The organism is Microbacterium azadirachtae (assembly GCF_000956545.1).
Taxonomy (GTDB): domain Bacteria; phylum Actinomycetota; class Actinomycetes; order Actinomycetales; family Microbacteriaceae; genus Microbacterium; species Microbacterium azadirachtae.
The window spans coordinates 1-52,524 of record NZ_JYIT01000058.1 but is presented as its reverse complement, the minus strand read 5'-3'; the positions used below and the strand labels follow the sequence as shown (position 1 = coordinate 52,524).

General features: G+C 71.2%; 47 protein-coding genes. 34 read left to right on the top strand and 13 right to left on the bottom strand.

The genetic code is table 11. The annotated features are described in order from the left end of the window. Window positions 1-154: 154 nt before the first annotated feature. Window positions 155-1,798, bottom strand: coding sequence for a phosphoglucomutase (alpha-D-glucose-1,6-bisphosphate-dependent) (gene pgm, locus RL72_RS03610; RefSeq protein ID WP_045249445.1), 1,644 nt, complete (start codon window positions 1,796-1,798; stop codon window positions 155-157). A 131-nt stretch (window positions 1,799-1,929) separates the two neighbouring features. Between pgm and pheA the strand changes: the two genes are divergently transcribed. Beyond that, complete coding sequence (gene pheA, locus RL72_RS03605; protein WP_045249444.1) at window positions 1,930-2,892, top strand: prephenate dehydratase; 963 nt, start codon at window positions 1,930-1,932, stop codon at window positions 2,890-2,892. A gap of 234 nt (window positions 2,893-3,126) precedes the next feature. Here the strand turns inward: pheA and RL72_RS03600 are convergent, their stop codons facing one another. Beyond that, on the bottom strand, window positions 3,127-4,170 hold the full coding sequence (locus RL72_RS03600; RefSeq protein ID WP_156156683.1) for an LLM class flavin-dependent oxidoreductase: 1,044 nt from the start codon (window positions 4,168-4,170) through the stop codon (window positions 3,127-3,129). Between the two features lie 102 nt (window positions 4,171-4,272). Between RL72_RS03600 and RL72_RS03595 the strand changes: the two genes are divergently transcribed. Next, window positions 4,273-4,968, top strand: a complete 696-nt coding sequence (locus RL72_RS03595; RefSeq protein ID WP_045249442.1) for a phosphoribosyltransferase — start codon at window positions 4,273-4,275, stop codon at window positions 4,966-4,968. A 73-nt stretch (window positions 4,969-5,041) separates the two neighbouring features. Further along, the gene (locus RL72_RS03590) at window positions 5,042-6,781 is read left to right on the top strand and encodes a cation:proton antiporter (RefSeq protein WP_045249441.1); all 1,740 of its coding nucleotides are present in this window, start codon (window positions 5,042-5,044) and stop codon (window positions 6,779-6,781) included. 111 nt (window positions 6,782-6,892) lie between these two features. Here the strand turns inward: RL72_RS03590 and RL72_RS03585 are convergent, their stop codons facing one another. Together RL72_RS03585 and RL72_RS03580 are read right to left on the bottom strand one after the other, a co-directional pair. Continuing rightward, window positions 6,893-7,111: a DUF2795 domain-containing protein gene (locus tag RL72_RS03585; RefSeq protein ID WP_045249440.1), complete on the bottom strand. Its 219-nt coding sequence runs from the start codon at window positions 7,109-7,111 to the stop codon at window positions 6,893-6,895. A 25-nt stretch (window positions 7,112-7,136) separates the two neighbouring features. Further along, the gene (locus tag RL72_RS03580; protein ID WP_045249439.1) at window positions 7,137-7,559 is read right to left on the bottom strand and encodes an Hsp20/alpha crystallin family protein; all 423 of its coding nucleotides are present in this window, start codon (window positions 7,557-7,559) and stop codon (window positions 7,137-7,139) included. A gap of 116 nt (window positions 7,560-7,675) precedes the next feature. Between RL72_RS03580 and RL72_RS03575 the strand changes: the two genes are divergently transcribed. Further along, window positions 7,676-7,999, top strand: a complete 324-nt coding sequence (locus RL72_RS03575; protein WP_045249438.1) for a MerR family transcriptional regulator — start codon at window positions 7,676-7,678, stop codon at window positions 7,997-7,999. Window positions 8,000-8,233: 234 nt separating this feature from the next. Here the strand turns inward: RL72_RS03575 and RL72_RS03570 are convergent, their stop codons facing one another. The 3 genes from RL72_RS03570 to RL72_RS03560 form a co-directional block, all read right to left on the bottom strand. Beyond that, window positions 8,234-9,667: a dicarboxylate/amino acid:cation symporter gene (locus RL72_RS03570; RefSeq protein WP_082072019.1), complete on the bottom strand. Its 1,434-nt coding sequence runs from the start codon at window positions 9,665-9,667 to the stop codon at window positions 8,234-8,236. A 317-nt stretch (window positions 9,668-9,984) separates the two neighbouring features. Then, on the bottom strand, window positions 9,985-10,605 hold the full coding sequence (locus RL72_RS03565; protein WP_045249437.1) for a VOC family protein: 621 nt from the start codon (window positions 10,603-10,605) through the stop codon (window positions 9,985-9,987). Window positions 10,606-10,713: 108 nt separating this feature from the next. Then, window positions 10,714-11,421 carry a hypothetical protein gene (locus tag RL72_RS03560; protein WP_156156682.1) on the bottom strand — a complete coding sequence of 236 codons (708 nt, stop codon included), beginning with the start codon at window positions 11,419-11,421 and terminating at the stop codon, window positions 10,714-10,716. A gap of 244 nt (window positions 11,422-11,665) precedes the next feature. Here RL72_RS03560 and RL72_RS03555 point away from each other — a divergent pair, with 244 nt between their 5' ends. Beyond that, a complete protein-coding gene (locus RL72_RS03555) occupies window positions 11,666-12,256 on the top strand; it encodes a hypothetical protein (RefSeq protein WP_045249435.1) in 591 nt (196 codons plus the stop codon). A gap of 21 nt (window positions 12,257-12,277) precedes the next feature. Here RL72_RS03555 and RL72_RS03550 read toward each other — a convergent pair whose 3' ends face one another. After that, window positions 12,278-13,528 carry an LCP family protein gene (locus tag RL72_RS03550; protein ID WP_248700364.1) on the bottom strand — a complete coding sequence of 417 codons (1,251 nt, stop codon included), beginning with the start codon at window positions 13,526-13,528 and terminating at the stop codon, window positions 12,278-12,280. Between the two features lie 128 nt (window positions 13,529-13,656). On the opposite strand from RL72_RS03550, the gene RL72_RS03545 reads away from it, so the two are divergent. Continuing rightward, the gene (locus tag RL72_RS03545) at window positions 13,657-14,031 is read left to right on the top strand and encodes a YbjQ family protein (RefSeq protein WP_045249434.1); all 375 of its coding nucleotides are present in this window, start codon (window positions 13,657-13,659) and stop codon (window positions 14,029-14,031) included. Between the two features lie 337 nt (window positions 14,032-14,368). After that, entirely contained in the window at window positions 14,369-16,891 is a 2,523-nt protein-coding gene (locus RL72_RS03540; RefSeq protein WP_045249433.1) for an ATP-dependent Clp protease ATP-binding subunit, read from the top strand. A 132-nt stretch (window positions 16,892-17,023) separates the two neighbouring features. On the opposite strand, the gene RL72_RS03535 is transcribed toward RL72_RS03540, so the two are convergent. Continuing rightward, complete coding sequence (locus RL72_RS03535; protein WP_045249432.1) at window positions 17,024-17,281, bottom strand: hypothetical protein; 258 nt, start codon at window positions 17,279-17,281, stop codon at window positions 17,024-17,026. A 359-nt stretch (window positions 17,282-17,640) separates the two neighbouring features. On the opposite strand from RL72_RS03535, the gene RL72_RS03530 reads away from it, so the two are divergent. The 8 genes from RL72_RS03530 (at window position 17,641) to RL72_RS03495 (ending at window position 27,019) form a co-directional block, all read left to right on the top strand. Then, window positions 17,641-19,089 (top strand): aldehyde dehydrogenase family protein, encoded by a 1,449-nt coding sequence (locus RL72_RS03530; protein ID WP_045249431.1) that lies wholly within the window; start codon window positions 17,641-17,643, stop codon window positions 19,087-19,089. A gap of 189 nt (window positions 19,090-19,278) precedes the next feature. Then, on the top strand, window positions 19,279-21,159 hold the full coding sequence (locus RL72_RS03525; RefSeq protein ID WP_052674161.1) for an FAD-dependent monooxygenase: 1,881 nt from the start codon (window positions 19,279-19,281) through the stop codon (window positions 21,157-21,159). A 181-nt stretch (window positions 21,160-21,340) separates the two neighbouring features. Further along, window positions 21,341-22,342: an amidohydrolase family protein gene (locus RL72_RS03520; protein ID WP_045249430.1), complete on the top strand. Its 1,002-nt coding sequence runs from the start codon at window positions 21,341-21,343 to the stop codon at window positions 22,340-22,342. A 34-nt stretch (window positions 22,343-22,376) separates the two neighbouring features. Further along, the gene (locus RL72_RS03515) at window positions 22,377-23,396 is read left to right on the top strand and encodes a DODA-type extradiol aromatic ring-opening family dioxygenase (RefSeq protein ID WP_045249429.1); all 1,020 of its coding nucleotides are present in this window, start codon (window positions 22,377-22,379) and stop codon (window positions 23,394-23,396) included. Beyond that, window positions 23,396-24,067 (top strand): RraA family protein, encoded by a 672-nt coding sequence (locus RL72_RS03510; protein ID WP_052674160.1) that lies wholly within the window; start codon window positions 23,396-23,398, stop codon window positions 24,065-24,067. Before RL72_RS03515 ends, RL72_RS03510 begins: the two co-directional genes overlap by 1 nt. After that, window positions 24,064-24,717: an RraA family protein gene (locus RL72_RS03505; protein WP_045249428.1), complete on the top strand. Its 654-nt coding sequence runs from the start codon at window positions 24,064-24,066 to the stop codon at window positions 24,715-24,717. Before RL72_RS03510 ends, RL72_RS03505 begins: the two co-directional genes overlap by 4 nt. After that, a complete protein-coding gene (locus RL72_RS03500; RefSeq protein WP_248700363.1) occupies window positions 24,714-25,376 on the top strand; it encodes a 4-carboxy-4-hydroxy-2-oxoadipate aldolase/oxaloacetate decarboxylase in 663 nt (220 codons plus the stop codon). Before RL72_RS03505 ends, RL72_RS03500 begins: the two co-directional genes overlap by 4 nt. After that, entirely contained in the window at window positions 25,373-27,019 is a 1,647-nt protein-coding gene (locus RL72_RS03495; protein ID WP_045249427.1) for an FAD-dependent monooxygenase, read from the top strand. The genes RL72_RS03500 and RL72_RS03495 overlap by 4 nt, the downstream gene beginning before the upstream one ends. Window positions 27,020-27,094: 75 nt before the next feature. Here RL72_RS03495 and RL72_RS03490 read toward each other — a convergent pair whose 3' ends face one another. Beyond that, entirely contained in the window at window positions 27,095-28,477 is a 1,383-nt protein-coding gene (locus tag RL72_RS03490; RefSeq protein ID WP_045249426.1) for an aldehyde dehydrogenase family protein, read from the bottom strand. A gap of 97 nt (window positions 28,478-28,574) precedes the next feature. Continuing rightward, window positions 28,575-29,735 carry a PucR family transcriptional regulator gene (locus RL72_RS03485; RefSeq protein ID WP_045249425.1) on the bottom strand — a complete coding sequence of 387 codons (1,161 nt, stop codon included), beginning with the start codon at window positions 29,733-29,735 and terminating at the stop codon, window positions 28,575-28,577. Between the two features lie 143 nt (window positions 29,736-29,878). Between RL72_RS03485 and RL72_RS03480 the strand changes: the two genes are divergently transcribed. Beyond that, complete coding sequence (locus RL72_RS03480) at window positions 29,879-31,489, top strand: thiamine pyrophosphate-binding protein (protein ID WP_045249424.1); 1,611 nt, start codon at window positions 29,879-29,881, stop codon at window positions 31,487-31,489. 83 nt (window positions 31,490-31,572) lie between these two features. Here RL72_RS03480 and RL72_RS03475 read toward each other — a convergent pair whose 3' ends face one another. Next, complete coding sequence (locus RL72_RS03475) at window positions 31,573-32,781, bottom strand: M20 metallopeptidase family protein (RefSeq protein WP_045249423.1); 1,209 nt, start codon at window positions 32,779-32,781, stop codon at window positions 31,573-31,575. Between the two features lie 157 nt (window positions 32,782-32,938). Between RL72_RS03475 and RL72_RS03470 the strand changes: the two genes are divergently transcribed. The 11 genes from RL72_RS03470 to RL72_RS03420 all read left to right on the top strand — a co-directional run bounded on the left by RL72_RS03470 (window position 32,939) and on the right by RL72_RS03420 (window position 43,170). After that, entirely contained in the window at window positions 32,939-33,619 is a 681-nt protein-coding gene (locus RL72_RS03470) for a FadR/GntR family transcriptional regulator (protein WP_045249422.1), read from the top strand. A 93-nt stretch (window positions 33,620-33,712) separates the two neighbouring features. Then, window positions 33,713-34,762, top strand: coding sequence for a pyridoxal phosphate-dependent aminotransferase (locus RL72_RS03465; protein ID WP_045249421.1), 1,050 nt, complete (start codon window positions 33,713-33,715; stop codon window positions 34,760-34,762). A gap of 239 nt (window positions 34,763-35,001) precedes the next feature. Further along, window positions 35,002-36,777, top strand: coding sequence for an ABC transporter permease (locus RL72_RS03460; protein WP_045249420.1), 1,776 nt, complete (start codon window positions 35,002-35,004; stop codon window positions 36,775-36,777). A 20-nt stretch (window positions 36,778-36,797) separates the two neighbouring features. Continuing rightward, on the top strand, window positions 36,798-37,916 hold the full coding sequence (locus tag RL72_RS03455; protein ID WP_045249419.1) for an ABC transporter substrate-binding protein: 1,119 nt from the start codon (window positions 36,798-36,800) through the stop codon (window positions 37,914-37,916). Between the two features lie 40 nt (window positions 37,917-37,956). Further along, window positions 37,957-39,129 (top strand): ABC transporter ATP-binding protein, encoded by a 1,173-nt coding sequence (locus RL72_RS03450; RefSeq protein ID WP_045249418.1) that lies wholly within the window; start codon window positions 37,957-37,959, stop codon window positions 39,127-39,129. 26 nt (window positions 39,130-39,155) lie between these two features. Continuing rightward, complete coding sequence (locus tag RL72_RS03445; protein ID WP_052674159.1) at window positions 39,156-40,421, top strand: amidohydrolase family protein; 1,266 nt, start codon at window positions 39,156-39,158, stop codon at window positions 40,419-40,421. Window position 40,422: 1 nt separating this feature from the next. Further along, the gene (locus RL72_RS03440; protein WP_045249417.1) at window positions 40,423-40,737 is read left to right on the top strand and encodes a hypothetical protein; all 315 of its coding nucleotides are present in this window, start codon (window positions 40,423-40,425) and stop codon (window positions 40,735-40,737) included. Continuing rightward, complete coding sequence (locus RL72_RS03435; RefSeq protein ID WP_045249416.1) at window positions 40,734-41,123, top strand: Rieske (2Fe-2S) protein; 390 nt, start codon at window positions 40,734-40,736, stop codon at window positions 41,121-41,123. The genes RL72_RS03440 and RL72_RS03435 overlap by 4 nt, the downstream gene beginning before the upstream one ends. Before the next feature lie 103 nt (window positions 41,124-41,226). Beyond that, a complete protein-coding gene (locus RL72_RS03430; RefSeq protein ID WP_045249415.1) occupies window positions 41,227-41,727 on the top strand; it encodes an amino-acid N-acetyltransferase in 501 nt (166 codons plus the stop codon). A gap of 61 nt (window positions 41,728-41,788) precedes the next feature. Continuing rightward, the gene (locus RL72_RS03425; protein ID WP_045249414.1) at window positions 41,789-42,463 is read left to right on the top strand and encodes a hypothetical protein; all 675 of its coding nucleotides are present in this window, start codon (window positions 41,789-41,791) and stop codon (window positions 42,461-42,463) included. Window positions 42,464-42,759: 296 nt separating this feature from the next. Then, window positions 42,760-43,170: a hypothetical protein gene (locus RL72_RS03420; protein WP_045249413.1), complete on the top strand. Its 411-nt coding sequence runs from the start codon at window positions 42,760-42,762 to the stop codon at window positions 43,168-43,170. Window positions 43,171-43,303: 133 nt separating this feature from the next. On the opposite strand, the gene radA is transcribed toward RL72_RS03420, so the two are convergent. Then, window positions 43,304-44,671, bottom strand: coding sequence for a DNA repair protein RadA (gene radA, locus RL72_RS03415; RefSeq protein ID WP_045249412.1), 1,368 nt, complete (start codon window positions 44,669-44,671; stop codon window positions 43,304-43,306). 280 nt (window positions 44,672-44,951) lie between these two features. Between radA and RL72_RS03410 the strand changes: the two genes are divergently transcribed. From RL72_RS03410 to cydD, 7 genes are all read left to right on the top strand, one after another. Further along, a complete protein-coding gene (locus tag RL72_RS03410) occupies window positions 44,952-46,184 on the top strand; it encodes a molybdopterin molybdotransferase MoeA (RefSeq protein WP_045249411.1) in 1,233 nt (410 codons plus the stop codon). Between the two features lie 5 nt (window positions 46,185-46,189). Further along, the gene (mobA, locus tag RL72_RS03405) at window positions 46,190-46,966 is read left to right on the top strand and encodes a molybdenum cofactor guanylyltransferase (protein WP_045249410.1); all 777 of its coding nucleotides are present in this window, start codon (window positions 46,190-46,192) and stop codon (window positions 46,964-46,966) included. Continuing rightward, window positions 46,963-47,244, top strand: coding sequence for a DUF6457 domain-containing protein (locus RL72_RS03400; protein WP_045249409.1), 282 nt, complete (start codon window positions 46,963-46,965; stop codon window positions 47,242-47,244). Before mobA ends, RL72_RS03400 begins: the two co-directional genes overlap by 4 nt. Before the next feature lie 157 nt (window positions 47,245-47,401). Next, a complete protein-coding gene (locus RL72_RS03395; RefSeq protein ID WP_082072015.1) occupies window positions 47,402-48,115 on the top strand; it encodes a helix-turn-helix transcriptional regulator in 714 nt (237 codons plus the stop codon). Beyond that, window positions 48,102-49,514 (top strand): cytochrome ubiquinol oxidase subunit I, encoded by a 1,413-nt coding sequence (locus tag RL72_RS03390; RefSeq protein WP_045249408.1) that lies wholly within the window; start codon window positions 48,102-48,104, stop codon window positions 49,512-49,514. The genes RL72_RS03395 and RL72_RS03390 overlap by 14 nt, the downstream gene beginning before the upstream one ends. 16 nt (window positions 49,515-49,530) lie before the next feature. Further along, entirely contained in the window at window positions 49,531-50,556 is a 1,026-nt protein-coding gene (cydB, locus tag RL72_RS03385; RefSeq protein WP_045249407.1) for a cytochrome d ubiquinol oxidase subunit II, read from the top strand. A 144-nt stretch (window positions 50,557-50,700) separates the two neighbouring features. Next, window positions 50,701-52,524 (top strand): thiol reductant ABC exporter subunit CydD (gene cydD / locus RL72_RS03380; RefSeq protein ID WP_156156681.1); only part of this gene is annotated, 1,824 nt, incomplete at its 3' end.

Sequence of the window (52,524 nt, the reverse complement as noted above, 5' to 3'; positions counted from 1 at the left end):
CCCCCGACCCGATCCGCCCCTCTCACCGTCGTTCGGTGGTCGCATATTGCGGGAATGGGGCTACCTAACCCGCAATGCGCGACCAGCGAGCAGGGGGCCAGGACCCGCCCCCGGGCCGGAACCCCGGGCACCGGGTGCCGACGGGCGCCGGCCCTCAGGCGCCGAGCGCGGCGCTGACGACCGCGCGGGCCTCCTCCTGCACGCGGGCGAGGTGCTCCGCGCCGAGCAGCGACTCCGCGTAGAGCTTGTAGACGTCCTCCGTGCCGGACGGGCGCGCGGCGAACCACGCGTGCTCGGTCTGCACCTTCAGGCCGCCGATCGCCGCGCCGTTGCCCGGAGCGTGCGAGAGCTTCGCGGTGATCGGCTCGCCGGCCAGCTCGGTCGCCGACACCGACTCCGGCGACAGCTTGCCGAGCGTCGCCTTCTGCTCCGGGGTGGCGGGCGCGTCGACGCGCTGATAGGCGGAGGCGCCGAACGCCTCCTCCAGCTCGCGATAGCGCTCGGAGGGCGTCTTGCCGGTCACGGCGATGATCTCCGCGGCCAGCAGGCAAAGCAGGATCCCGTCCTTGTCGGTCGACCACACGGATCCGTCTCGGCGCAGGAACGAGGCCCCGGCCGACTCCTCACCGCCGAACGCGACCGATCCGTCGAGCAGCCCGGGGACGAACCACTTGAACCCGACGGGCACCTCGAGCAGGCGCCGTCCGAGAGACTCTGCGACGCGATCGATGATCATCGACGACACGAGCGTCTTGCCGATCGCCGCATTACGGTCCCAGCCCTCGCGGTGCGAGAACAGGTAGTCGATCGCGACGGCGAGGTAGTGGTTGGGGTTCATGAGCCCGGCATCCGGGGTGACGATGCCGTGCCGGTCGGCGTCGGCGTCGTTGCCCGTGAGCACGTCGTAGTCGCCCTTCTTCGCCACCAGCGACGCCATCGCCGAGGGGGACGACGGATCCATGCGGATCTTCTCGTCCCAGTCCAGGGTCATGAAGCGCCAGGTGGGGTCGACCTCGGGGTTCACCACGGTGAGGTCGAGGCCGTGCATCTCGGCGATGAGCGCCCAGTACTCGACCGACGCACCGCCGAGCGGATCCGCCCCGATCCGTACGCCTGCGCGCTTGATCGCGTCGATGTCGATGATCGACGGCAGGTCGCGGACGTACGCCTCGCGGAAGTCGTAGGTGCCGAGGCCGTCGGCGTCGATGTCGGCGAAGCGCGTGCGCTTGACCCCCTCGAGACCCTGCTCGATGAGCTCGTTCGCGCGGTTCGCGATCCACGCGGTCGCGTCCGTGTCCGCAGGTCCGCCGTGCGGGGGGTTGTACTTGAAGCCGCCGTCGCGCGGCGGGTTGTGCGACGGGGTCACCACGATGCCGTCGGCGCGGCCGGGCTCGTCGTCGGCGCGGTCGCGGTTGTAGGTGAGGATCGCGTGGCTGAGAGCCGGGGTCGGCACCCAGGCGTCGCGCGCGTCGACCAGCACGTCGACGTCGTTCGCGACGAGCACCTCGATCGCGCTGCGCTCCGCCGGGCGGCTGAGCGCGTGCGTGTCGCGGCCCAGGAACAGCGGGCCGGTGATGCCCTGTGCCGTGCGGTAGTCGACGATCGCCTGGGTCGTGGCGAGGATGTGCTGCTCGTTGAAGCTGCCGGACAGCGAGGATCCGCGGTGCCCGCTGGTGCCGAACACGACTCTCTCGGTCGAGATCTTCGGATCCGGGATCCGGTCGTAGTAGGCGGCGATCAGCTCGTCGACGTCGATCAGGTCGCTTTCCTCCGCGGGGAGGCCGGCTCGGCTCGTCATGGGGATAGTCTGCCCCGCCCGGCCTGTGAACGCATCATCGTTTCCTCGGGGGACGCGAGGGGGCGGCCGACGCGGGCGGCCGGTGCCGGGGCGTCGTCACGTGCCGTCGGCGCCCCGCCCCGCGGACTAGGCTGATCGCCGTGACCGATGCCGCCCCCGCCCGCCGAACCTACAGCTATCTCGGTCCTGCGGGCACCTTCACCGAGGCGGCACTGGACCAGGTGCCGGAGGCGCGCGGGCAGCAGTGGCGCCCCGTGCACAACGTCGGCGAGGCGCTGTCGGACGTGCTCGAGGGGCGCAGCGACGCGGCGATGATCGCGATCGAGAACTCGGTCGAGGGCGGTGTCACCACCACCCTCGACGCCCTGGCCACGCTGCCGGGACTGCGGATCGTGGGCGAGTACCTCGTCAAGGTCGACTTCGTGCTGGTCGCCGCCCCCGGCACGCGCCTCGAGGACGTCACCGTCGTCGCCGCGCACCCCGTGGCCTATGCGCAGTGCTACGGCTGGCTGGGCGAGCACCTCCCGCGCCACCAGCACGTGCCCGCCGCCAGCAACGTCGCCTCGGCGCTCGGGATCCTGGACGGCTCTCTGCCCGCCGATGCGGCCATCGCGGCCCCCGGCATCGTGCAGCACCACGAGCTCGAGCTGCTGGCCGACGGCATCGGCGACAACGACAACGCCGTCACCCGGTTCGTGCTGGTCGCCCGCACGGTCGCCCCGGCGCCCCCGACGGGCGCCGACAAGACCTCCCTGATCGTGGAGCTCCCGGAAGACCACGCGGGTGCCCTGCTCGAGCTGCTGGAGCAGTTCTCCACGCGCGGCATCAACCTGTCGCTGCTGCAGTCGCGCCCCATCGGCGACGAGCTGGGCCGGTACCGGTTCGTCCTCGACGCCGACGGGCACATCCAGGACGAGCGCATGGCCGACGCGCTGCTCGGCATCCGGCGGTTCAGCCCCCGGGTGGTGTTCCTCGGGTCGTACCCCCGCGCCGACCGCCGCATCGTGCAGTACCCCGAGCGCTACGCCGACGACGTGTTCGTCGAGGCGAGGGACTGGCTGCGCGGCCTCATCGCGGGCGAGCCCGAGGCATAGCCGCGCCGGCGCGGGGATCGCGCGCCAAGGTTGCCTGACACTGCAGCCGTTCGGCAGGGAGGGTGCGACGTTCTGCAGGACCGCCTATCCGACCCGGCCGCGAATCCGGCACGATCCGCCCCGACCCGCCGGCCGGCTCGTGCAGAACGCGGGGGGGGGCACCCTGCGCAACGGCAGGGACGCCCTGCGCAACAGCGCGGGTCGAGCGGCGCCCGCTGAGCCGTCGCGACCGGTTCAGCCCGCGAGCAGCTCGAGGGTCTGGGTGCGTCCCGGGGTGAGAGTCGGATCCTCGGCGGCGAACGAGCCCGCGACGGGGGAGACCATGATCTCGTCGACGCCGTGCCGCGCGGCGAAGGCCTCGAGCTCGGCGCGTACGGAGGCGGCGTCACCCACGAACCAGTTCGCGACGGCGGCGGCGTGGATCTGCTCCTCCTGTGGATCCGGTGCCGCGGCGAGTGCCGCGTGGGCCTCCTCCACCGTCTCCAGAGCGGTGAGCGGACGGTTCAGACGCAGCCGCGCCATCATCCGCAGCTGCGGCAGGGCGCGGTCGGCGGCCTCCTCGGCCGTGGGCGCCGCGACGACGTTCGCGGTGAGGAAGGTGCGCGGCTCGGGGTGTGCCTCGCTGGGCCGGAAACCTTCGCGATACAGGGAGAGGGCGCGGTCGAGGCCCTGACCCGAGAAGTGGTTCGCGAACACGTACGGCAGACCGAGCGACGCGGCGAGCTGCGCCGAGTAGTCGCTGGATCCGAGCAGCCACACCTCCGGGGAGCCGCCGGCGGCGGGGGTCGAGCGCACCGAGTACTCGCCGCCCGAGGTGAACTGCACGGTCGCGCCGTCGGGCTGCAGCATGAGCGCGATGTCCTGCACGTGGTCGGGGAACCGCTCGACGTCGCCGGCGGTGCCCGAGGCGCGCAGCAGCTGGGTGATCACCGGATCGCTTCCGGGCGCGCGCCCGATGCCCAGATCGATGCGACCGGGGGCGATCGCCTCGAGTGCGGCGAATTGCTCCGCCACGATCAGCGGCGCATGGTTCGGCAGCATCACGCCGCCCGATCCGACGCGGATGCGCTGAGTGCGCGCGGCGGCCGCGGCGATGAGCACCGGCGGGGCGGTGGAGGCGACCGCGGGCATGTTGTGGTGCTCGGCGAACCAGTACCGCCGGTAGCCGAGCTCATCGGCACGCGCGGCGAGGGCGAGCGACGCCGCCACCGCCTGGGCGCTGGTCTGCCCGGTGCGCACCGGGACGAGGTCGAGGACGGAGAGCGCGAGAGAAGACATCGATGGTGGCAACGCGACCGGATCCCGCGGCATTCCGGATCCGGATCCCGGGGCCGGCGTCCTGGCTTGACCGCGGCGGCCGTGGGGGCGTAGTCCGGAGGCATGCACGGGTTCGCGGATCGCGCCGACGCCGGCCGGCGGCTCGGCGCGCGACTGGCGGAGGATCCGCCACCGGATCCGGTCGTGCTGGGCCTTCCCCGGGGCGGGGTGCCGGTCGCGGCCGAGGTGGCAGGGGTGCTCGGCGCTCCCCTCGACGTGCTCGTGGTGCGCAAGGTCGGTGTGCCGTGGCAGCCGGAGCTCGCGATGGGAGCCGTCGGCGAGGAGGGTGCCGCGGTCCGCAACGCCGACGTGATCCGCGCCGCGGCGGTCGACGAGGAGACGGTGCGTGCGGGGGAGCGCCGGGAGCGCGCCGAGGTCGAGCGCCGTGCCCGGCTGTTCCGCGGCGGGCGCGCGCCGGTGCCGCTGGCCGGACGGACGGCGCTCCTCGTCGACGACGGCATCGCGACGGGCGCGACCGTGCGGGCGGCCTGCGCGATCGCACGGGCCCGGGGTGCGGCCCGTGTCGTCGTGGCGGTCCCCGTTGCGGCACCCGACGCGCTCGCCGGGCTGCGCTCGGGAGCCAGTCCTGTGGCCGATGCGGTCGTCTGCCTCGATGCGCCGGAGGGGTTCATGGCGGTGGGGATGCACTACGTCGACTTCCGGCAGACGGCCGACGAGGAGGTCATCGGGATCCTCGACGCCGCCCGGTCGGCGACCGAGGACGGCCGGGAGGAACGAGGCCCGGACGGGTCGTGGTGATCGGGCGGATGCCGATACGCGCCGACAGCACCGTGACAGCGGCGCGACAGAGGCGCACCGGTAGCCTGACCGCATGGACGCCGAGATCTTCTACGTGCTGGTCGGATCCGTCATCGTCGCCGCGATCGCGCGGTGGCGCGGCTGGCCCGCCCCGCTGCTGGTCACGGTGGTGGCGCTCGCGGTGTCGTTCATCCCGGCGGTGCCGAACCTGCGCATCGACGGGCACGTGCTGCTGACGCTCGTCCTGCCGCCGCTGCTGTACTCCGCGTCGCTCGACGTGTCGTTCGTGAGCTTCCGCCGCAGCCTGCCGCAGATCCGTCGGCTCGGCGTGGGGCTGGTGATCGTCACGACGGCCGCGGTGGGGCTCGTCGCGTGGCTGATCATGCCGTCGCTGACCCTTCCCGGCGCACTGCTGCTCGGTGCGATCGTCGCCCCGCCCGACGCGGTGTCGGCCGCGGCCATCGGGCGCCGGCTCGGCCTGCCGCGCCGGGTGATGACCGTGCTTTCGGGGGAGAGCCTCATCAACGACGCCACCTCGCTGACCCTGTACCGGGTGTTCGCGCTGATCCTCGCCGGAACCACCGTCACGGTGGGCAGCGGCCTCAAGGACTTCGTCGTCGCGGTGGTCGCCGGCGTCGGGATCGGCATCGTCGCCGGCCTCGGCATGCACCAGCTGCGCATGCGGATCTCGGACCCGGTGGTGATCGGCACGTTCGGGCTGCTCGCCCCGTTCGGGGTGTACGCGATCACGGAGCACCTGGAGGGATCCGGCGTGCTCGCCGTCGTCGCGATGGGACTCGTGGTCGGCTACAACGCCCCGCGCACCAGTTACGCGACCCGGATGCAGGAGGCGCCGATCTGGCTGTCCGCGGACTTCCTGCTGGAGTCGTTCGTGTTCGCGTACATCGGGCTGCAGCTTCCGCCGGTGCTCGCCGAGCTGGGGGCGACGCAGGTGGGAGGGGTGCTGTGGCTCGCGGGGGCGGTCTTCCTCGTCGTGCTGCTGGTGCGGCCGCTGTTCGTCTACCCGGCGTCGGCCTGGGGCGCGTTCTGGTCGAGTCTGCGCCTCCGCCGCTTCGAGAAGGCGCTGGCGTCGGGCGAGTTCCAGAGGCGCGTCGACGCGGTCGCCGAGAAGCAGCGCCGCAAGGGGTGGACGGGGCGACGCCCGAGCGAGGAGGAGCTGCGCGAGCGGTTCCGGGAGTCGCAGCTCACCTGGCGCGACAACGCCGTGATCTCGTGGGCCGGCATGCGCGGCGTCGTCACGCTCGCGACCGCGCTCGCCGCGGCCGATCTCGCAGGGCTCGACACGGAGGCGTCGCACGCGATCGTCGTGGTGGCGTTCCTGGTGACGGTCGGCACCCTCCTGCTCCAGGGCCTCACCCTGCCGCTGCTCATCCGCGGGCTGGGCGTCGCCGACGTGACCGATGAAGAGGAGGAGGACCGCCGTCAGCTCGAGCAGGTGCGCGCCCGCACGCGCGAAGCGGGCAAGGTCTTCCTGGACGAGAAGCGCGCGGCGTGGGAGCAGAAGCACGGCGCGGCGTCGCTGGGCTGGTTCGACCGGTTCGCGCAGCGGTTCTCACGGGTCGAGCGCGACACCGCGCAGGGGCAGCGCGACGAGGACAGCATGCCGCGGCCGAGCCGGGACGAGCTCGTGGGCCTGTCGAAGGGGTGGCTGCAGGTGCGGCGCGACGTGCTCATCACCGAGCGCGACGCCGGCACGCTCAACGAGGAGGTCATGCGCGAGCTGATCCACGCGATGGACGCCGAGGAGCTCGCGCTCGACACCCGGATCGCGACAGGGCCGACCGAGCGCTGACCATGCCGTGGGGCGGATCCCGCCGATGCGGATCCGCCCCGCTTCCCGGTCGCCGTCCCGGCGGCGAACGCCGTCGGTCGCCGCGACGCCGGCGGCCGGGAGGGGCTGACTTCAGGCCAGGGCGGGGATGCGGTCGAACGCGCTGCCGGCGCGGGTCAGGGCGTGCCGCACGTGCCAGCGCGCGGTGTAGGTGCCGTCGGGCAGCGTGCCCAGCAGATCCCGGTCGGCGCGGGCGAGGCCGTCGTGCAGAGCCTCGCGCATCAGGTCGTCCCTCGAAGCCGGGTACTCCATGCCGGCGAGGAACCTCTCGAGCGTGGACGGAAGGACCATTCTCTCTTCTCCTCTCGTGGTGGGCTCAGGCGTCGATCCGCTGCCCCTGGTCGGACGACTCCACCCGGATGCGGCGCGGCTTGGCCCGGTCGCTCACCGGGATCATGACCGACAGCACGCCGTTGTCGTAGGAGGCGCTGATGCCGTCGAGGTCGACGCCGTCGCCGAGGGCGAACTGCCGCAGGAACGAGCCGGACTCGCGCTCGCGCGTGAACCAGCGCACGCTCTCCTGCCCGCCCATGGTCCGCTGGGCGCGGATCGAGAGCTGCCCGCCGTCGACGTCCACGTCGATGGATCCGGGGTCGACGCCCGGCATGTCCGCGTGCAGGACGTACCGGTCGCCGTCGCGGTAGAGGTCCACGGGCATGCGCTTGGGCGCGCGCGGGGAGTCGAACACGCTTGCTGCGAAGCGATCGAGCTGGCTGAGGGGATCGAAACCGAGGGTCATGTCTTACTCCTTTCCTGTGGCCCGTCAGGGCTGCGGGGTGTGCAGGATCTATATCTGCCGGTGTAGATTTGTTATAGATCAACGTTCCGAATGGTGCAAGTGCTGAGGAGAACCGCATGGCCGAACGCGATTCCGCGACCCCCGTCTACGGCATCGCCGTGGCCGCCGAGCTCGCGGACATGAACGCCGCGAGCCTGCGGCTGCTCGAGCAGAAGGGTCTGCTGACCCCCGCTCGCAGCGACGGCGGCACCCGCCGGTACAGCGACGACGACGTGGCGCGGCTGCAGCGCGTCGCGCGCTTGCGCGACGAGGGCATGAACATCGCCGGGATCGGGCGGGTGCTCGCGCTGGAGGACGAGAACGCGGGGCTCCGGGGCGAGCTCGAGGCCGAACGCGCGGAGAGCGAGGCGCTCCGGCAGCGCGAGGCCGAGCGCGGCTGAAGCGGAGTCACAGCGGTGCATCCCGAAACGGGATGCACCGAACTACCATTCCCGTGGATCGCCTGGGGCGCACGCTGGGCCATCTGGGCGAGGATCAGGAGCGTCTGCTCGCGCGCCGTCGTGCTCGCGTTCGACCTCGACGTGCCGCTCATGGAAGTGTGACGAGGTGAATGCCCGCACGACCGAGGCCCCCGGATCCGCAGGATCCGGGGGCCGCGTGACGGAGGGGGAGCGTCAGCGCGCCGAGACCGCAGCCTCGTCGGCGCTCGACTCCACGGACTCGGGCGCCTCGTCCTCGATGTCCTCGGCGAACGGCAGGCCGTTGCGCGGGGCGTTGTAGAGGTCCAGGTCGAGGATGCCCTCGCGCTTGGCGACGATCGTCGGCACCAGGGCCTGGCCGGCCACGTTGACCGCGGTGCGGCCCATGTCGAGGATCGGGTCGATCGCGAGCAGCAGACCGACGCCTTCGAGCGGCAGGCCCAGGGTCGACAGGGTCAGGGTCAGCATGACGATCGCGCCGGTGGTCCCGGCGGTCGCCGCGGATCCGACCACCGAGACGATGACGATCAGCACGTACTGCATGATGCTCAGGTCGATGTGGAAGAACTGGGCGACGAAGATCGCGGCCAGGGCCGGGTAGATCGCGGCGCAGCCGTCCATCTTGGTGGTGGCGCCCAGCGGCACCGCGAACGACGCGTAGCCGCGGGGCACGCCCAGGTTGCGCTCGGTCACGCGCTCGGTGAGGGGGAGCGTGCCGATCGAGCTGCGGCTCACGAACGCCAGCTGCACGGCGGGCCACACGCCGGAGAAGTACTGCTTGATCGAGAGCCCGTGGCTCTTGACGAGGATCGGGTAGACCACGAACAGCACGAGGGCGAGGCCCAGGTAGATGGCGCCGGTGAACCACGCGAGCGAGGTCAGCTTGTCCCAGCCGTAGTTGATGACGGCGGATCCGATGAGGCCGAAGGTGCCGAGCGGGGCGATGCGGATGATCCACCACAGCACGCGCTGGATGACCTTGAGCAGGGACTCCGTGAAGGCGAGGAACGGCTCGGCCTTTCGGCCGGCCTTGAGCGCGGCGATGCCGACCGCCACCGCGACGACGATGACCTGGAGGATGTTGAAGCTCACGCCGGAGACGAAGGTGCCCTCGGCCGGGCCCGGGCTCGTGGAGACCGCGAGGCCCAGGAAGTTCTGCGGGATGAGGCCGAGGAGGAAGTTCCACCAGGTGCCGACCGTGGGCGGGGCGCCCTTGGCGAGGTCCGTGCCGGCGTGTGCGCCGGGCTGGATGGTGATGCCGAGCACGATGCCGATCGACACCGCGATGAACGCGGTGATCGCGAACCACAGCAGGGTCTGCCCGGCCAGGCGCGCGGCGTTCTGCACCCGGCGCAGGTTGGAGATGCTCGCGACGATCGCGGTGAAGATGAGAGGGACCACGGCCGCGCGCAGCAGCGTGACGTAGGAGCCGCCGATCTTGTCGAGCGTGTCGGACAGCACCGTGTGGTTGTCGTGCGTGGCGCCGAGCTGGCGGCCGATGAGACCCACGGCGATGCCGAGCACGAGCGCGGCGATGATCTGGAAGCCGAACGAGGTCAGCAGCTTGCGGACGGGGCCGCGCGTGTCGGGCGCCTTCGGGCGCCGTGCCGCGGGGGTGGTTGTGCTCATCAGAGACTCCAAGTCGGTGCGCTGGGGTGCGCCGGGAGGATGGGCGCGAGACGCGCCGGGACGTCGGCGCCGTGGCGCCGGATGTCTTCAACGCTATGAGTCAGCCGATATTCCGCGCCCGGTGTGACGAACGATGACGCGCCCCCGGTCCCTGAGCCTGTCGAAGGGCCCGGCCCGCGCTCTCCTCGCCGGTCGTTGAGCGAGCACCGGCGAAGCCGGCGCGAGACGAAACGCGGTGCCCTCCCGGTCCGACCCCGACCCGGTCCGGCCCCGACCCGGTCCGACGCCCCCGGGTCCGACCGTCCCGGGTCCCGCGTTCACGCCGCGCTGACGGTGCTCTCCGCCGTCATCCACGCGTAGCCGTCGGGATCGGTGAAGGTCCGGTCCGCCACGACCGCGAGCCGGTGGGATCCGCTGCCGCTCGGATCGATGCCCACCTGCTTGGCGAGCGAGGCGCGCTTGTAGAGGGCGAGCGTGACAGCACCGGAGTCGAACTCGACGTAGGAGGGGAAGCTCTTCGCGACGGTCAGGCCCTGCTCCTGGTAGAAGCGCTTGCCGGCCTTGACGCTGTCGACGCCGAGCAGCAGGACGAGCCGCTCCACCTCGCCGGTGGCGGGTGCTGTGGCGGTCTTGTTCGCGCTGGCGATCTGCCACGCGGTGCCGTCGGGTGCCCGGAATGAGCCGCCGTAGCCCCAGAGGCTCTTGACGACCGGCTTGAGGATCTCGGCACCGGCGGCGACCGCCCGCGCGACGGCCTCGTCGACGTCGCCCGGCTGCACGAAGATGAGCGACGGCGCGAAGCCGCGGAAGCCGGTGCTCGGTGCGGAGGTCGCGCGGACGGTGACCTGCTCCGCCAGCCCCAGGGCGTCGCGGTAGAAGGCCTCGGCCGCCGGCACGGCGTCGGAGGTGGTCTCGAGGGTGATGCGCTGAATGTTCATGCTTCGAGTCTCGGATCCGGGCCCGCGGGGGCGCTTCTCGATTCCTGCTCGATGCGGGGGAGTGCACGCGCACGCGATCGGCTGCCCGATCAAGGGGCGACGCGTGTGCTACGGGAACAGCTGATCCAGCACCGGCCAGTCACCCGCATCCAGCGCCTTCGTCGCGGCGGCTTGGGCGGCGGGGGAGACGTGTCCGGAGACGAGCTTGCTCCAGATCGCGCGGGCGGTGTCCAGATCCTGTGTGCGCACGGCGGCGCCCATCTCGTACAGGGCGTCGGTGTAGTCGACGACGCTGACTCCCGGCACCTCATCGTAAGGGTGGTACGAATCGATCCAGGGCAGCGCGGGGTCGGGGCGGAGGATCAGATGAGCGTCGGGTTGGATCGCCGCGCCGAGCACGTGATTGAACCGTGCGAGAGACCACCCGTCGAAGCACAGGCGCGTCTCGATCGAATCGAGGTTGTCGTTCGGGGCGACGACATAGGAGAAGATCCCGGCCGCGTTCGAGAGGACCTCTCCGCGGGCACCCCATCGAGAGCCTCGATCCTGGATCGCGTCGGCCTTCAGCAGGTGCGCGACATCGCCTTGCAGACTGAAGGATGCCTCCGCTCTGCAGCCGGCGGAGGCTTCCTCCGTCGTGGGCGTCGGGGCGGGCGAGGCGATCGGCGCGGCGCTCGGCCTCACCGACAAGGCATGTGCGATGGGGTGGTGCCCGGAACCACCCAAGGCGCTGAAAACGGGAGAGGCGAGCGCGACCAGGCCCGCGATGACCGCCGCAGCCGCGACTCCGGTGGCGATCTGGGCGGCGCGGCTCACGGTGATCAAAGTACTGCGGGCGCCGGCCTCCGCGCCAGAGGGTCGGAGTCCCGATTCGCGGGATCAGCCGGGTCCCGATCGGGCGGCCCGGAGCGGGTGAGCAGCGAAGCCTGCGACGCATGTCGAGGCCGCCAGTGTTGGCATATATCGAGATACCGTTGCTCGAAGCGTGGGTGACGGCGCCACTAGGATGCTGCGTGCGCCCGAATCCGACGGCCGCCCCGCCGTCGCAGTGAGGACTCCGATGACCGACGCACCCGCACGCACCGATCGCAGCCCCCTCTCCCGACGCGGCGTGCTTCGCGCTGCGGCGTGGAGCACCCCCGTGGTGGTCGCCGCAGTCGCGGTACCGTTCAGCGCGGCGAGCGGCGGCACCATCGACGCGTCCGGCGTCGCACTCACCTTCACCGGCCCTCAGTGGAGCTCGGAGTTCCGCCTGAGCGGCGTGCTCCAGTTGTCGCAGGCCGCGCCGACGGCGACGACCGTGTCGGCGACCATCACCTGGCAGGGAACCGGATCCAACTCCGCCGCCCAGGGGCTCTACCTGTACAAAGGCAACGTGCCCGGCGGCGACGCCGGAATCGTCGGGTGGGCGACCACGACCGGAGCCCCTGACGACCAGCTCCACAGCGTCTTCGTCTTCCAGACGGTCATCGGTGCCGGGAACTCGCAGACGCCCGTCGTCTCCAGCTACGACGGATCCACCGCGAACGGCTTCATGTACGGTGCGGAGACCCCGAACAACGGCAGCGCATTCTGGGACGGCGTGATCACGATCCGCTTCACGGCCCCCGGGTTCGCGGATGCGGTGCTGACTGTGCCTTACGTCCAGTAGGCCCGGTGCGACCGGACCGCCTCAGTTCACGCAGGGCACGTTGCCGGACTGCAGCGGCGACGACGAGTCCGTGTAGACCGGGTTCGGCGTCGCCGGAGCCGACGGCGCCGTCGATCCGGAGCCGGCCTTCGTCCCCGAAGACGACGACGGCGACGCGGACGGCGCGGCGGTCGGGGGCGGCGGGTTCAGCAGGTCGTGCACCTGCGCGCGGATCGCATCCACGTCGACGATGTTCACGTCCTGACCGTCGACGGTGTCGAAGTGGTCGATCGGCAGCGTCACGAACGAGATGTTGCCGCCGGCCAGGCTCTGCGCCTGCTGCGCGAACGACAGCAGATCCAGATCCGAATCGAGTGCCACGTCCTTCTTCGCGACGTCGATGAGCTTCTGCAGCTTGCCGAAGTCGGTGAACGTCGACGCCTGCTTGAGCTTCACGGCCAGCGACACCATGAACGCCTGCTGGCGGCGGGTGCGGTCCAGGTCGGTCATGTCGAAGTCGCTCGAGGTGGTGTCGCGACGCTGCCGCACGAACGCCATCGACTGCGCGGCGTTAAGCTGCTGGACGCCGGCCGGGAAGTCGGCGCCCGAGAACGTGTCGGCGGTCGCATGGTTCAGGCACACCGTGATCGGCTGCACCGCCTGGGCCACCTCGTAGAACGCGGCCATGGTGACCTCGACGAAGTGGTCGATGCGCACCCCGCCGAGGAACTCGGACACGGTCTTGATGGTGCTCTGCCGTGCCGCCGTGCGCGACTGCTGGTAGGCGTCCGCCTCCGGCACGCCCTCGTCGGCGAGCTTCTGCAGGGACGCGTTCATGGCATCGCCGTACGCCTCCTTGATCTTGCCCTTCTCCACGCCGCCGGGGGCGCCGGGGAAGTCGACGTAGTCGTCGCGCGGGATCGAGATCCCGACGGCCTTGCCGCCGTTCGCCGGGATGTGGATCAGCATCAGCACGTTGGTGTTGTAGCCGCCGACCGACGCGTCCTCGGCGTGGATCTGGTCGTAGATCGCCTGCGGGAACGGCTTGCCGTTCACGTCCACGCGGCTGTCGAGCCCCATGATGAGGATGTTCGACTCGCCGGTGTTCTGCTTCGGTCCGGTCATGCCGGAGATCGACGAGCGGCGGATCCCGTTGTTCGCGTCCGCATAGGTGATCACGACGAACGCCGCGGCCGCGATGAGCGCGAGCACGATCACCGCGATGATCCCGACGAGCCAGCGGCGTCGTCGGTACATGCGGCGCCGGGAGGCGTGCTGGGGGCTCATCGTCATCGTCGGGATCCGTTCCTGTCGTCGGCGAGGACCCGTCGCAGGGGCCCTGACGATCCTCCGTCGGCCACCTGTGCGGATTCCGGGAGCGGGGGATGCGCGGCATCCACACGACGTGTCACGATGAGCGCATGTTCATGGTGACGACCAACGACGTTCCCGGCTACCGCGTGACCCAGGTGCTCGGCGAGGTGATGGGCCTCACCGTGCGTTCCACCAACTTCGGGCAGGGCTTCACCGCCGGGTTCCGTGCCCTCGGCGGCGGTGAGATCCCCGAGTTCACGAAGCTCATGTACGAGAGCCGCTACGAGGTGATGAACCGGATGTGGGCCGAGGCCGTGCAGCGCGGCGCCAACGCCGTGATCGCGATGCGCTTCGACTCCGGCTCGCTCGGGAGCTTCAGCGAGATGTGCGCCTACGGCACCGCCGTGCTCATCGAGCCGATCGCCGGCGCCGCTCCCGCTCCCGCGCAGCCCGCCGCGCCTCCGGCTCCGCCCGTCGCCTGACCCGTCGCCCGTCGCCTGACCCGTCGCCCGACGCCTGACCCCTCGCTCGACCACCCCGGGTTCGCGCGACGCGTGATCTCGCCCGAGGATCGCTCGTTTCCCTCCCTGCGCCCGCTTTCCCTCCCCGCATGTGCGCATGTGCGGGGAGGGAGAGGCGGCCAGGGGAGGGAGACGGATCCGGCATTCCGGGTCTGCCGTCGCGTGCGGTCGTCACGCCGCGTCACAGGGTCAGCCCACGGCGAACAACGGCATACGTCTTCCGTGCGGTCGTTACTCTCGATGTATCCGGCACGAACTGTGCCATCGCCCGCATCCCGGGCAACGAACAAGGAGTGACATGTTCGAGAGATTCACAGACCGAGCCCGTCGTGTCGTCGTCCTCGCCCAGGAAGAGGCGAAGATGCTCAACCACAACTACATCGGCACCGAGCACATCCTCCTCGGCCTCATCCACGAGGGCGAGGGTGCGGCTGCCAAGGCCCTGGAGTCGCTCGGCATCTCCCTCGAGTCCGTGCGTGAGCAGGTGCAGGACATCATCGGCCAGGGTCAGCAGCAGCCGACCGGCCACATCCCCTTCACCCCGCGCGCCAAGAAGGTGCTCGAGCTGAGCCTGCGCGAGGCGCTGCAGCTCGGTCACAACTACATCGGCACGGAGCACATCCTCCTCGGCCTCATCCGCGAGGGCGAGGGCGTCGCCGCCCAGGTGCTCGTCAAGCTCGGCGCCGACCTGAACAAGGTGCGCCAGCAGGTCATCCAGATGCTCTCGGGATCCCCGGGCCGCGAGCCGGCCGCCGTCTCCGGCGCCGCGCACGACAGCAGCCAGCAGTCGGCGCAGGGCTCGCAGGTCCTCGACCAGTTCGGCCGCAACCTCACGCAGGCCGCGCGCGAGAACAAGCTCGACCCGGTGATCGGGCGCGAGAAGGAGATCGAGCGGGTCATGCAGATCCTCTCCCGCCGCTCGAAGAACAACCCGGTGCTGATCGGCGAGCCCGGCGTCGGCAAGACCGCCGTCGTCGAGGGGCTGGCCCAGGCGATCGTCAAGGGCGACGTGCCCGAGACGCTGAAGGACAAGCAGCTCTACTCGCTGGACCTCGGATCCCTCATCGCGGGTTCCCGGTACCGCGGAGACTTCGAGGAGCGCCTGAAGAAGGTCACCAAGGAGATCCGCACCCGCGGCGACATCATCGTCTTCATCGACGAGATCCACACCCTCGTGGGTGCCGGTGCCGCCGAGGGCGCGATCGACGCCGCATCGATCCTGAAGCCGCTGCTCGCTCGCGGCGAGCTGCAGACGATCGGTGCGACCACGCTCGACGAGTACCGCAAGCACTTCGAGAAGGACGCGGCGCTGGAGCGCCGGTTCCAGCCGATCCAGGTGAACGAGCCGAGCCTGCCGCACGCGATCAACATCCTGAAGGGTCTGCGCGACCGCTACGAGGCGCACCACAAGGTGCAGATCACCGACGGCGCCCTCGTGGCCGCGGCGAACCTCGCCGACCGCTACGTGTCGGACCGCTTCCTTCCGGACAAGGCCATCGACCTGATCGACGAGGCCGGCGCCCGCCTGCGGCTGTCGATCCTGTCGTCGCCGCCGGAGCTGCGCGAGTTCGACGACAAGATCGCGAAGGTGCGCGAGGAGAAGGAGCAGGCCTCCGAGGAGCAGGACTTCGAGAAGGCCGCCGCCCTGCGCGACCAGGAGAAGGAGCTGCTCGCCGAGCGGCTGCGCCTGGAGAAGCAGTGGCGCTCGGGCGACGTCGCGACCAACGCGGTCGTCGACGAGGGCCTGATCGCCGAGGTCCTGGCCCAGGCCACGGGAATCCCGGTGTTCAAGCTCACCGAGGAGGAGTCCAGCCGTCTCGTCTTCATGGAGAAGGCGCTGCACCAGCGCGTCATCGGCCAGGAGGAGGCGATCGCCGCCCTGTCCAAGACGATCCGTCGTCAGCGTGCAGGCCTCAAGGACCCGAAGCGTCCCTCGGGCTCGTTCATCTTCGCCGGCCCCACGGGCGTCGGAAAGACCGAGCTCGCCAAGGCGCTCGCCGAGTTCCTGTTCGACGACGAGGGTGCGCTCATCTCGCTCGACATGAGCGAGTTCGGCGAGAAGCACACCGTCTCGCGGCTGTTCGGTGCCCCTCCCGGGTTCGTCGGCTTCGAAGAGGGCGGCCAGCTCACCGAGAAGGTGCGCCGCAAGCCGTTCTCCGTGGTGCTGTTCGACGAGATCGAGAAGGCCCACCCGGACATCTTCAACTCGCTCCTGCAGATCCTCGAGGAGGGCCGTCTCACCGACGGTCAGGGTCGCGTGATCGACTTCAAGAACACCGTGATCATCATGACGACGAACCTCGGCTCGTCGGCGATCGCCGGTGGTCCGGTCGGCTTCCAGATCGAGGGCAACTCGCAGAGCACCTACGAGCGGATGAAGGGCAAGGTGGACGAGGAGCTCAAGCGCAACTTCAAGCCCGAGTTCCTGAACCGTCTCGACGACGTCATCGTCTTCCCGCAGCTGAACAAGGACGAGCTGCGCCAGATCGTGGGCCTGTTCACGAAGCGCCTGTCCGATCGCCTGCTCGACCGTGACATGACGGTGGAGCTGACGGACGCCGCCAAGGACCGGCTCATCGATCTGGGCTTCGACCCGACGCTCGGTGCGCGTCCGCTGCGTCGTGCGATGCAGCGCGAGGTCGAGGACCAGCTGTCGGAGAAGATCCTGCACGGCGAGCTCAACCCCGGCGACCACGTGCACGTGGACGCGGTGGACGGCAAGTTCGTCTTCACGACCACGGCCCGCAGCGAGAAGGTCTCCGTCGGTGTGAACACCGCGGGCACCATCCCGACCACGCCCGACCTGGCGGCCGGCGCCTGAGCGGATCCGGTTCCCGCGAAAGGGGGCGAGTGCTTCGGCACTCGCCCCCTTTCGCGTGCTCGGCGAAGACGGACCCGTGATCCATCTCGTGAAGCCTCGGATCGGCCGTGGAACGCGCCGTCGCGCGGGCGGTCAGCGGCTCCGTGCGGTGGAGGGGCGGCGACGGCTCCGCGCGGAGCGGCGGGGGCGGTGCTGCGCCGCGGACGCGGGCGCACCGAGGGCCTCCAGCGCGCTGCGCGCGGCGGAGAGGGACGGGTAGCTGCCGAGACGGCGGCTGTGCCGATCGTGCAGGACGTGGGTCGTGCCGTCGACGGCCACGAAGCCGGCGTACTCGCCGTCCGTGGTCGCGACGTAGACGTCGTGATCGGCCTGTTTCCAGGTGATGTTCATGGTGATGCTTCTTCGTGTGCTCCGGCCGCGCGGCAGCCGGGAAAGTGTCGGATCCGATCCGGGCGCGCGACCGCGCATCGGTGCGGGTCGCGGATGTCAGTCCGGAGCGGGCGGCCTCCGAAGATCAGAGACCGGGCGGCGCGGCACCGAAGAGACGTCGGCAGGCCAGGCGCGCAACTCCTCAGCCTAGCAGATCCGTTCGATCGGCGCAGACGACCGGTTCGAGCACGGAAGCCACCGCCGCACGACACGGTGTCGGAGGCGAGCGTCCCGCCTTGCGCCGCCACGACGGGGAGGGCGGGGCCGGGCGTCGAATACCATCGCCGTGGCGGCACTCGACGAGGAGGACGGAGACGGCGATGGCACGGTGGGACATCGAGGACATCGACGGGCTGATCTTCTCCGACGGCTGGCGTCCCGGTGGCGGCGGCGCGCACCCGATCGTGTCCCCCGGGGACGGCGGCGTCGTGGCGCACGCGGGCCTCGCCGACGAGTCCGACGTCGAGCGGGCGGGAGCGAGCGCCGCGGCGGCCCAGGCCGCGTGGGGGCGCGCGTCGTACCGCACCCGCGCCGACGTGCTCCTGGGCGCGGCGGCCGCGCTGCGGCAGATCCGCGCGGAGGTCGAGCATGTCCTCATCCGGGAGAGCGGATCCCTGCCGGGCAAGGCCTCCCACGAGGTGGACAAGGCCATCGACGAGCTCGTCGCGGCGGCCGGGCTCGTGACGATGTCGCAGGGCGACCTGCTGCCGGTCGAGGATCCCTCGACGATCGGGATGGCCCGGCGGATCCCCGTCGGGGTCGTCGGCGTCATCGCGCCCTGGAACGCCCCGCTCATGCTCGCGATCCGCTCGGTGGCCCCCGCGATCGCGCTCGGCAACGCCGTGCTGCTCAAGCCCGATGTGAAGACCGCGTTCTCCGGCGGCGCCGCGATCGCCGAGGTCTTCCGTCGTGCGGGACTCCCCGACGGCGTGCTGCACGTGCTCCCCGGCGGCCCCGAGACCGGCGAGGCCGTGGTGCGCTCGCCGCACACGACCGTGATCTCCTTCACCGGCTCGTCCGCCGCCGGCCGCCGGGTCGGCGAGGTCGCGGGCGGGCTGCTCAAGCGCGTGGTGCTCGAGCTCGGCGGCAACAACGCCTTCGTCGTCATGGCGGACGCGGACCTGGACCGGGCCGTCGCCGCCGGAGTCGCCGGATCCTTCCGGCATCAGGGGCAGATCTGCATGGCCACGGGACGTCATCTCGTGCACGAGAGCATCGCCGACGCGTACGTCGAGCGACTGCGCGCCGCCGCGGCGGCCCTGGTGCCCGGCGATCCGCTCGCTCCGGGCACGACGCTCGGACCGCTCATCACCGCCGCGCAGACCGAGCGCGTGCACGGCATCGTCCAGGCGGCGATCGCCGACGGCGCACTCGTCGTGCACGGCGGCGCCCACGACGGGCTGTTCTACGCACCGACCGTGCTGGACCGGGTGGACCCGGACAACGCGGCCTTCCGTGCGGAGATCTTCGGCCCCGTCGCCCCGGTCACCCGGTTCCGCACCGAGGAGGAGGCCCTGGTGCTGGCCAACGCGAGCGACTACGGCCTCACTGCGGCGATCCACACGCGCGACGTCGCCCGTGCGCTCGGCTTCGCCGCGCGGCTGCGGGCCGGGATGGTGGCCGTCAACGGGCAGACGATCTACGACGCCGCGCACATCCCGATGGGAGGGATCGGCGCCTCCGGCAACGGCGGCCGTCACGGCGGCCATTGGAACCTGGACGAGTTCACCTACTGGCAGTGGGTGACCGTCCCCACGATCTCGGGCTGAGAGCCGGCCCGCGGGCGGAAGAGGGCGTGCTGCTCCGAGGGGGACGGCACGTCCTCCTTCGTCGTGCCCGGATGCCGCGACGGGATGCGACATCGTGTCGGAATCGGCGGCCGACTTTCGCGCTCTCGGCACGTATCGTCGCGTTCCGGCCCGTCCCTAGCCTGGGATTCCGCATTCGAGGAGGAATCCGTGACCGCATCCGTGAAGAGCCCCCGCGCCCCCCTGCCGCCGCTCGGCGAGGACGAGTGGCCCGAGGCCGTCGAGGTCCTCGTCATGGGCGGCGGGCCGGTCGGCATGAGCTGCGCGATCCTGCTCGCCCAGCGCGGGATCGACGTGCTGCTCGTCGAGCGACGCGACTTCGTGTTCCGCTTCCCCCGCGCGCACCTGCTCAACCCGCGGACGATGGAGGCGTTCCACGACATGGGCGTCGCGGACGACATCTATGCGGCGACTCCCACACACGACCGCTGGCGCAAGGCGGTCTGGTACACGACCGCGACCGGGCCCGGGCGCTTCGACGGGCTCAAGATCGGAGAGGTGCCGGCGTGGGGCGGCGGGCCCGACGCGGAGCGCTATCGCGCCTCGAGTCCGCGGGCGTTCGCGAACATGCCCCAGCTGCGGCTCGATCCCCTCATCCACAGCCACGCGGTCGCCGCGGCACCCGGCAGGATCCGCGCGAAGCAGGAGGTCATCGGCATCCGTCAGGACGCGGAGTCCGCGACCGTCGAGATCCGCGACGTGGTCTCGGGCGAGGTCCGCGAGGTGCGCGCCCGCTATGTGATCGCGGCCGACGGCGGACGCGACAGCGCCGCGCTGCTCGGGGTAGAGCTGGAGGGACCGCGGGACATGCGCGAGGTGGTCAACTACCACGTCAGCCTCAACCTGTCGGCATGGCCGGAGCCGGACGCGCTGCTCGGCCACTTCCTGCACCCGGCGGGTGGCGCGCGCCGGCGCGGCACGATCCAGGCGCTCGGCCCCACGCACTACGACCGCGACTCCGAGGAATGGCTGGTGTCGGTCGCCGGCTGGATGGTCGAGGGCGACCCGGACGACGAGCAGGCGCTCTTCGACTCGATCCGCCGCATGCTCGGTCTCGCCGAGGACCACGGGATCACGATGCACTCGATGACGCGCTGGACGTACAACGGCCTCGTCGCGAAGCGGTTCCGCACCGGTCGCGTATTCCTCGCGGGCGATGCGGCCCACAAACACCCGCCCACGGGCGGCCTGGGTCTGAACAGCGGCATCCAGGACGCGCAGAACCTGTGCTGGAAGCTCGCTGCGGTGCTGGACGGTCAGGCGCCCGATGCGCTGCTGGACAGTTATCAGGCCGAGCGCCGGCCGATCGTGGCCTGGTACACCGCGCATTCCCTCGAGAACGCGAACCGGCACCCCCCGATCGCTGCGGCGCTCGGCTTCAGCGAGGACGAGGCAGAGGGGTTCCGCAACCTCGAGGTGTTCGTGAGCGAGACGCCCGAGGGGGAGGCGATGCGCGCCCGCGTCGAGGCCGAGGTCGCGCACAATGCGCACGACTACAGCCAGCTCGGCGTCGAGGCCGGGTTCCACTACGAGGCGGGCGCTCTGGTGCCGGACGGCACTCCGGTTCCGGGCGATCCCGCCGACCCCACCGACTTCCAGGCGACGTCGAGGCCGGGGCATCATCTGCCCCACGTCTGGCTGGCGAGCCGCACGGCGGACGACGGCGGCGCGGTGTCCTCGCATGACCTCGTCGAGCGAGTCGGGCTGACCCTGCTCACCTCGGCGTCCGCCGCGGGTCGGTGGCAGGAGGCGATCGACCTCGTCGGCGGCGCCCTGCCGGTCACGGTCGTCGCGATCGACGATTCCGACGGCGCGTGGCAGGGCGCGCGCGAGATCGGCGGCGACGGCGCGCTGCTCGTGCGCCCCGACCGCAAGGTCGCGTGGCGGTCGGCGGGCATGCCCGAGGACCCGTCGATGGTGCTCGACGACGTGCTCGCGATCATCCTGCGCGGCGGCGACCTCCCCGCCGAGGACCCCGCGGAGCCGTTCCTGAAGCGCATCCGTGCCGCCGCCAGCGTGCTCGTGCAGTGACCTCAGGGCCGCGGCGCCCGAAGGGCCGCACCGTGGGCGGATCCGATTCGGACACCGTGTCGGATCCGCCCGGCGGAGTTTCCCGCAGCCCGCCGATCCGCCCGGATCGGGCCTCTCATAACGTCGAGACAGCGACGAAGCCCCGGCCCTCCGGACCGCAGAAGACTCAGAAGGAGCCCCCGTGATCATCGATGTCCACGGCCACATGTCCGCGCCGGACGCGTACTACGCGTGGAAGGCCTCGCTCCTCGCTGCGCGCGGCTCGCACGGCGGCAAGCCCCCGGTCATCAGCGACGATGCCCTCATCGCCTCGTACAACGCGCCGCATCCGAGCTTCGGGAACATCTCGCACCTCGATCACATCGACGGCGCGGGGATCGATCTGCAGCTGCTCTCCCCGCGCCCGTTCCACGCGATGCACTCCGAGCGCCCGACGAAGATCGTCGAGTGGTTCACGGCCGAGACCAACAACCTCATCCACCGCGCGACCGAGCTCTTCCCCGGTCGTTTCCGGGGCGTCGCCGGGATCCCGCAGAGCCCGTACCTGAGCGTCGAGCAGTGGCTGCCCGAGCTGCGCCGTGCCGTCACGGAGCTCGGGTTCGTCGGGGCGATGGTCAACTCCGACCCCTACGAGGGCACCGAGGTGCCGCCCGCGATGGGCGAGCGCTACTGGTACCCGCTCTACGAGGCGCTCTGCGAGCTCGACGTGCCGATGCTGCTGCACTCCGCGGGATGCAAGTTCCCCTCCCGCGAGCCGTACAGCCTCCACTTCATCCAGGAGGAGACGGTCTCGGTCTGGAGCATGATCCAGGCGAACGTCTTCGCCGACTTCCCGGACCTCAAGGTCGTCGTCGCGCACGGCGGCGGGTCGATCCCGTACCAGATGGGCCGGTTCCTGCCCTCGGTCGTGCGCACCGGCGTCTCCTACCTCGACAAGCTGCGCAACTTCCACTTCGACTCCTGCCTCTACACGCAGGAGAGTCTCGAGCTGCTGCTCAAGGCGGTCGGCACCGACCGCGTGCTCTTCGGATCCGAGAAGCCCGGCACCGGATCGCAGATCGACCCGGCGACCGGGCGCTGGTTCGACGACATCCACCTGCTCATCGACGACATCGAGTGGCTCGACGACGATCGTCGCGCCGACGTGCTCGAGAACAACGCGCGCGCCCTCTTCCGTCTCTGACAGCCGCGTCCCGCATTCCGAGAAAGGATCCATCATGACCGAGATCGTCGCCGGATTCGGCACCTCGCACGGCCCGCAGCTCAAGGCAGCGCCGCCCGAGGCCTGGGAGACGCGCGGCGTCGCCGACCGTCGCAGCAAAGGCCTGAAGTTCCGCGGGGGCACCTACTCGTTCGAGGAGCTCAAGGCCCTCCGCGAGGACTTCTCCGCCGAGATCACGCACGACGTCATGCAGCGCCGCTGGGACAGCTGCCAGGCGTCGATGGACTCGCTCTCGCGCTTCATCGCCGACCAGGACGTGGACGTGCTCGTCATCATCTCGAGCGACCACAAGGAGACCTACGGCGACGAGTGGCTCGCGCCGTTCTCGGTGTTCTGGGGGGACGAGGTCGCGCACGTGCCGTACACGCGGGCGCAGCTGGACGAGATGGCGCCCGGCCTCGCCGAGGCCGCGATGGGGGATGTGCCCGATCGAACGGTCATGCGCCCCACGCACCGCGCGCTCGGAAAGCACATCATCCAGTCGACCCAGGCGGACGACTTCGACACCGGCGCGACGGAGATCATCCCGGCGGGACGCTACGAGAACCACACGATCCCGCATGGCTTCGGCTTCATCTACCAGCGGTTCCTCGGCCAGGAGTCGACGATCCCGATGGTGCCGATCTTCATCAACACGTTCTGGGAGCCGAACCCGCCGAGCGCCAAGCGCTGCTACGACTTCGGACGTGCGGTGGGTCGTGCGATCCAGTCGTTCCCCGGCGACCTGCGCGTCGGCGTCGTCGCCTCCGGCGGCCTCAGCCACTTCGTCATCGACGAGAAGCTCGACTCCGAGTTCATCCAGGCGATGAAGGATCACGACGCCGAGTACCTCTCGTCGGTCCCCGCGGGCGAGATGATGTCGGGCGCCTCCGAGCTGCGCAACTGGATCGCGGTCGCCGGCATCGCCGACGAGGTCGGACTCAGCGTCACGAACGTCGACTACGAGCCGTGCTACCGCACCGAGGCCGGCACCGGCAACGCGATGGGCTTCCTCACCTGGGAGCGGACCCCCTGATGACCGATCCGATCGTCGCGGCGCTGCGCGAGCTGGACAGCTGCGCGGTGTCGGATGCGCTGGACACGCTCGGCCTCCCGGGCGCCGTCACGGCCCTGTCGCCGCGCTGGCCGTCGACCGGCGTGACCGCGGGCCGGGTGCGCACGGTCACGGCGGCGCCCAAGGCGGCGGCCGGTCCGGCGACGCACATCGCGACGCCGCTCGTCGCCGTCGCCGAGCCCGACGACGTCGTCGTGATCGACAACCACGGCCGCACCGACGTGTCGTGCTGGGGCGGCCTGCTCGCCGAGGCGGCCGCGCGCCGCGGCGTGGTCGGCGTGATCGTCGACGGCGCGTGCCGCGACGTGCAGGAGAGCGCCGCGCTCGGCCTGCCCCTGTACGCCCGCGCGGCCGTGCCCGTGAGCGCGCGCGGCCGGATCGTGCAGCAGGCGGCGGACGAGCGGATCCAGGTCGCGGGAGTACCGGTCGCCTCCTACGACTACGTGATCGCGGACGTCAACGGCGTCGTCTTCGTCGCCGCCGACCAGGCCGAGCGCGTGGTGGGCCTCGCCCGCCGCATCGCGGACCGGGAGGAGCGCATGGCGGAGGCCGTGCGTGCGGGCCGGGACGTGAGCGAGGTCATGCACGACTCCCAGTTCCCCACCGTCACCGCAGAGGAGCAGAAGCCATGACGGATCCCCTCATCGAGCGCTTCCGGGAGCTCGGCACCGCCACCGTCTCGGACGCGCTCGACAAGCTGCGTCGCCCCGGAAGCCTGCTCGGCCTCGCGCCGCTGGCCGACGGCCAGCGCATGGTCGGCCGCGCCTTCACCGTCCGCTACGTCAGCGCCCAGGTGCCGGCCGGCACGGTCGGGGACTTCATCGACCAGGTCGAGCCGGGGCAGGTGGTCGTGCTCGACAACGACGCCCGCGTGGACTGCACGGTGTGGGGGGACATCCTCACCGCCGTCGCGCACCACCGGGGGATCGCCGGCACCGTGATCGAAGGCGTGTGCCGCGACACGCACCGCGCCCTGTCGATCGGGTACCCGATCTACAGTCGCGGGCGCTTCATGCGCACCGGCAAGGACAGGGTCGAGGTCGCCGAGGAGCAGGGGCCGGTCACGATCGGCGGCGTCACCGTGCGGCCGGGCGACATCCTGCTCGGCGACTCCGACGGGGTCGTCGTGATCCCGCAGGACTGCGAGGCCGAGGTGCTCGAGGTCGCGGAGACGATCCACGCCCGCGAGGAGTCGATCCTCGCCGCGGCGCTCGCCGGCGCGTCGATCGCGGAGGCCCGCGCGCGCTACGGCTACCACGACCTGCAGCGGGCCGAGGCGTGAGCGGCGCGGATCCGATCGACGCCGCGGAGCTGCTGCGGCTCGGCAGCGCGACGCTGTACGAGGCCTCCGGGCAGGACTGCTTCCTCGACGCGGCGTTCCGCCCGGCCTGGGACGGTGCGGAGATCGTCGGCCGCGCTGTGCCGGTGGCGGCGCAGGCGGGGGACAACCTCGCCCTGCACCACGGCCTCGAGGCGGCCGGCCCCGGCGACGTGCTCGTCGTCGACGGCGGCGGAGCGCCCTTCGGCTACTGGGGCGAGGTCATGGCGGCGGCCGCGCAGGCGCGCGGCATCGCGGGCCTCGTGATCGACGGCGGCGTGCGCGACACCGCGCAGCTGCGCGAGCTCGGCTTCGGCGCGTTCAGCACCTCGATCTCCATCCGCGGCACGATCAAGCAGTGGCCCGGCACGATCGGGATCCCGATCACCCTGCGCGGCCGGGTCGTGAACGCCGGCGACCTGGTCGTCGCGGACCGGGACGGCGTCGCGATCCTCCCCTCCGGCGACGTCGACCGCATCCTGGAGGCCGCCCGTGCCCGCGCGGCGAAGGAGGACGCGTACATGGCGCGCCTGCGCGCGGGGGAACTCACCCTCGACCTCTACGACTTCCGCCGCCTCGGTGATCCGATCCGTCCGGCGGCCGACCCGAACGGAGCACGATGACCGGCACGCCGGACGCCGACGTCCTCATCATCGGAGCGGGCCCGGTCGGCCTGCTCGCCGCGCTCGACCTGTCCTCCCGCGGGATCTCGACGATCGTGGTCGAGACGCGCGAGTTCCTCGAGCCGCCGAACGTGAAGTGCAACCACGTCGCCTCCCGCACCATGGAGAGCCTGCGCCGGCTCGGGATCGCGGCCGAGGTGCGCGCCGCGGGGCTGCCCGCCGACTACCCGCAGGACGTGGCGTTCCGTACCTCCCTCACCGGGCGCGAGCTGTCCCGGATCCCGATCCCGGCGAGCGGCGAGCGGTACACCGCGACGGACGGACCGGACACGACCTGGGCGACGCCCGAGCCGCCGCACCGCATCAACCAGACGTTCCTGGAGCCGATCCTCGCCCGGCGCGCGGCGGCGGCGCCCGGCGTGACGCTCCTCAACCGCACCCGGTTCCACTCCTTCGCACAGGACGCGGACGGCGTGACCGCGACGATCAGCGACCTCGACGGCGAGAACGAGCGCACCCTGCGCGCCCGCTACCTGATCGGCGCGGACGGCGGACGCTCGGCCGTGCGCAAGCAGCTCGGCGCCAAGCTCAGCGGCGACCCGGTGCTGCAGCACGTGCAGTCGACGTGCATCCGCGCCCCGCACCTCTACGGGCTCATGTCGGCTGACGAGCCCCGCGCCTGGGGCTACTACACGTTCAACCCGCGTCGGGTGGGGCACGTCTACGCGATCGACGGGGCCGGCACGTTCCTCGTGCACACCTACCTCTCGCCCCAGGAGGCGCAGGATCCCGGATCCGTCGATCGCGATTCCGCGATCCGCGCGATCCTCGGCGTCGACGAGAGCTTCTCCTACGAGGTCGTCTCGAAGGAGGACTGGGTCGCGCGCCGCCTGCTGGCCGACCGCTTCCGCGACGGCCGAGTGTTCATCGCGGGCGACGCGTGCCACCTCTGGGTGCCGTTCGCCGGGTTCGGCATGAACGCGGGCATCGCAGACGTGCTGAACCTCACCTGGCTGATCGGCGCGAGGATCGCCGGCTGGGCGGACGAGCGGATCCTGGACGCGTACCAGGCCGAGCGGCGACCGATCACGGAGCAGGTCTCGCACTTCGCGATGAGCCACCAGCAGAAGCTCGCCAAGCCCGGGCTGCCCGCGGCGCTCGAGGACGACGGGCCCGCGGGGGAGGAGGCGCGTCGCGTGTTCGGCGCGGCCGTGCACGATCTCAACGAGCCGCAGTTCGCCGCGGCGGGCCTCAACTACGGCTACAGCTACGACGCCTCGCCGATCATCCACTACGACGGCGGCACGGCGCCCGGCTACACGATGGGCTCGTACACGCCCTCGACCGTCCCGGGCTGCCGTGCGCCGCACTTCCGCCTCGCTGACGGGACCTCGCTCTACGATCGGCTCTCCGCGGGATACACGGCGGTCTGCGCGCCGGGCGTGCCCGTCGCGGTGCTCGCCGCGGCCGCCGAGCTGCGCGGGATCCCGTTCGCCGCGGTCGAGGTCGCGGAAGGGCTCCCGGCGGAGTACGACCAGCCGATCACCCTCGTCCGGCAGGACCAGACCGTGGTCTGGCGCGGCGCCGCCCCGACCGCTCCGGAGGCCGCCGCGCTCTGGGAGCTGCTCCGCGGGGCCGCCTGATCGGGCGCGTCCCCGGTGCGAAGAAGGTCGCCTCCCGATGCCGGAAGGCGACCTTCTTCGTGGCAGGGCCGTCGCTCAGCGGCGGATGACCTTCGTCGCCGCCATCGCCTTGAGACCCTCGACCCCGAACTCCAATCCGTAGCCGGAGGCCTTCGTCCCGCCGAAGGGGATCGACGGATCCACACCGCCGTGCTGGTTGATCCAGACGGTGCCGGCGTCGAGACGCTGGGCGACCTCGGCGGCGGCGTCGGCGTCCGGACCCCACACGGAGGCGCCGAGGCCCTGCTCCGTGCCGTTCGCACGGCGCACCGCATCGTCGACGTCGGTGTAGCGCACGACGGGCAGCACGGGTCCGAACTGCTCCTCGTCGACGATCGCCGTGCCGTCCTCGACGTCGGCGACGATCGTGGCGCGGTAGAAGAGCGGGCCGAGGTCGGCAGCCGGCGCACCTCCCGTGACGATCCTGCCCCCGCGCTCGCGGGCGTCGTCGACGAGGCGCGAGACGATGTCGAACTGGGCGGGGTTCTGCACGGGGCCGAGCCGGTTGCTCTTGTCGTGACCGGACCCCATCGGCGCGGCCTCGGCGCGCTCGGCGAGCGCGGCGACCACCTCGTCGTAGACCGAGTCGTGCACGTAGAGGCGCTTGAGGGCGGCGCACACCTGCCCCGTGTTCATGAAGGCGCCCCAGAACAGGCGGTCGGCGACCGCCGCGACGTCCGTGCCCGGCAGCACGATCCCGGCGTCGTTGCCGCCGAGCTCGAGCGTGAGCCGTGCGAGGTTGTGCGCCGAGCTCTCGACGATCCGCCGCCCGGTGGGGGTGGATCCGGTGAACACGATCTTCGCGACATCGGGGTGGGCGGCCAGCGCCGCCCCGACCTCGCGGTCGCCGGAGACGGCGGTCACGACGTCGGACGGCAGGTGCCGCCGGAAGACCTCTGCGAGGGCCAGCACGCTCAACGGGGTGTTCTCCGACGGCTTCATGACGACCGTGTTGCCCATGCGCAGCGCCGGCGCGATGTGCCAGACCGAGATCATGACCGGGAAGTTCCAGGGGCCGATCGAGGCGACCACGCCGAGGGGGACGTAGTGCAGTTCGGCGCGGGAGTCGCCCTCCCGTCGCAGCACCTGCGGCTCCAGAACCGTGTCGGCGGCGGCACGCAGCCAGTGCGCGGCACCGTGCACCTCTCCGGCGCCGTCGATCTTGCCCTGTTCGGCGGTGACGATCTCGCCGAGCTCGTCGGCATGCGCGTCGAGGTCGTCGGCGACGAGGTGGAGCAGGCGGGAGCGCTCGGCGTGGCCGAGAGCGGCCCAGTCCGGCTGGGCCGCCCGCGCGGCGTCGATCGCCCGGTCCAGATCCGCGACGGAGCGGATCGGGGCACGCCCGACCTCCGTGCGGGTCGCGGCATCGAGGATGGGGCGGCCGTCGGGGTCGGAGACCGAGGTCAGCAGTAGGTTCATGACAGCTCCCTTGCACGCGGCGGATTCGCGGCGATCGCAGGACGGCCGCAATAAACTCTAATCAATATAGTCAATTGTCCCGGGCGGTGTCTGCGCCTCAGCGCAGGCCGGCGAGCGTCGCGACGCGCAGCGCGGTGTGCAGCTCGCGGCGCACACCCCCGTCGGCGAGGTCGACATCGGCGATCGCCCGGATCCGATCGAGCCGGTAGTAGAGCGTGCTCCGGTGCACGTGGAGCTCCTGCGCCGTGCGCTGCGCATCGCAGCCGCAGTCCAGATACGCCTCGAGCGTGTGCGCGAGGTCGGGGCCGGACTGCGCATCGAGCAGGCGCTGCACGGCGCCGGGGAGGTCGGTCAGTGCGAGCTCGGCGAGCGGCAGCTGCAGCAGCAGCCGATCGAGGCCCAGTTCGGCCCAGTGCGCGACGCTGCCGCGCTCGGGGTCGACGATCGCGGCCCGCTGGGCGATCCGCGCTTCCCGGAGAGAGCGGGTGCTCGAGGCGAGCGGGGTGTGCGCGCCGCCGATCCCGGCGCGCAGGGCGGAGAACGCCGGCTGCTCGAGGAGGGCGGTGAGTCGGTCGGCGTCGATCTCGTAGGGGACGGCGATCACGGCTTCCCCGTCGATGACGGCGCCGACGGCCTTGAGCGTGGGGAACACCGGGATGCTCGCGACGGCCCTGTCCAGCAGCAGGCGCAACGTCGCTGCGCTCGCCGTCGCGTCGGGGGCCACGGCGAGGGAGATCGCCGTGTAATGCGGGGCGGGGGAGAGCAGTCCGCTCGTGAGCAGCTCGTCCGCGGCTCGTGCGCGCTGCTCCGCACCGCCGCCGAACAGGGCGGAGAGCAGTCGAAGCGCCCGGTCCTCGTCCTGCCGGTTGCCGAGTGCCATCGCGGCGAGCACTACGCCGAGCTGCTCGCGCCCGGTGCGCAGCACCTCGTCGTCGGCCGCGGGCTCATGCCCCTCGGGGATCGTCGACGAGACGTAGCCCACGAGATGGCCGTCGTGCCGGATCGGTGCGACGAGCCGGGTCTGTCCGCCCTCGATCGCCGGGATCTGCACAGGGCCGTCGGCCTGGCCGACGCGGAACTCCTTGATCGACTCCCTCGCGCGGGAGGATCCCCGGTGGGCGAGGATGATCGCCAGCCGCGCATGGTCGACATCGCCGTCGTGCACGCTGAACGCGATGACCGCGAACTCGGTGTCGAACACGACGATCGGTCGTCCGAGCCGGTCCGCATAGGCCTGGACCTGCGCTTCGAGCGTCATCGGCCGCCTCCCTTCCTGCTGCTCCCCGGTGTCTGCCGCGAGCGGTCGCGAGCCTCCGCCGAAGCGGACGACGGGCGGCCGCGTTGCAGAGATCCGGGAAATAGATCTATATTCATTATATTCATTTCTTGAGAGGCGATGCGATGGCAAAGATGACAGGCGGCGACGCGCTCACCCTGGCCCTGCTCAGCGAGGGCGTCGAGACGGTCTTCGGAATCCCCGGCGTGCAGCTGGATGGGCTCACCGACGGGATGTACCGCAAGCAGGACGAGATCGACCTGCTGGTCCCGCGGCACGAGCAGAGCACGACGTACATGGCGGACGGCTATCACCGCGCGTCCGGCAAGCCGGGCGTCGCGATGGTGGTGCCCGGCCCCGGCGTGCTCAACGCGGGAGCGGGCATGGCGACCGCGTACGCCTGCTCTTCGCAGGTCATGCTGCTGGCCGGCACGATCCCCTCGCGCCTCGTCGGCGGCGGCCTCGGCGCGCTGCATGAGATCCCGCGACAGAGCGAGACGGTCCAGGGTCTGACCAAGTGGTCGGTGCGCCCCACCCGAGCGGAGGAGATCCCCGAGCTGGTGCACGAGGGCTTCCGTCAGATGCGCACGGGCCGTCCGCGCCCCGTCGCCCTGGAGCTGGGGCCGGATCTGCTGCACGCCGAGATCGACGTCGAGGTCGGCGACCCGTTCGCGGCGGAGGCGCGGATCGCGCCGGCCGAGGACGTGGCGGCGCTGCTGCGCCTGCTCGCGGAGAGCGAGCGCCCGGTGCTGCACGTCGGCGGCGGCGTGCGCGGGACGCGCGCGTTCGCGCTCATCGCCGCCCTCGCCGAGAAGCTGGATGCCCCGGTCGTCATGAGCGAGAACGGACGCGGTGCGATCGACGCCCGCGATCCGCATGCTCTCCCGGCCTTCGCCCTCTGGGAGCTGCGCGCGACGGCCGATCTCGTGGTCTCGTTCGGCAGCCGCTTCCTCACGCCGTTCGGGCAGCAGCTGAACGTCGGCGATGCGCGGATCGCTCTCGTGAACGTCGAGGCTGCGGATCTCGGATCCCCGCGACGGCCCGACCTCGCGATCCGGGCCGACGCGACCGCGGTGCTCGAGGCGCTGGTCGCCGAGGCTCCGGCGCGCGAGGGCTGGGGTGAGGAGCTGCGGCGACTTCGTGCCGAGTGCGAGGGGCGGATCCGCGAGCGCGTCGCACCCCAGATGGCCTTCGTCGACGCGATCCGGGCCGCCCTGCCCGAGGACGGCGTGTACGTCAACGAGCTGACCCAGATCGGCTATGTCTCCACCTACGGCTTCCCCGTGCAGGCGCCGCACTCGTACGTGTGGCCCGGCTACCAGGGCACGCTCGGCTACGCGATGCCCACGGCGCTCGGCGCCGCGGTGGGCTCGGGCGGGCGCCCGGTCGTCGCGGTCACCGGCGACGGCGGGATCGGCTGGTCGCTGCAGGAGTTCGCGACCGCCAAGCGCTACGGGATCCCGCTCGTCACCGTGCTGTTCGAGGACGGGCGATTCGGCAACGTGTGGCGGATCCAGCGCGACACCTACGGCGGGCGCTTCATCGGCTCCGACCTCGTCAACCCCGACTTCGCGCTGCTCGCGCAGGCGTTCGGGATCGACTTCGTGGACGTCGAGGACGCCGACGGGGTCCGCACCGCGATCGAGGCCGCGATCGCGGCCCGGCGTCCGGCGATCGTCCGGGTGCGGGTGGACGTGTTCCCTTCGCCGTGGTCCCTCATCCACGAGAAGCACTGATCCGCGGCCGTCGAGGCGGCACGGTCTCGAGCGCGGCTCTGCGCCGCCGTCCGACGCGCGCGGGCACGTCCTGCGGACCGGGGTCATCCGCGGTCGGCGCCCACGTGCCCGAGCGCGAGCGCGGCGAGCGCGGCCGCCTGGTCTGCGAGGATCCCGTCGTCGAACACCGCGCGGGGGGAGTGGTTCATCTCCGCCTCGTCGGGGTCGATCCCCTCCGGCGTCGCGCCGACGAAGAGGAACGCGCCCGGCACCTGGGCGAGCACGGCGGAGAAGTCCTCGGAGGCCATGGAGGGCTCCGTCGCGTGCAGCGCCCGGCCCTCGCCGAGGAGCGCGCCGATCGTCGCGAGCGCTCGCTCCGCGCACGTCTCGTCGTTGACGGTGACGGGATACACGGTGCGGAACGAGACCTCGGCCCGGCAGCCGTGCGCCGCGGCGATCCCCTCCGCCAGCGCAGGAAGCTCCGCTTCCAGCACGCGCCGGCTGCGCTCGGAGAGGATGCGGATGGTGGCCCCGAGCGAGGAGGTGTCGGGGATCGCGTTGATGATCTCGCTCCCGGAGAGCTTGGTCACGGACAGGACGATCGGATCCGAGACGGGGAATCGCCGGGTCGCGAACGCGTGCAGGGCGAGGACGATCTGCGCGACGGCCGGCACCGGATCGACCGCCTGCTGCGGACGGGACCCGTGACCGCCGCGGCCCTCGACCACGATCTCGAGTGCGCAGGCGCCCGCCATGATCGTCCCGCCGCGGGTCGAGAAGACCCCGGCGGCGCCGGGGAGCACGTGCACGCCGTACGCCGCCTCGACGCGGGGTCCCGCGGCATCGAGCACGCCCTCGCGGATCATCCGGAGGGCTCCGCCCCCGGCCTCCTCGCCGGGCTCGAACATGAGCACGACCGAGCCGGCCATCCGATCCCGCCGCGCGGCCAGCAGCCGGGCGGCGCCGACGAGCCCCGCGGTGTGCAGGTCGTGTCCGCACGCGTGCATGATCCCGTCCGTGCGGGAGGAGTAGGGGAGCCCGGTGCGCTCCGGCACGCGGAGGGCGTCCATGTCGGCACGCAGCAGCACGGCGGGGCCAGGGCGGGAACCGTGCACCACGGCCGTGATCGAGGAGAAGTCCTCGGTGCCCGTGGTGACCGCGAGACCGAGGCCGTCGAGCGCCTCCCGTACGGCGCGCTGCGTCCGGGGGAGGGCGAAACCCGCCTCGGGATGCGCGTGCAGCGTGCGACGCAGGGCGATGAGGTCGGGCAGGAGTGCTCCCGCGTCCGCGCGGAGTGCGAGGGGATCCGCCATGGGGGCTCCTTCGTCCCAGGTCGACGATCCGTGGCCGCCGATGCCGATTGGATATGATGAATATATCCAATAGATGGTGCGCCGAGGCGGGTCACCTCATACTCTGTACTCACGCGTGACCGGCTCGGGGTCACCGCAGGGATCACCGGGGGAAGTCATGACGCAGATCACCAACGCCGCCGTCGCCGTGCAGGTGGCGAAGTCGCTCGAGGACGAGATCGTCTCGGGGGGCTGGAAGGCGGGGCACTTCATCGGGAGGCGGCAGGAGCTCGCCACCCGGTTCGGGGTGGCCCCCGCGACCCTCGGTGAGGCGATCCAGCTGCTGCGCTCGCGCGGTGTCGTGGACGCGAAGCCCGGCCCCGGCGGCGGCATCTTCGTCGCATCGCGTTCGCCGTTCATGCAGCTCAGCGACCAGCTGCTGCAGCTGCGCGAGGGCAAGGCGACCGCGAGCGACTGCCTCCGCGTGCTGGACGCCCTGGACGGCCTCGTGCTGCACGATGCGATCGAGCACGCGAGCGACGACGACATCGCCGAGATCGCGACGCTCGCCGAGCGGCTCCAGGCTGTGTGGGGCACCGAGGCGGGCCCGTCGGCGATCTGGGCGCTGCATGCACGGATCGCCGAGATCACGCCGAACGAACTGCTGCGCAGCCTCTACACGAACCTCGTCGACTACATCATCGCCGAGCAGCTCGAGGGTGCTACGGCGCCCAGCACGCCCGAGCGTCTGCGGACCCACCTGGACTTCGCGGAAGCCGTGGAGCGGCGCGACCACGCCCTTGCGCGCTCCGCGGCCGAGCGGCACCGGCATTCCTCGGTCGCCACCCTCCTCTCCTGACGATCCGAGGAGCTCGGCGGGTTGACAGGGCGGCGCGTCTTCAATAATGTTCATATTCATTATTAAGAATTAACTTCCGCCCGAGGAGGACGCATGCCGCTCGAGTTCCGAGGCGTCGTCGACGAGATGCTGCAGACCCCGAATCGTCCCGCCGGGGCGACCCCGCCGCCGATCCGGCTCTCGCAGAACGAGATGCCCTGGACGCCCTCGGCGCCGATCGTGGCGGCCATGTCCGCGGCGGTCGAGACGTCGCACCGCTACCCCGACTACCACCGTGCCGCCGCGCGAGCCGCGATCGCGGACGCACTCGGCGTCGACCCCGACCGGGTGGCCGTCGACAACGGCTCCGGCTCACTGCTCCACGGGCTCGCCCGGCTCGTCTGCGAGCCCGGGGTTCACGGCGTGTACCCCGCGCCGTCCTTCGAGGCGTACAAGGCGGCCCTCTCGCTCGCCGGCGCCGACGCGTCCGCCGTGGGGCTGGCCGACGACGGGGCGATGGACCTGCCGGCGATGGCCGCCGCGATCCGCCCCGAGACGCGCATCGTCTACCTCTGCAACCCGAACAACCCCACCGGCGGACTCATCCCGGTCGAAGGCCTGCGGGCCTTCCTGCGGGGCGTGCCGGAGAGCGTGATCGTCGTGCTCGACGAGGCGTACCGGGAATTCGTGACCGACGAGCCCGTCGAGGCCACGCTGCCGCTGCTGGACGAGTTCGAGAACCTCGTGATCCTGCGCACGCTCTCGAAGTCGCACGGTCTCGCCGGCATCAGGGCCGGGTACGCAGCGGCCTCGGAGCGGATCGCGGAGGCGCTGCGGCGCACCTCCGTCGGCTTCGCGCTGAACGGGATCGCCGAGGCCGCGCTCATCGCGGCCTTCAGCCCGGAGGGCATCGAGATCGCCGCCGAACGGGTCGCCACCATCGTCATGGAGCGCGCGCGCATCGTGCGGGCGCTCGACGAGGCCGGCGTGGAGGTCCTCCCGAGCCAGTCCAACTTCCTCTTCCTCCCGGGCGACGCGAGCGCCCTCATGACCCGGTTCGCCGAGCAGGGCGTGCTCGCCCGCCCGTTCCCGAACGCGGGCGGCGTCCGTGTGACGGTGGGCCTGCCCGCCGAGAACGACGCCGTCCTGGCCGCCCTGCTCTGAACCGCCGATCGATCCCCGGCGCGTCGCGATCGCGCGCCGGGGATCGCCGACCGACACGATCGCACCCCCGGCGGACCGGGTTCCGACACCGTGTCGGATCGCCCGGGAAGGACTTCGGAGCCGGGCCCGATGAGGCCCGCGCAACGGCTTCCTACGCTGACAACACGACAGACGGAGCGGTCTGATCCCGGGTGACCGGGGGGTCTCGGATCCGCTCTCGCGAACGGAAGAAGAGGGCAGTGACGGCAAGCGACTTCGAACGCGACCGGCGAGCATCGATCCGGCGCTCGCTGACCGGCGGGTTCGGCTGGACGGTGTTCCTCGCCGCCCTGACGCTCGTGTTCGTCTATCCGGTCTCGATGATCGCGATCGGCGCCTTCCGCGACGGCCTCCCGTCGGACGACCTGCCCTTCACGATCGGCGGACTGGTTGCGGCGTTCCAGGATCCCGAGACCTGGAAGACCATGGGCAACTCGCTGCTGCTCGTGGTCGTCTGCGGCACGATCTCGGTCGCCGGCGGCGGGCTCTTCGCCTGGATCGCGGCGAACACCAACGTGCCGGGGCGGCGACTGCTGACCCCGCTGATGGCGGTGAACCTGTTCGTGCCCCCGCTGTTCCACACGCTCGGCTGGATCATGCTCGGCAACCCGCAGAACGGGCTGCTGAACCAGTTCGGGCGCATGCTCGGCATGCACGGCCCGATCATGAACATCCAGAGCTGGGGCGGCCTGTTCCTTCTCATGTCGCTGGGGTACATGCCGTTCGCATACCTGCTCATGCTCGGCGCCTTCAAGAACCGCGACCAGTCGCTCGACGAAGCGGCCGCGATCAGCGGGGCCGGAGCGGTGCGCACCTTCTTCACGATCACGATCCCGTCGGTGGGACCCGCGATCACCGGAGCCGCGATCCTCATCGCCGTCCTCGTGTTCCAGTCCTTCGACAGCCCGCAGCTGATCGGGCGCCAGGCCAACATCTTCGTGTTCTCGACGCAGATCTTCCACTACGTGCGCGATCAGGCGCCGGCCGAGTACACGAAGGCCTTCGCGCTGTCTCTCGTGCTCATCGTGCTCGTGCTGCTGCTGTTCCTCGCCCAGCGCTGGATCCTGCGGGGCCGCAGCTTCACCACCCTCACCGGAAAGACCTCGCGGCGCGAGCCGCAGGAACTCGGCCCGGTGCGCTGGGTCCTGTCCGCCCTCATCGTCGTGTTCCTGCTGCTGAACCTGATCCTGCCGCTGTTCGCCATGATCCTGGGCAGCCTGCAGCCGATCTTCGGCGTCGTGAGCACCGGACTCACGTTCGACAACTACGTGCAGATGCTCACAGATCCCGAGTTCAGCTCGAGTCTGGGCCTCACCGCCTGGCTCGCCGTGATCGGCGGGTTCGGCTCGATCGCGGTCGCGCTGCTCACCACGTACGTCACGGCGCGCCGGACCGGCTTCATCCGCTCCTACACGTCGTTCTCGGTGTGGATCCCGTGGGCGCTGCCGGGCATCGTCCTGGCCTTGGCGTACATGTTCGCGGTGCTCTACGTGCCGGCGTTCCGGGGGCTCTACGGCACGGCATTCCTCATGACCCTCGTGCTCATCGTCGCCACGATCCCGGTCTCCAGCAGGATCGCGGAGGGCGCCCTCGCCCAGCTCTCGCCCGAGCTCGAGGAGGCCGGACGCACGTCCGGGGCAGGATCCTGGCGGGTGCTGCTCACGATCGTGCTGCGGCTCGTCGTGCCCAGCTTCCTGTCGGGCTGGTTCCTGTCCGCGCTCTTCATCGCGGGCAACCTGTCGGTGCCGATGCTGCTCGCGCCTCCGGGGCTCCAGCCGGTCTCACTGACCGCCTTCCAGCAGTTCCTCCAGGGCAACATGTCGCAGGGCGCCGCCCTGTTCATGATCATCCTCGTCGCGGCCATGGCCGTGCTCGCGCTCGCCGCGGGATCCATGAAACTCGCCGCGGTCCTCCGCGCCCGCGCCGGCCGCTCGGGCCGCGCCCCCTCAGTCCCCCTCACCCGGATCACCCCTTGACACACCCGAGAGGAAGAATGATGACGTTCTCCCGCACCACCCTCCGCCTCGCCACGGCCACCCTGGCCATCGGCGCACTCGCCGCCCTGACCGCGTGCTCCTCCGGCACGGCCGCGGCCAAGCCCGACACTCCGATCGAGGTGCCCGGGACCAGTGCCGCGGGCAACAAGCACATGAACGACCTGTACAGCAAGGCCGTCGCCGACGGGAAGACGGACATCGTGGTCTACGGGCCCAGCGTCTCCTCCCAGAAGGCGCTGTTCAAGGCGTTCACGGACCGCTTCCCCGGCATCAAGGTCGTTCAGCAGGACCAGCCGGACGCGCAGAGCATCACCAAGATCGAGACCGAGGCGCAGAGCGGCAACCGTATCGCCGACATCTACGACGGCGGCGAGTCGCCGCAGGTCGCCGCGAAGGCAGATCTGTGCACCAAGGCCGACGTGCAGACGGCGCCGGACGGCTTCGAGATCCCGACGAACTTCGACGGACGCCTCACCTACTACGCGATGCGCTACTTCGTGTTCGTCTACAACACCGACACGGTCAAGGAGAACGAGGCCCCGAAGAACTGGAAGGACCTGCTCGACCCGAAGTGGAAGGGCAAGATCACGGTCGGCGACCCGACGGTGCCGGGCGGGATCCGCTACATCCTCACGTCGCTCATGGTGCCCGAGAGCGCCGACAAGTGGGGCAAGCCCTACGTCGAGGCGCTCGCGAAGCAGGACGTGCAGTTCGCCCAGTCCGAGCCGAACGTCCCCGCCGACGTCGCCAGCGGCCGCTTCCCGATCGGGATCGCGGTCTACCAGGGCTTCTACGAGGACGTGAAGGCGAAGGGCGGCCCGATCGCCGCGGTGTTCCCCCTCGATGACGGCGGCAACTTCATGTCCCGCACCGGCATGTGCATCGTGAACAAGGCCCCGCATGCGGACGCCGCGCAGCTCTACATCAACTGGCTGTACTCGCCGGAGGGGCAGAAGGCGCTCGCCGAGAAGAACAAGTCCTACGGCTGGACGCCGGACGCACCCGGCCCGCAGGGCGCGCCGGCGCTGAGCAAGCTCGGGCGTCTGCCGTTCTCCAACCCCGACCCGAACTTCAACCAGCCCTACTTCGACTTCATCAACACGCAGTTCAAGAAGTAGCGCTCGGCCCCGACCCCCACACGAGAGAGCACTGATCGGCATGACTGAGGTCCAGGTATCCGGACTGACCAAGCGCTACGGCGGCAAGACCGCTCTGCACGGATTGGATCTGACGATCGGATCCGGCGAGTTCGTCACCCTGCTCGGTCCTTCGGGCTGCGGCAAGACGACGACGCTGCGGTGCCTGGCCGGTCTCGAGCGCCCCACCGGTGGTCGCATCAGCATGGGCGATCGCATCGTCGTCGACACCGACCGGCGCACCTTCGTGCCGGCCGACAAGCGGCAGGTGGGCATGGTGTTCCAGAGCTACGCGCTCTGGCCGCACATGAGCGTGGCAGAGAACGTCGCGTACCCGCTCAAGGTCGCGAGGGTGGGGGCGGCCGAGCGCCGCACCCGCGTCGCGGACATGCTCTCCGCCGTGGGCCTCGCGGACTTCGAGAAACGTCCGGTCACCGCCCTGTCGGGCGGCCAGCAGCAGCGGGTGGCTCTCGCCCGCGCGCTGGCCGCCCGGCCGGGCATCATCTTCTACGACGAGCCGCTCTCCAACCTCGACTCCAAGCTGCGCTACCAGATGGGCCAGCAGGTCCGCGCGCTGCACAACCAGTTCGAGACGACCTCGGTCTACGTCACGCACGATCAGGAGGAGGCCATCACGCTCTCCGACCGGATCATCGTGATGAGCGAGGGGTCCATCGTGCAGGACGGGACACCCAGCGAACTGTACGACCGGCCGAACTCGGCGTACGTCGCCGACTTCATGGGCTTCCAGAACATCCTGCCCGGCACGATCCGCGCCGTGCGCGACGGCATCGCCGACGTCGAGGTCGACGGGACCTCGCTCGTCATCGCCGGGGTCGTGACCGGCGAGGCCGCGCCGGGGGAGCGGGCCGACATCGCGTTCCGGGCGGCGCACGCCCGGCTCATGCCCGCCGCCGAGCTCGCACCCGCCGCCGGGCGGTTCGCCGCGGTCGTCGAGCGCACCACGTACCTCGGCAGCGCCGTCAACCTCCTCGTCCGCGCCGATGGGCTGCCCCTGCGGGTCCGCGTCGAGACGGGCGAGATGGCCGCCGACGCGGTGCCGCACCCGGGCGACGGATACGGCTTCGCCGTCAACCCCGCTCGTGCCGTCGTCATCCCGCACCGGGTCGCCGCGGCGCCCTCGGAGGACGACTACCTGACCACCATGACCGATGCGATCGTCGCCGCCCACTGAGCGGACGAAGCCCGAGAGGAATACCCATGAGTGACCTGCCCACGCCCCGTTCCGACGCGCCGCGGATCCGCGAGCTCGCCGAGATCGGCGGCCGCTCGGACACGAGAGACGTGCTCGCCCACGCGACCAAGCAGGCGCGGGACGACTACGACGACTACTTCATCGTCGACATCGACGCCCACGTCTCGGAGGATCACTTCTGGGGGGAGGTGCTCGACCTCATCGACAACGACGTCTGGCGGGATCTGGGCATGAGCCAGTACGCCGGCTTCGCCGGCAACAACGCGCTCCTGAACATCCAGCCGGGCATGTCGCACCAGAGCGTCGGCGGACGCATCGGCCACCAGGGCCGGAAGGAGCCGGTCGAGGGCACGGAGGGGCATCCCTTCGTCACCGCCGCCCGGCGCGGCATGGACGCGATGGGCCTCGACTACCAGGTCGTGTTCCCCAGCGCGATGCTGCTGCTCGGCATGCACCCGCAGGACGAGGTCGAGGTCGTTCTGGGTCGGGCGTTCAACCGCTGGCTCACCGAGGTGATCCTGCCGCCGAACCCGCGCCTCAAGGGCATGCTCTACCTGCCCTACAACACCCCGGAGGTGTGTGAGGAGCTGGTCGAGAAGTACGCGGACAACGAGGGCATCATCGGCTACACGGTGTGCTCGACGCGCAACAACCCCGTGCACTCCGACGTCTACACGCGCCTCTACAAGCTCATCGAGGACAGCGGCAAGCCGCTCGCCTTCCACTCGGGCTACCACTGGGGGGACCCGTCGTTCGCGCAGCTGAACCGCTTCCTCTCCATGCACGCCCTCTCGTTCACGCACTACAACCAGATCCACGTCACGAACTGGATCATCAACGCCATGCCGGAGCGCTTCCCGAAGCTCAAGATGGTCTGGGTCGAGAGCGGCCTGGCCTGGATCCCCTTCCTCATGCAGCGGCTCGACCATGAGGTCCTCATGAGGCCGAGCGAGGCACCCGGTCTCAAGCGCCTCCCGAGCGAGTACATGAAGGAGATGTGGTACACCACCCAGCCCATGGAGCGCACGAACATGGAGCTCCTCGAGGCGACCATGAAGTCGTTCAACGCCGAGACCCAGCTGCTCTACTCATCCGACTGGCCGCACTGGGACTGGGACGCGCCGTCCACGATCACGCGCCTGCCGTTCCTCTCAGAACAGGCCAAGCGCAACATCCTCGGGCTGAACGCCGCGCGCGTGTTCAACCTCCCCACCGACCGCAAGAAGCCCTCCGCGGAGCGCGTGCTCCTCGAACGACCCGGGATCTCCTGACATGACTGAGAACACCATCACCACTGTCCCCGACATCGCCGAGCTCTCGGCCGTCATCACCCGCCTCGGCGAGCTCGTGCAGCACGTCGGCGACCAGGAGCTCGGCGCCGAGGTCTCCGACGAGCAGATCGCCGACGTGCTCTACGCGGCCGCGCGGCTGTTCTCTGCCAAGACCGACCGCGTCGGCAAGATCGCGTGGCCGATCCGCGAGGATGCGCTGAACGCGACCGAGACCGTCGTGCTCGTCACGGCGCTCCTGGATGCCGCCGATGTGAACCTCTTCGACATGGCGATCTGGTACCGGAGGGCCGAATGAGCGCGCAGGTCGTCCGACGCGACGTCGTGGTCGCCAGCCTCGCGGACCTGCAGGAGCGAGAGCGGATCGTCGTCGACGTCGAGGGCACCGAACTGGGCCTGTACTTCTACGCCGGGGAGGTGCGCGCCTGGTACAACGTCTGCCCGCACCAGGGCGGGCCGGTCTGCCAGGGCAAGACCATGCCGCGTACTGTGCAGCTCGTGCGGGGCGAAGGCGGCCTGAAGAGCGGCGGTCCGGGGTTCCACCCCACCGATCGCAACATCGTGTGCCCGTGGCACGGTTTCGAGTTCGACATCCTCACCGGCAAACACCCGGCGGATCACCGCGTCGGCCTGCGTCCGATCCCCGTGCGCATCGACGCCGACGACGTGATCGTCACGGTCTGACTCGACCGGTGCGTCTCCTCGGCCCGGCCGCCCCGCTCGCGAGCGCAGGGCGGCCGGGCCGCGTCGTTCGGGCGGCACCGGGCGGCGGTCGTAGGCTGGAGGGATGAGCGACTACCTCGTCCGGCCCGCGCGGGCCGGTGACGTCCAGGGCATCTACGCGCTGCTGGAGCCGCTCGTCGAGCGACGGATCCTGCTCGGCAAGGACATCGCGGTGCTCTACGGCGCCGTGCAGGAGTTCGTGGTCGCGGAGGCCGACGGCGCGCTGATCGGGTGCGGTGCCCTGCACGTCATGTGGGAGGACCTGGGGGAGGTGCGCACCCTGCTCGTCAAAGACGAGTGGATGCACCACGGCGTCGGGCGGGCGATCGTCGATCAGCTGGAGGCACATGCCAAGGTCCTCGGACTCAGCCGCCTGTTCTGCCTGACCTTCGAGGTCCCCTTCTTCGAGCGCCGCGGATTCGCGCCGATCGGGGAGCAGGTCGTGGATCCGGACGTGTACACCCAGCTGCTGCGCAGCGGGGACGAGGGTGTCGCGGAGTTCCTCGACCTCGCGCACGTGAAGCCCAACACGCTCGGCAACACGCGGATGCTGAAGCAGCTCTGAAGCCGACGACGAACCGGGCGTCATCCAGGGTGCGGCAGGAAGCGCCGCATAACCTGGAAGCATGACCCCTCGCCAGTCCGCCGCCGTCTATCGTCGACGCCGGATCGTGGTGCTCGGGGCCGTCATCGTCGTGCTCGCTCTGCTGATCGCTCTCGTGTGGGCGCTCACCGCGCGCGGCGGATCGGGAGCCACCCCGACTCCGGCGCCGAGCTCGCCGACGTCCACGCCGACGCCCAGCGCCCCGCCGGCCGCGCCGGATCCGACTGCCGACGCGAGCCCCGATCCCGGTGCGACCTCCGCGCCGACCAGCACCGCGGACGCGGGGCCGGTTCCGTGCACGGCCGCCGAGGTGCAGGTCACCGCCGTGACCGACCATGACACCTACTCGCCCGACGAGAACCCGCAGCTGTCGATCTCGCTCACGAACAAGAGCGCCAAGGACTGCACGATGAACGTCGGCACGACAACGCAGGTGTTCACGATCACGAGCGGCAGCGACACCTGGTGGCGCTCGACCGACTGCCAGCAGACGCCGAGCGACGCGGTCCAGACGATCAAGGCGGGCGCGACCATCACGAGCTCGACCCCTGTGGTGTGGGACCGGACGCGCTCCAGCGTGGACACCTGCGAGGCCACGGATCGCCAGCGCGCACCGGGCGGCGGCGCCGCCTACCGGCTGACGGTGGCGATCGGCGGGTTCCAGAGCACCAACCCGCTGCAGTTCCTGCTGAACTGACCGCCGCGAGGTCCGCGACGCGCGCGAATTGCGGCCGAAACTGCGCAACTGATGGGAAACGGTCGCCCCGGACCGTCCTTTGGGATACCATAGGAAAGGTCTTCGACATCTTGACGGGTCGCCATCCCCAGTGGCTTCGACAACTCAGCGTCCCCAGCGCATCGTCGTCCGTCCTCGAAGACGCGAGGGCCTCTTCTCCATCTGTCCCCAAGCGATGGAAGAAGGGGTCCTCCTCTCTTTCTCAGGGCAGGACGCCTCCCGTCCGGCGGGAGCGCCGTCTCTCGTAAGGTGGAACGATGGCCGCGAAGAAGTCGAAGAACAAGGCTCCCGCCGCCTCGGAGTTCCGCTCCGAGGCTCTCGCGCAGGCGCTGGAGAAGCAGGACATGGCGGCCGTCGCGCTCGCGCTGCGCAACGGGAACACCGTCGTGCCGCTCATCCGTCCCGGTGCCAGGGACAACCCGCTCGACGGCGGCGAGGTGTGGACGTACCGCGATCCGTCCACCGGGGACGTCGCGCTGCTGCTGTTCAGCGACGCGAAGAACAAGCCCGCCAACCTTCCCCCCGGCGTCGGCATCTACTCGCCGGCGTGGCTGCGCTCGTTCCTCACCGCGCACCGCGACGTGATCACGACCGTGTTCCTCGACATCGCCGGCCCGCATCCGATGCAGGCCCCGCCCGCCGAGCTGCTCCGCGCCCTCGACGCCTGACCCCGCCCCCGCCGCGCCGCGCTTCCCTACCTTCCGTCCATTTGCGTCAACCTGTGGTGCTGGGCCCTCTGAAGCCGCAGTTTGACGCAAATAGACGGAGCGGGACGGGGCGCTCGGGCGCGGGCGCGGCGGGTCAGAACGCGGGGACCTCGTCGTCGAGCCGCCGCGGCGCGCGGTGCGCCTTAACGTCGCCGAGGGCGCCGCGCAGCGTGGCCGAACGGTCATCGACCACGTGCGCGTAGCCGAGACGGGCCGCCTCCGAGCGGCGCTGCGCCGCCTGCGTGACGGCGCGCACCTCGCCCGCGAGGCTCAGCTCGCCCACGGCCGCGAGCGTGCGGGGCACCGCGTCGTTGGTCAGGGATCCGGCCACCGCGATCGCGATCGCGAGGTCGGCGGCCGGCTCCGTGAACCGCACGCCGCCGACGGTCGAGACGTACACGTCCTTGTCGCTGGTCTTGAAGCCCGCCCGTCGCTCGAGCACCGCGAGCACCATCGCGACACGCGACGAGTCGAGTCCGTTCACCACGCGGCGCGGGTTGGGCGCCTGGGTCGGAATGGTCAGCGCCTGCACCTCGACCGGCATCGCCCGCCGGCCCTCGAGCGCGATCGCCACGCAGGTGCCGGGCTCGGGGCGTCCGCGGGACAGGAACAGGCTCGACGGATCCGGAACCTCCGCGATGCCGGATCCGGTCATCTCGAAGCAGCCCACCTCGTCTGTGGGCCCGAAGCGGTTCTTCAGCGCGCGGATGAAGCGCAGCGACGTCTGCCGGTCGCCCTCGAAGTGGCAGACCACGTCGACCAGGTGCTCCAGGATCCGCGGACCCGCGACCTGGCCGTCCTTCGTGACATGGCCCACGATGACGATCGGCAGATCCCGCTCCTTGGCCACCCGGATCAGGGCGGCGGCGACCTCGCGCACCTGTGCGGGCTGACCCGCGGCGCCGTCCGACAGCGCTGAGGCGACCGTCTGCACCGAGTCGACGATCACGAGCTCGGGGGAGACCTCCTCGATGTGGCCCAGGATCGTGCCGAGATCCGTCTCGGCGGCGAGATACAGCTCGTCGTGGAGGGCCCCGGTGCGCTCAGCGCGCAGCCGTACCTGCGCGGTGGACTCCTCGCCGCTCGCGTACAGCACCCGGCGGCCCGCTCGGGCACCGGCGGCCGCGACCTCGAGCAGCAGCGTCGACTTGCCGACGCCGGGCTCGCCGCTGAGCAGGATCGCCGCTCCGGGCACGATGCCGCCGCCCAGGACGCGGTCGAACTCGGCCACTCCGCTCGACCGCCGCGGCGACTCGGCCGATGTGAGCGAGGTGATGGGCCGCGCCTGACGCCCGGCGGCCGGGGCGGTCGCCTCGACGCGCCGCACGATCCCGGTCTGTGCGGCCTGCTCCGCCACGGTGCCCCACTGCTGGCACTCGCCGCAGCGGCCCACCCACTTCGCCGTCGTCCAGCCGCACTCGGTGCAGACGTACGCGGGGGCGGAGGGTTTCCGGGAGGCCATGGGTTCAGGCTATCCGGGACCGCCGACAGCGCGGGGCAGCGGCCGCGGCCCGACACGACGCAGGAGAAGGCAGGTGGATGGGTGCGGATCCAGCCGTCATGCCCGGGATCTCCTGCGTTGTGCTCTGGCGGGCGGCGACGTGGTGGACGCGCGACGGCGCGGGCGATGACAGTGCGGACGGGCGACAGTGCGGGTCGGGTCCGGGGACAGGGATGGCGTCGGACAGGGACGTCGCCCCCGCCGAACCCGTACGCTCGGAGGCACTGACGAAGGAGCGCGCATGGGGCAGGGCAGCACGTACCGCACGGTCGAGGAGCAGCAGGAGCGGGTGCTCGCCGCCGTGCGCCCCCGAGAGCCGGAGACCGTGCCGATCGCCGAGGCGGGCGGGCGGGTGCTCGCGGCCGACGCCCATGCGGCGAACCCGGTGCCGGCCTTCGACAACTCCGGCATGGACGGGTTCGCGGTGCGCTTCACCGACGTCGCGAGCGCGGCCGACGGATCGCCCGTGACCCTGCGGGTCACGGCGGACCTTCCGGCCGGAAGCGCGGAGGATCCGCCTCTCGCCCCGGGTTGCGCCGTGCGCATCATGACCGGATCCGCCCTGCCGACCCAGGCCGACACGATCGTGCCCTTCGAGGACACGGCCGGCGGGCTCGCCGACTCCCTGGAGACGGCCGTGGTGCGGCGAGCGCCGCGGGAAGCGGGAGCGCACGTGCGTCGCGCCGGAGCCGATGCGGCCGCGGGCGCGCTGGTGCTCCCGGCCGGCACGCTGCTGGGCCCGCGGCAGGTGTCCGCGCTCGCCTCCGTCGGCGTCGCCGAGGTGCAGGTCGCGCCCCGCCCGCGGGTGGCGGTCGTGTCGACGGGATCCGAGCTGGTCCCGCCCGGCGCGCCCCTGCGCCGCGGACAGATCCCGGAGTCGAACTCGCTCCTGCTGTCGGGTCTCGCCGCCGAGGCCGGGGCCGAGGTCGTGCTGCGCACCGTGGTCGGCGACGAGGGCGACGGCCCTGCGGACGCGGTTGCGCACGCCACTCGGCGGGGCGCCGATGTGGTGATCTTCTCGGGCGGGGTGAGCGCCGGAGCCTATGAGCCCGTGCGGCAGAGCCTCGCCGGTGTCATGGAGTTCGGACCCGTGGCGATGCAGCCCGGCAAGCCGCAGGCGTTCGGCGTGACCCCCGAGGGCGTGCTCCTGTTCGGGCTGCCGGGCAATCCGGTCAGTGCGGCCGTCTCGTTCGAGACGTTCGTGCGCCCGGCGCTGCTGAGCCTGCAGGGCCGCAGCGCCGTCTTCCGCCCGGTGCGTCGCGTGCCGGCGGGGGCTGCGTGGCGCACGCCCCCGGGCCGCCGCCAGTACGTGCCCGCCGTGGTCGTCGACGGTGCGGTCGTGCCGGCGTCGCGGGGAGGATCCGGATCGCACCTGAGCGTCGGGCTCGGCGGGGCGACCGCGTACGCCGTGGTGCCGGCCGAGATCGACGAGGTGCAGGTGGGCGATCTCGTCGACGTGATGGATCTGGACTGAGCGTCATGTCCGCATCCGCCCCGTCGGGGGGCTCCGCACCCGTGGCCGCCGTCGTGCTCGTGGGCGGCCGGGCGCGACGGATGGGCGGGGCCGCGAAGCACCTGCTCCCGCTCGGAGGCTCCACGCCCTGGCGTCGGGCCCTCTCCGCACTGGCCGACCACGGGATCGCCCCGGTCGTCGCCGTCGGACCAGCCCCGGACGAGACCGCGCCCGAGGCCGGCGCGAAGGACGCGGGTGCGGTGACCTGGGTGCGGGAGGAGCCTCCGTTCGGCGGTCCGGTCGCGGCGCTCGCCGCCGCTCTTGCGCTTCCCGCGCTCGCGCGCGCCGAGGAGATCCTGCTCCTTGCGGGCGACCTCGCCGATCCCGAGGCCGTCGTGACCCGCCTCATGTGCCGGGATCCGACCCCCTCCGCTCCGTCACTGGTCGCCGATTGCGGACATGAACCCCGCGAAGCCGCAATCCGCGGCCCGCGAGCAGCTGGGACCCTGCCTGAGGGGGTGGCGTCCGAGGGGGCGGGCGCCCTTCCCGACGGATCCGCCGCCGGCGTCGTGTTCCGGGCCGAGGGGCGGCCGCAGTGGCTCGCCGGACGCTACCGCGTCGCCGCGGTGAGGGCGGCGCTCGCCGCCCTCGGGGAGGTCGAGGGCGCCTCCTGCCGCGCGCTCCTCGGCGGCCTTCCGATCCGATGGATCCCGGACGAGGATGGGACCAGCGCCGACATCGACACCCCCGACGACCTCGCACGCGCCCGCGCCGACGCCGACCGATCAGAGGAGCCCGCATGACAGAGAACGACCGCACGCTTCCCCCGGAGGCGCTCGACGACTGGGCGGCCGTGCTGCGCGAGCGGTTCGCTCTCGCGGAGGACGATCTGCCGATCGCGCTGATCCTCGACCTCGCCCGCGACGTGGCGAACGGCGTGGCCCGCCCGGCGGCTCCGTTCAGCGCGTTCGTCGCCGGCCTCGTCGCCGGACGTGCGGGCGGCAGCCCCGGCGACGTGCGCGCCGTGGTCGCCGCGATCTCCGAGCTGGCGCTCGCCCACCGGTCCGATCCGGGGACCTGATCCGCGCGGAAGAGGATCCCGTTCCGCGCGGAAAGGCGCCCCCGCCGGGGCCTGGATCCGTGAACCGCATGGTCGCGATCCGAAGCTCCTATTGCGCGGAGCATTATTCACGGCCGCACGACCCTTCCGAAGGCGGGGGCGATGCGAGTATGGAGCCATGGCCAGCGCCGGGCCCGTCTGCGGGCCGATCTCCAGTTATTCGCGTGTGCGGATCCTGCACCTCGTGCAGTCGCGACCCCGCCGCACGATCGGCGAGCTGTGCGAGGCGACCTCGCTGCACCCGAACACCGTGCGCGAGCATCTGCAGCGGCTGATCGAGGGCGGCTACGTCGTGCAGGCCACCGAGCAGCGCACCACCCGGGGCCGGCCGCGCGTGCTGTACAGCGCGGCCACCGGGGCTCCCGGGGCCACGAGCCCGGTCGCGCAGCAGAAGGCGGGTGCCGCCGCCCGCCGGGGTGACCTGCTGCGCCGCATGCTGCAGACGGATCCGTCCGAGCTCGGGCGCCGCGCCACCTATCAGCTCGACGCCCTCGTCGAGCATCTCGAGGAGAGCGGCTTCGAGCCCGTCATCGATGAGGACCGGCTCACGGTCGAGCTGACACCGTGCCCGCACGCCGCCGCGCGTCCAGAGCACCGGCCGGTGCTGTGCCAGGTGCACCTGGGCCTCATGCAGGGCGTGCTGGCGCAGGCCGGCGGCCCTCTCGCCGCGCGCTGCGTGCGTTCGGCCGCCCGCCCCGAGGAATGCACGGTGGAGCTGGTCCGCACCGGATCCGGCGATGCCGATCCGTGCGATCCCCGACTGAGCACGGCAGAATTCGACGACAGAGCAGGATCCGCGAACACAGGAGGCGTCGCGCATGGACTGGCTTGATCCCCTCGTCCTGTCCCGGTGGCAGTTCGGGCTGACGACCGTCTACCACTACCTGTTCGTGCCGCTCACGATCGGCATGGCCACGGTCACCGCGATCTTCCAGACGGTGTGGGTGCGCACCGGGAAGATCGAATATCTGCACCTCACCCGCTTCTTCGCGAAGATCTTCCTCATCAACTTCGCCATGGGCGTCGTGACCGGCATCGTGCAGGAGTTCCAGTTCGGCATGAACTGGTCGGACTACTCGCGCTTCGTCGGCGACGTGTTCGGCGCGCCGCTCGCGTTCGAGGGGCTCCTCGCCTTCTTCCTCGAGGCGACGTTCATCGGCCTGTGGATCTTCGGCTGGGACAAGCTGCCGAAGAAGGTGCACCTCGCGACGATCTGGGGCACCGCGATCGGCACGATCCTGTCGGCCTACTTCATCATCGCCGCCAACGCGTTCATGCAGAACCCGGTCGGCTACACGTACAACGCGGCGACGAACCGCGCCGAGCTCACCGACTTCTGGGCGCTGCTGACCAACAAGGTCGCGCTCGCCGCGTTCCCGCACACGATCTTCGGCGCGCTGATGTTCGCGACCGGCGTCGTGATCTCGGTCTCGGCCTGGCACATCTCCCGCGGGCAGCACGTCGACACGCTGCGGCCGGCGCTGAAGTTCGGCCTGTGGGGCATGCTCGTCGCGACGGCGGGCGTCGTCCTGTCCGGCGATCAGCTGGGACTCGCGATGGTCAGCACCCAGCCGATGAAGATGGCCGCCGCGGAGGCGATGTTCAACTCGAGCTGCGGGGCGGACGCCTCGTTCTCGCTGTTCTCGATCGGCACGCCCGACGGCACCGGCGAGATCTGGTCGCTGCGGGTGCCGTATCTGCTCGCCTTCCTGTCGACGCACGACCTGAACGGCTGCGTGGAGGGCATCAACGACCTGAACGCGCAGTACGCGCAGCAGTTCGCCTCCACCGGGCTCACCGAGTTCACCCCTGTGCTGTGGATCACCTACTGGGCGTTCCGCTGGATGATCGGCCTCGGCATGCTGCACGCCTTCATCGCCCTCGTGGGTCTGTGGATCACGCGCAAGGGCGCCAAGAAGCCGCCGGCGCCCTGGATGTGGAAGATCGCGATCTGGTCGTTCCCGCTCGCCCTCGGCGCCAACATCGTCGGCTGGGTCTTCACCGAGATGGGGCGTCAGCCCTGGATCGTGTTCAGTCTCATGACGACGAAGAACGGCGTCTCGCCGGGGGTGAGCGGCGTCGAGGTGCTCATCTCGCTCATCGCCTTCACGCTGATCTACGCCTCTCTCGCTGTCGTCGAGGTCGGGCTCATCGTCCGGGCCGCCAAGAAGGGGCCGGACACCACTGAGAAGCATGACGAGGACGCGCCCGTCCCGTCGGTCGTGTACTGAGGAAGGAGAGACGGACATGGATCTCGCAACGCTCTGGTTCTGGATCGTCGCCCTGTTCTTCGTGGGCTACTTCGTGCTCGACGGCTTCGACTTCGGCGTCGGGATGTCGCTGCCGTTCCTCGGCAGGGACGACGTGTCCCGCCGCCAGGTGATCAACACCATCGGCCCCGTGTGGGATCTCAACGAGACCTGGGTGATCGTGGCGGGCGCGTGCCTGTTCGCCTCGTTCCCGGAGTGGTACGCGTCGCTGTTCAGCGGCTTCTACCTGCCGCTGCTGCTGATCCTGCTCGCGCTCATCCTGCGCGGCGTCTCGTTCGAGTACCGGCACCAGAAGGACGACCCGCGCTGGCGCCGCCGTTTCGACACGATGATCATCATCGGATCCGCCGTGCCCGCACTGCTGTGGGGCGTCGCGTTCGGGAACATCGTGCAGGGCGTCGCGCTCGACGAGCGGCACATCTTCCGCGGGACCGTGTTCGACCTGCTGAACCCGTACGGCCTCCTCGTGGGCGTGACCACCCTGCTGCTCTTCTTCCTGCACGGGCTGTACTTCGTGGCGCTGAAGACCGACGGCGTCGTGCACGAGCGCGCCCGGCGCGTGGCCCGGCTGGCGGCACTGCCGACCGTGCTCGCTGCCGCGGGCACCGTGGTGTGGACGATCGTGATCGCCGCGGGGCGCCTGTCGCTGCTGGGGGCCGTGATCGCGCTCGGCGGCGTCGCCGCGGTGTCCCTCATCGCGTCGGTCGTCCTCTCGCTGCGCGGACGGGACGGCTGGGCCTTCGCGGCCGGGGTCGTGACGATCCTCACCGCGGTGCTCATGCTCTTCTCGGCCCTGTTCCCGAACGTGCTGCCGTCGATGATCGATCCCGCGAACTCGCTGACGATCCAGAACGCGTCCAGCACGCCGCTCACCCTGCAGATCATGAGCTGGACGGCGCTCATCGCGATGCCGCTCGTCCTGGCCTACCAGACGTGGACGTACTGGGTGTTCCGCAAGCGCGTGCGCCGGTCGACGATCGAGGCGGCGCCCGCGCACGCATGACGCCGACGCTCACGACGCACACCGCGCACACCGCGAGGACGGCTGCAGGATCCGGCGACGGATGCCGGGCGTTCTCCCCGGATCGATCCGGCACGCGTCGCCGGATCCGGCAGCCGTCGCGCCGGGCGCGGCGACGGTGAGCCGATGAAGCCGATCGATCCGCGGCTGCTGCGCTGGGCGCCCGCTGCGCGGACGTACCTCGCCGTTTCGGCGGGCATCGCCCTCGTGCAGACGGCGGTCGTCATCGCGTTCGCCGGCCTGCTCGCGACCGGCATCACCGCCGTCGCGGAGGGGCGCTCGCCGGCCGGCGCGCTGCCGTGGCTCGCGTTGGTCGTGGTCGTGCGCGCCGTGCTGCTGTGGGTCTCGGAGGCCTGGGGCGCCAGGGCCGCGGCGCAGACCGGGCGAGAGCTGCGCGACGCCCTGCTCGACGCGATCGCACGGCGAGGGCCCGCGTGGCTGGGCGAGCGCAACCGCTCAGCGCTGGCGGTGATCGCGGGTCACGGCCTCGACGCGCTGGATCCGTACTTCGCCCGCTACATCCCGCAGCTCGTGCTCACCGCGATCGCGACGCCGGTGATCGTCGTCGTGATGTGGTGGCAGGACTGGCCGAGCGGGCTCGCGGCCGTGGTGACGCTGCCGCTCATCCCGCTGTTCCTGATCCTGATCGGCATCGCCACGCGCGGCGTGCAACGGCGGCAGCTGACGGTGCTGCAGACGCTCGCCGCGCGCTTCGCCGACACCGTGCAGGGCCTCGCGACGCTGCGGCTGTTCGGACGGGAGCGTCGTGCCGCCGCCCGCATGCGGGAGACGGCGGAGCAGTACCGGCGCGAGACTCTGCGCGTGCTGCGGTATTCCTTCCTCTCCGGGTTCGCGCTGGAGCTGCTGTCGTCGCTGGCGGTCGCGATCATCGCGGTGTCGGTCGGGCTGCGGCTCCTCGACGGCGAGCTGACCCTCGGCGTCGGGCTGTTCGTCCTGCTCCTGGCGCCCGAGGCGTTCCTGCCGCTGCGGCAGGTGGGCGTGCAGTTCCATGCCGCGGCCGAGGGCGTCGCCGCGACCGAGGACGTGTTCGAGATCCTGGACGCGTCTGCCGCGCCTCCCACCGGCGCTCACAGGGCGATGTCGGTCGCGACACCGCCCTCGGGACAGCCGACATCGCTCCTCGACACGGGATCCGGGATCCGGCTGGTCGTCGACGGGGTCGCGGTGCGCCACAGGGAGCGACGGCTGCCCGAGGTGTCGTTCACGGCTGAGCCCGGCACGGTGACGCTCGTGGAGGGGCGCAGCGGATCCGGCAAGTCGAGTCTGCTCGCGGCGCTGCGCGGCGCGGTCGCGTACGACGGGTCGATCCGCGTGGACGGCGCGGCGACGGCGGATCCGTCCTCGTGGCTCGCGTGGGCGGGGCAGCGCCCGGGCCTGATCCGCGGCACGATCGCGGCGAACGTCGCCCTCGGCGACTCCGCGCCCGACGCCGCCCGGGTGCGCGCGGCGCTCGACGACGCCGCGGCCGCCGACCTCGATCCCGCTCAGGAGCTCGGCGTGCAGGGGGCCGGGCTCTCCGGCGGGCAGGCGCAGCGGGTCGGCGTGGCCCGCGCGCTCTACCGGCTGTGGTCGGGTGCCCGCGTGCTGGTGCTCGACGAGCCCTCCAGCGCCCTGGACGCGGCGACCGAGGACCGGCTGTGGCGTGCGATCCGGCGTGCGGCCGACGGCGGCGCCACCGTGCTCCTCGTCTCGCACCGGCACTCGGCCCGCGCGATCGCCGACCGGGTGGTGCGCATCGGGGAGGCCGAGTCGGCCGCCGACACGACCCTCAGGTCCGCTCCCGGGGCAGGGAGCACCGCTTCTGGGCCGTCGGAACGGCAGCCTTCGCGACCGGAGCCGATCGCGGATCCGGAGCCGGGTCCGGAGCCGGATCCGATCCCCGATCTTCCTGCCTCGGTCGGCGGGATCCTGCGTCTCGCGATGCCCCGC

Bases quoted from the DNA above. Each gene is read 5' to 3' on its own strand.
- RL72_RS03510 (WP_052674160.1), top strand. From the start codon at position 23,396: ATGACCGATCCGATCGTCGCGGCGCTGCGCGAGCTGGACAGCTGCGCG.
- RL72_RS03545 (WP_045249434.1), top strand. From the start codon at position 13,657: ATGTTCATGGTGACGACCAACGACGTTCCCGGCTACCGCGTGACCCAG.
- RL72_RS03400 (WP_045249409.1), top strand. From the start codon at position 46,963: ATGACAGAGAACGACCGCACGCTTCCCCCGGAGGCGCTCGACGACTGG.
- RL72_RS03595 (WP_045249442.1), top strand. From the start codon at position 4,273: ATGCACGGGTTCGCGGATCGCGCCGACGCCGGCCGGCGGCTCGGCGCG.
- pgm (WP_045249445.1), bottom strand. From the start codon at position 1,798: ATGACGAGCCGAGCCGGCCTCCCCGCGGAGGAAAGCGACCTGATCGAC.
- RL72_RS03535 (WP_045249432.1), bottom strand. From the start codon at position 17,281: ATGAACATCACCTGGAAACAGGCCGATCACGACGTCTACGTCGCGACC.
- RL72_RS03475 (WP_045249423.1), bottom strand. From the start codon at position 32,781: ATGGCGGATCCCCTCGCACTCCGCGCGGACGCGGGAGCACTCCTGCCC.
- RL72_RS03550 (WP_248700364.1), bottom strand. From the start codon at position 13,528: ATGACGATGAGCCCCCAGCACGCCTCCCGGCGCCGCATGTACCGACGA.
- RL72_RS03530 (WP_045249431.1), top strand. From the start codon at position 17,641: ATGGCACGGTGGGACATCGAGGACATCGACGGGCTGATCTTCTCCGAC.
- RL72_RS03445 (WP_052674159.1), top strand. From the start codon at position 39,156: ATGAGTGACCTGCCCACGCCCCGTTCCGACGCGCCGCGGATCCGCGAG.
- RL72_RS03455 (WP_045249419.1), top strand. From the start codon at position 36,798: ATGACGTTCTCCCGCACCACCCTCCGCCTCGCCACGGCCACCCTGGCC.
- RL72_RS03580 (WP_045249439.1), bottom strand. From the start codon at position 7,559: ATGACCCTCGGTTTCGATCCCCTCAGCCAGCTCGATCGCTTCGCAGCA.
- RL72_RS03555 (WP_045249435.1), top strand. From the start codon at position 11,666: ATGACCGACGCACCCGCACGCACCGATCGCAGCCCCCTCTCCCGACGC.
- RL72_RS03515 (WP_045249429.1), top strand. From the start codon at position 22,377: ATGACCGAGATCGTCGCCGGATTCGGCACCTCGCACGGCCCGCAGCTC.
- RL72_RS03575 (WP_045249438.1), top strand. From the start codon at position 7,676: ATGGCCGAACGCGATTCCGCGACCCCCGTCTACGGCATCGCCGTGGCC.
- RL72_RS03490 (WP_045249426.1), bottom strand. From the start codon at position 28,477: ATGAACCTACTGCTGACCTCGGTCTCCGACCCCGACGGCCGCCCCATC.
- RL72_RS03450 (WP_045249418.1), top strand. From the start codon at position 37,957: ATGACTGAGGTCCAGGTATCCGGACTGACCAAGCGCTACGGCGGCAAG.
- RL72_RS03480 (WP_045249424.1), top strand. From the start codon at position 29,879: ATGGCAAAGATGACAGGCGGCGACGCGCTCACCCTGGCCCTGCTCAGC.
- RL72_RS03430 (WP_045249415.1), top strand. From the start codon at position 41,227: ATGAGCGACTACCTCGTCCGGCCCGCGCGGGCCGGTGACGTCCAGGGC.
- RL72_RS03425 (WP_045249414.1), top strand. From the start codon at position 41,789: ATGACCCCTCGCCAGTCCGCCGCCGTCTATCGTCGACGCCGGATCGTG.
- RL72_RS03390 (WP_045249408.1), top strand. From the start codon at position 48,102: ATGGACTGGCTTGATCCCCTCGTCCTGTCCCGGTGGCAGTTCGGGCTG.
- RL72_RS03590 (WP_045249441.1), top strand. From the start codon at position 5,042: ATGGACGCCGAGATCTTCTACGTGCTGGTCGGATCCGTCATCGTCGCC.
- RL72_RS03540 (WP_045249433.1), top strand. From the start codon at position 14,369: ATGTTCGAGAGATTCACAGACCGAGCCCGTCGTGTCGTCGTCCTCGCC.
- RL72_RS03585 (WP_045249440.1), bottom strand. From the start codon at position 7,111: ATGGTCCTTCCGTCCACGCTCGAGAGGTTCCTCGCCGGCATGGAGTAC.
- RL72_RS03495 (WP_045249427.1), top strand. From the start codon at position 25,373: ATGACCGGCACGCCGGACGCCGACGTCCTCATCATCGGAGCGGGCCCG.
- RL72_RS03470 (WP_045249422.1), top strand. From the start codon at position 32,939: ATGACGCAGATCACCAACGCCGCCGTCGCCGTGCAGGTGGCGAAGTCG.
- cydB (WP_045249407.1), top strand. From the start codon at position 49,531: ATGGATCTCGCAACGCTCTGGTTCTGGATCGTCGCCCTGTTCTTCGTG.
- RL72_RS03440 (WP_045249417.1), top strand. From the start codon at position 40,423: ATGACTGAGAACACCATCACCACTGTCCCCGACATCGCCGAGCTCTCG.
- RL72_RS03410 (WP_045249411.1), top strand. From the start codon at position 44,952: ATGGGGCAGGGCAGCACGTACCGCACGGTCGAGGAGCAGCAGGAGCGG.
- RL72_RS03465 (WP_045249421.1), top strand. From the start codon at position 33,713: ATGCCGCTCGAGTTCCGAGGCGTCGTCGACGAGATGCTGCAGACCCCG.
- radA (WP_045249412.1), bottom strand. From the start codon at position 44,671: ATGGCCTCCCGGAAACCCTCCGCCCCCGCGTACGTCTGCACCGAGTGC.
- RL72_RS03420 (WP_045249413.1), top strand. From the start codon at position 42,760: ATGGCCGCGAAGAAGTCGAAGAACAAGGCTCCCGCCGCCTCGGAGTTC.
- RL72_RS03565 (WP_045249437.1), bottom strand. From the start codon at position 10,605: ATGAACATTCAGCGCATCACCCTCGAGACCACCTCCGACGCCGTGCCG.
- RL72_RS03485 (WP_045249425.1), bottom strand. From the start codon at position 29,735: ATGACGCTCGAAGCGCAGGTCCAGGCCTATGCGGACCGGCTCGGACGA.
- mobA (WP_045249410.1), top strand. From the start codon at position 46,190: ATGTCCGCATCCGCCCCGTCGGGGGGCTCCGCACCCGTGGCCGCCGTC.
- RL72_RS03435 (WP_045249416.1), top strand. From the start codon at position 40,734: ATGAGCGCGCAGGTCGTCCGACGCGACGTCGTGGTCGCCAGCCTCGCG.
- RL72_RS03600 (WP_156156683.1), bottom strand. From the start codon at position 4,170: ATGTCTTCTCTCGCGCTCTCCGTCCTCGACCTCGTCCCGGTGCGCACC.
- RL72_RS03570 (WP_082072019.1), bottom strand. From the start codon at position 9,667: ATGAGCACAACCACCCCCGCGGCACGGCGCCCGAAGGCGCCCGACACG.
- RL72_RS03395 (WP_082072015.1), top strand. From the start codon at position 47,402: ATGGCCAGCGCCGGGCCCGTCTGCGGGCCGATCTCCAGTTATTCGCGT.
- RL72_RS03505 (WP_045249428.1), top strand. From the start codon at position 24,064: ATGACGGATCCCCTCATCGAGCGCTTCCGGGAGCTCGGCACCGCCACC.